Consider the following 57,671-nt stretch of genomic DNA (forward strand, 5'->3'; position numbering starts at 1 on the left):
CGAAGAAGGCCACCCCTGACGGGGTGGCCTTCTTTCGTTTTCTGCCGGCAGTGCGCGTGCTCAGGACCGCTTCTGCATCGCGTCGCGGAACTGCAGCATCACCGGCGCCGCCTCGGCCGCCGTGCGCCCCGGGAACAGCGCCAGCGCGAGGCTGCCGTGGTCGGCCCAGCCGCACACACCGCTCGATTCGCCGGCCGCGCCGGTCACGCCGCAGCGCAGGTCGCCGCCGAGGTCACCCGCGGGGTAATCGGTGACGCCGGTGACCTCACCGGAGTCGTCCTTGAGCAGGCCGAAGACCGTGTTCAGGTCCGCGCCCGGCGTCCAGATCAGGGCGGTGCCGCCGGCCAGCAGGACACTGCGGTCCGCGTCCGCCGGGTCGGTGTAGATGACGCCGACCGTCTGGTCGAGCTGGGCCTCCGCCGCCAGGGCGTTGCGCAGGTACTCGGCCGTCGTGCGGGCGTCCTCGCCGTCGTCGCGGCGGAAGCCGGCCACCTGGTCCGGGGGCGTGAGGGTGGCGTCCTTCTGGCCGGCGATCCGCAGCCCAGCCGTGCCCAGGACCGCCGCGCCGGCCAAGCCCACCACGGCCAGGCAGCCGAGGACGATGAGCCGGCGCCGCGACGGGCGCCCGTCCGAGGTGTCGTCCGGTTCGGCAGGGTCCTCGGGGGTCATCACCATCTCGATGGGAGACGTCGGTGCGGGGTGCTCGCCCGTGCGGTCCGTCATCGTGCTCCGTCCGTTCCGGCAGCCGTCCGCGCGAGCATAGCCCGGTTATCCACAGGCGGACGGTGCGATGGCAGGCGTGCCGTCCCACCTCCGTAGACTCGCAGGGTGACCGATGCACGCGAGAGCCGTACCCCGACCCTGTCCGCTCAGTACCAGCCCGGCGAGGTTGAGCAGCGACGGTACGAGCACTGGGTATCGGCCGGCTATTTCGAGGCCGACGAGGCCAGTGAGCGGCCGCCGTTCGCCATCGTCATCCCCCCGCCGAACGTGACCGGGTCGCTGCACGTGGGCCACGCCCTCGACCACACCATCCAGGACGCCCTCGTGCGCCGTAAGCGCATGCAGGGCTTCGAGACGCTGTGGCTGCCCGGCATGGACCACGCCGGCATCGCCACGCAGAACGTGGTGGAGCGCAAGCTGGCCGAGCAGGGCCTCAGCCGCCACGACCTGGGCCGGGAGAAGTTCGTCGAGCGGGTCTGGGAGTGGAAGGCCGAGTCCGGCGGCGCCATCCTCGGCCAGATGCGCCGGCTCGGCGACTCCGTCGCCTGGAGCCGCGAGCGCTTCACCATGGACGAGGGCCTGTCCCGCGCCGTCCAGACGATCTTCAAGCGGCTGTACGACGACGGCCTCATCTACCGCGCCGAGCGCATCATCAACTGGTGCCCGCGCTGCCTCACGGCGCTGTCCGACATCGAGGTGGAGCACACCGACGACGAGGGCGAGCTCGTCTCGATCCGGTACGGCGAGGGCGACAACTCGATCGTCGTGGCCACCACCCGGGCCGAGACCATGCTCGGCGACACCGCGGTGGCCGTGCACCCCGACGACGAGCGGTACCGGCACCTCATCGGCACCGAGGTCGAGCTGCCGCTCACCGGCCGGCGCATCCCGATCGTCGCCGACGAGCACGTCGACCCCGCCTTCGGCACCGGCGCCGTCAAGGTGACCCCGGCGCACGACCCGAACGACTTCGAGATCGGCCAACGGCACGGGCTGCCCAGCCTCACCGTCATGGACGAGCGCGCCGTCATCACCGTGCCCGGGCCGTTCGAGGGCCTCGACCGCTACGAGGCCCGGCCCGCCATCGTCGCCGCGCTGCGCGAGCAGGGGCGCATCGTCGCCGAGAAGCGGCCCTACCAGCACTCCGTCGGGCACTGCTCGCGGTGCAAGACGACCGTCGAGCCGCGGCTGTCGCTGCAGTGGTTCGTCAAGACCGGGCCGCTCGCCCAGGCCGCCGGCGACGCCGTGCGCGACGGTCGGGTCGCCATCGAGCCCGTCGAGCTGTCGAAGCGGTACTTCGGCTGGGTCGACAACATGCACGACTGGTGCATCTCCCGCCAGCTGTGGTGGGGCCACCGCATCCCGGTCTGGTACGGGCCGGGCGGCGAGGTCGTCTGCGTCGGGCCCGACGAGCAGCCGCCCGCCGGCGAGGGCTGGCGCCAGGACGACGACGTGCTCGACACGTGGTTCTCGTCCGCGCTGTGGCCGTTCTCGACGCTCGGCTGGCCCGACGAGACCGCCGACCTGGCGAGGTTCTACCCGACCAGCGTGCTGGTCACCGGCTACGACATCCTTTTCTTCTGGGTCGCCCGGATGATGATGTTCGGCCTGTACGCGATGGACGGCAAGCAGCCGTTCGACGTGGTCGCCCTGCACGGCATGGTGCGCGACCAGTACGGCAAGAAGATGTCCAAGTCGTTCGGCAACGTCGTCGACCCGCTCGACTGGATCGAGCGCTTCGGCGCCGACGCCACCCGGTTCACCCTCGCCCGCGGCGCCAACCCCGGCTCCGACGTGCCGATCAGCGAGGAGTGGTGCCAGGGCTCGCGCAACTTCTGCAACAAGCTCTGGAACGCCACCCGCTTCGCGCTGATGAACGGCGCCACCGTCGAGGGCGAGCTGCCCGCGTCCGCCGACCTGTCCACGGTGGACCGGTGGATCTTGTCGCGGCTGCAGCACGTGGTTGCCGAGGCCGACGCCCTGTTCGACTCCTACGAGTTCGGCAAGGTCTGCGACCTGCTCTACCACTTCGCGTGGGACGACGTCTGCGACTGGTACGTCGAGCTCAGCAAGCCGATGCTGGCGGCGGGCGGCGAGGCGGCCGACCGCACCCGCCGCGTGCTCGGCCACATCCTCGACCAGCTGCTGCGCCTGCTGCACCCGGTCGTCCCGTTCGTCACCGAGGAGCTGTGGATCGCGCTGACCGGCGCCGAGACGGTCGTGCGCGCCCCGTGGCCGGCCGTCGACGGCGCCCGCATCGACGCCGGCGCCGAGGCCGAGCTGGCGAACGTGCAGCGGGTCGTCACCGAGGTCCGCCGGTTCCGTTCCGACCAGGGCCTGCGCCCCGGTCAGCGGGTCGTCGCGCGGATCGCCGGCCTGCCAGGCGTCGGCATCGCCGACCACGAGCCGCTGATCCGCTCGCTCGCCCGGCTCGACGACGCCGGCGATGACTTCGCCGCGAGCGCCAGCCTGGCCATCGCGGGCGGGGTCACCGTCGAACTCGACACGCGCGGCACCATCGACGTCGCCGCCGAGCGCGCCCGGCTGGAGAAGGACCGCGCCGCCGCCGAGAAGGAGGCCGCGCAGTGCCGCGGCAAGCTCGGCAACGACGCGTTCGTCGGCAAGGCGCCCGACCACGTCGTCGCGAAGATCAAGGATCGGCTCGCCGCGGCCGAGGCCGACCTCGCCCGCATCGAGGCCGCCCTCGCCGCCCTGCCGGCGGCGTCATGAGCGAGTACGACGAGGTGTCCGCCGCGCTGGAACAGCGCGGCTTCACCCGGATGGTGTTCGAGATCGAGCGCATCCGCACCCTGCTCGACGCGCTCGGCACCCCGCAGCGGTCGTACCCGTCGATCCACCTGACCGGCACCAACGGCAAGACGTCGACGGCCCGCATGATCGACGGCCTGCTGCGGGCCCACGGGCTGCACACCGGCCGGTACACGAGCCCGCACCTGGAGACCGTCCGCGAACGCATCAGCCTCGACGGCGAGCCGATCAGCGAGGAGAAGTTCGTCGACGTGTACCGCGAGGTCGCGCCCGTCGCCGACCTCGTGGACGCCCGCTTCCCCGAGCCGCTCACCTACTTCGACATGACCACCGCGCTGGCGTTCTCGGCGTTCGCCGACGCGCCCGTCGACGTCGGCGTCATCGAGGTCGGGCTCGGCGGCGCCGAGGACGCCACCAACGTCATCGAGGCCGGCGTCGCCGTCATCACCCCGATCGGGCTCGACCACACCGAGTGGCTCGGCGAGACGATCGAGGAGATCGCCTGGGCCAAGGCCGGCATCATCCACAAGGGAGCCACGGTCATCACGGCCGCCCAGCCCGACGAGGCCCTGCGCCCCCTGATGGAACGCGTCGCGGACGTCGGCGGCACCCTGGCCCGCGAGGGCAGCGAGTTCGGCGTCATGCGCCGCACCCAGGCCGTCGGCGGCCAGGTGCTCAGCCTGCAGGGCCTCGGCGCCGTGTACGAGGACGTGTTCCTGCCGCTGTTCGGCGCCCACCAGGCGCAGAACGCGGCGGTCGCGCTCGCCGCCGTCGAGGCGTTCCTCGGCGCCGGCGCCACCCGCGCGCTCGACCCCGAGGTGGTGCGCGAGGGCTTCGCCGACGTCAGCACCCCCGGCCGGCTCGAACGCGTCCGCAGCGCCCCGACGATCCTGCTCGACGGCGCCCACAACCCGCACGGCATGGCCGCCACCGTCCAGGCGCTGGAGGAGGAGTTCGCCTTCCGGCACCTCGTGGCGGTCGTCGCCGTGCTGGCCGACAAGGACGCGCGCGGCGTCCTCGAACTCCTCGAACCCGTCGCCGACGAACTCGTCGTCACCCGCAACAGCTCCGCCCGCGCCATGCCCGTCGACGAGCTGGCGGAGATCGCCGTCGACATCTTCGGCGAGGGCCGCGTGCACACGGCCGCCACCATGCCCGACGCCATCGAGGAGGCCGTCAACCTCGCCGAGGGCGACCTGGGCGGGGAGCTGTCCGGCGTGGCCGTCGTGGTGACCGGGTCGGTGGTCACGGTCGCGGACGCCCGGAAGCTGCTCAAGCGATGACGACCCCCGACCCCGACGGCGAACCGCTCCGCGGCGCCGCCTCCACCGATCCGGCGCGCGGCAGCGGGTCGGTGCCGCCTGCTCCGGGTTCGGTGGGCGGTGCGGTGCCGCGTGCGGGGGAATCCGTACGTGGTGGCGGCTCGGCGCCTGGCGCCGGAGGTCGGGACGGCGGTTCCGCGCCTGGTGCCGGGGGTCGGGGCGGCGGCTCCGCGCCTGGTGCTGGGGATCGGGACGCCGGCGTGTCGGTGCCGGCCGCCGGTGGCGGACCGGACGGCCCCGACGTGGCTTCGCCCGACGACGTCGGCGACGGGCCCGCCGGTACCGGTGGGAAGCCGTCCGGGTTGCGGAATCCGGCTGCCGCCGTGCGGGGACTCGGGGCGGGCACCCTGATCATCGAGGCCGTGGTGCTGCTGCTCGCCATCCAGCCGATCCGGCTCATGGGTGGTCAGCTCAGCGGCGCCGGGGTCGCCGTCGTCGTGGCGCTCGCCGTGTGGGCGGTCGTCGTGTCCGGGCTGATGAAGCGGTCGTGGGCGTGGCACGCCGGCACCGTGCTGCAGGTGTGCCTGCTGCTGTCCGGCTTCCTGCACTGGTCGCTGGGCGCGCTCGGCGTCATCTTCGCCGCCACGTGGGGGTACGCCACCTACGTGCGGCGCACCATCCTCGGCTGAGCGCTAGTCCACGGCCCGCCACTGGCTGATGGCGACGCTGTGGCCGTCCGGGTCGTCCAGGCTGGCGGCCCACAACTCCAGCCGCTCGCCGCGGTTGACGATGCGCGGGCCGTGCGTGAATTGCGCGCCCTTGCCGACCAGTTCCGCGTGCATGGCCTGCACGTCGCCCACCTCGAGGTTCAGGTGCACCGGCCGCGCCTGCACACCCGACACGTCGGTGACCGTGCGCAGCACCAGCCGGGTGTCGCCCGACGCGAGGACGGCGTTGCCGCGGCCGTTGTCGATCTCGTGGAAGCCGAGCAGGTCCCGGTAGAACTTCCGCGACCGGTCGAGGTCCGTCACCAGCACCGTCATGCCGATGCCGTGAATGGCGCCGGCGGGTCCGGGGCGGGCGCTCGGGTACGCGGTGATGAGCTCGTGGAGCCGCGCCGGGGCGTCGTCCTCCGCGTCGTCCGCATCGTCGGTGCTGCCGGGCGGTGGGACGGCGGCGGTTCCCACGGCGGCACCGGCGGCCGCCCCACCAGCGGCGGCGGCCGCGGCGGCAGGCGCTGCGGCGGTACCGGCGGCGGTATCGGCGGTGCCAGGAGTGGCGGTGCCAGGAGTGGCGGTGGTGTCTGCGGCGGCAGAGCCGGTGGCACTATCCGCGGCGGTGGAGCCGGCGGTGCTGTCAGCGGGCGCAGAGCCGGCGGCGGCGTCCGTGGCGGTAGGGCCGGCGGAATCGCCTCCGGCGGTAGAGCCGGTGGCAGCGTCCGCGGCGGCAGGTCCCGTGTCGGTGTCCGCAGTGGCAGGGCCGGCGGCGGTAGGCCCGGCGGCGGCAGGAGTAGCGGTGGCGGGATCGGTGGCGGGGCCGGTCGCTGAGCCGGCGGTCGTGTCAGCAGGGCTGGTGGCCTCGGCGGCAGCGGCGCCCGCGACGGCGCCCGCCGCGGCAGCAGCAGCGGTCCCGGCGGCCGTGGCGCCGGCGGTCGTGGGACCCGTCGTGATGGGTGCGGCCGCGGGGTCCGACGCCCGTCCGTCGGGGTCCGTGTCCTCGGGTTCGTCCCCGTCGGCGTGGCCGCCCGCCGTCGTCTGGGTCGGCGCGTCGGGTCGGGTGCCGGACAGCGCGGGTTCGGCCTGGTTGTCGGCCGGCGGGGGTTCCTGGTTCGTGGCAGTGACCTTGTCCGGGGCGGGGCGGCGGTTCGCCGGGTCGGACAGGTTCGTGCCGTTGACGCCGTTCTTCACCGGGGGGCGGGGGTCATCAATATCGGGGATCACCGGGCGGGGCGACGGGATGCGGGGCGTCGTCGCGGCGGATGGCGCGGTCGGGGGTGCGGGCGTCGGGGGTTCCGCCGAGGCGGGGGTGTGCTGGGTGGGGATGGAACCGGCTGCCGGGCGGGCGGGCCTGCCATCGGCGGAGGACGCGGCGGGGGAGGAGGTCGGGGCGGCGTCGCCGTCGTGCGGCGGGCGGGAGTCGGCGTCGTCGGCGCGGGTCGATCCCGCGACACCGCCGGCAGCGGCCCCCGCTGCGGCGCCCGCCGCGGCGGCGGCGGAAGTCCGGCCCCGGGCCGGCGCGTCGCCGTCCGTGTCGGAGGCGTCGTCGAGGGGGAGGTCCACCTCGGGGTCCCGGTCGGCGGCGGGCGGAGCGTCGGGACCGTCCGACGGCGGGGGTGCCGCAGCGGCCTGCGCGTCGGGGGAGTCGGCCGGAGGGTCCGAGGTCGGGCCGGAGCCCATCGGGATCGGACCCGTGCTCGGCGGTGGCGTGTCGTCCGGGCGGGGGCGGGGGGTCGGGCGGCGGCGCTGCTGGGGTGGGGTGTCGGTGACCAGGTGCGGCGCGAGCGGCGGCGGCTCGGTGGTGGACGGCTCCACCAGCGTGCCCTCGAGGACGTAGTGGCCCGGCGTACCCCCGGGGGTGTCCTCGCGGACCGCGACCGAGCCCGGGCCCTGCGGGTCCTGGTCCTCGGCGGACGCCGCCCAGCGGTGGCGGTCGCGCTGGGTGGTCCACGGGTGCACCTCGGTGTCGGCCAGGTACTGGTCGGCGGTGAAGGGCTGCGGTTCCGCGTACTGCTCGGCGTCCTCGGCGGCGGCCGCCTCCGCGTGGGTCATGATGTCGTCCCACTGGATTCTGACCCGGCGCATGTCGTCGATGGCGACCAGGACGGGCAGGGTGGCGCCCGGGTCCGGCCACTTCGCGACCGGGACGCGCGGGTCGCGGACCGTGACCGCGGCGGCGGGCAGGCCGACGGCGCTGACCAGGATCGACAGTTCGGCGCGGCCGAACGCGACGCCCGCCGGGGGTTCGGAGACGGCGCGCACGTGGGCGGTGCCGGCGACCCAGGCGCGGGCGCCGCGGCGGGTCACGTTGACCATGGCGAGGCCGATCGCGAGCAGGAGCAGGGCGCCGCCGAACGCGACGATCGCCCATGTGCCGTTGCCGAGGCCGAACAGCATGACGAACGCGGCGATCGCGCCGACGATCGCCGCCAGCAGCTTGCGGACCGGGGCGATGGAGCGCCGGCTCGGGTTCACCACAGTGGAACCTCCTGGGGGGATTAACCCAAAGGCTAGGCCGCCGGTACGACCGAACGGAAGAGCGGCGTAGCCGGGGCGATTTCCGGCATGTCGGTGGTTGCCGAACGGACGTCGGCGTCTGCCGATAGGCTGCGGGCGTAGCGGCCGCACCCCGAAGGGATCAGACCCGTGTCCGACAGCCCCGCAGAGCGCACCCTCGTCCTCATCAAGCCCGACGCGCTGCGCCGCGGCCTGCTCGGCGAGATCATCGGGCGGTTCGAGCGCAAGGGGCTGACGATCGAGTCGCTGGTGGTGCGCACGATGGACGCCGCGCTGGCCGACGCGCACTACGCGGAGCACGTCGACAAGGCGTTCTACCCGCCGCTGAAGACGTTCATGACCGGCGGGCCGCTGGCCGCGCTGATCCTGTCGGGCGACTCGGCGATCGAGGTCGTGCGGTCGATCGTCGGCGCCACCGACGGGCGCAAGGCGGCCGCCGGCACGATCCGGGGCGACCTGTCGCTGTCGAACCGGGAGAACCTGGTGCACGCGTCCGACTCGCCGGACAGCGCCAAGCGCGAGATCGCGCTCTGGTTCCCGGAGCTCTGAGAAACGTCGGACCCGGGCGCTAGCGTCCGGTCATGAACTGGACCGCGTTCCGGGCCCAGGCGCCCGAGCTCGCCACCCTCGCCGACGAGTGGATCGCCGACGCGCACGTGCTGCTGCTGGGCACGCTGCGCGCCGACGGGTCGCCGCGCATCAGCGCCGTGGAGTGCGACGTCTCCGGCGACGACCTGTGCATCGGCATGATCTGGCAGTCCACGAAGGCGCTCGACCTGGAGCGCGACCCCCGGCTCACCGTGCACAGCCTGCCGCCGGGCCGGGAGAACACGCGCGGCGACCTGAAGCTCTACGGGCGGGCGCGGGCCCTGGAGGCGCCGGAGAAGCGGGCGTACGAGGCGGTCATGCAGGCGCGGCTCGACTGGGCGCCGTCGGAGCCGTACCACGCGTTCGCGGTGGACGTGACCAGCGCGGGGCTGGTCGTCTTCGAGGGCGGCGGGCAGTCGGTGCTGAGCTGGCGCGCCGGAAATCCAGTCCGGCGCCGGGTGCGCGACAACATCGCGTGACCTGACGGCCACCTGCGGCCGATAGGCCTGACGGGCATCCCCAGTCGAGGAGGATTCCCGATGGATCGTCGTACCCTGCTGACCGCCGGCGCCGGTGGCCTGCTGACCGCCGCGCTGCCCGCCGACGGCGTGCTGGCGGCGCCCGCGTGGCGGCCCGCCGGCCGGCCCGCCCTCACCCACGGCGTGCAGAGCGGTGACGTGTCCGCGCACTCCGCCGTGGTGTGGGCGCGCGCCGACCGGCCCGGCCGGCTGCGGGTCGAGGTGAGCCGCCGGCCGGACTTCCGCCGCGCCCGCGTGGTCACCGGCCCCGTGGTGACGCCCGCGTCCGACCTGACCGGCAAGCTGCGGCTGCGCGACCTGCCGCCCGGCGAGGACCTGTACTACCGGGTCCGGGTGGAGTCGCTCGACCGGCACGGCCTGCTCAGCGAGCCCGTGGTCGGCCGGCTGCGCACCGCGCCGGTGCGGCGCGCCGACGTGCGGTTCGTGTGGACGGGCGACGTCGCCGGGCAGGGCTGGGGCATCGACCCGGCGTTCGGCGGCATGAGCATCTTCGCGGCGATGCGGGCCCGGCGGCCCGACTTCCTGCTGCACAGCGGCGACACCGTGTACGCCGACGGCCCGCTGCCGGAGACCGTCACGCTGCCCGACGGCCGGGTGTGGCGCAACCTCGTGACGCCCGAGAAGGCGAAGGTGGCCGAGACGCTCACCGAGTACCGCGGCCAGTACGCGTACAACCTGCTCGACCCGGCGTACCGGGACTTCGCCGCGCACGTGCCGCAGGTGAACCAGTGGGACGACCACGAGGTCACCAATAACTGGTACCCGGGGGAGATCCTCACCGACGACCGGTACACGGAGAAGCGGGTGGACGTGCTCGCGGCCCGGGCCCGGCAGGCGTTCCACGAGTGGCTGCCGACGGGTCGCGCGCCGCTGTACCGGCGGCTGTCGTACGGGCCGCGGCTCGACGTGTTCGTGCTGGACATGCGCACCTACAAGGACGTCAACGACGGCAACGTGTACGCCGACCCCGGCCGTGGCCTGCTGGGCCGGCAGCAGCGGGAGTGGCTGATCCGCGGGCTGCGCGACAGCCGGGCGACGTGGAAGGTGATCGCCGCGGACCTGCCGCTGGGCATCGTGGTGCCGGACGGCCCGGCCGCCCAGGAGGGCGTGGCGAACGGCGATCCCGGCGCCCCGAAGGGCCGCGAGCTGGAGTTCGCCACGGTCCTGCGGGCCGCGCACCGGGCCGGCGTGACGGGCATCGTGTTCCTGACCGCCGACGTGCACTACACGGCCGCCCACCACTACGACCCGGCCCGGGCGGCGGTGCAGGACTTCACCCCGTTCTGGGAGTTCGTGTCCGGTCCGGCGCACGCGGGCGCGTTCGGCCCGAACGCGATGGACGCCACGTTCGGCCCGCGGGTGGAGTTCGTCAACGCCCCGCCCGCCGCGAACACCTCCCCGGCGGCCGGGTTCCAGCACTTCGGCGAGGTGAACGTCGACGGCGCGTCCGGGGCGCTGACCGTCGACCTGCGCGACCGGGCCGGCCGGGCGCTGTGGTCGACGACCCTGGCGGCGCCGGGCCGGTAATGCGCGTGAGGGAATCCGATGAGGGCCGGTATCGTTGTCCCAGCAGGCGACGAACCGGCCATCACCGGGGAGCCTCCGGAAGAACGGGTGACAACCCCAGTAGAACCGGGCGGGACCGGCCCGCGCAGCACGCCGGCGAACGAAGCGGGCGGTCGATCGGCCGTCAAGCGAGGTGGTACCGCGGGCCGTGAGGCTCGTCCTCGCAGTGTCCCTGACCTGCGACGACGGAAGCGATCACCGATGGCCTACCCCCTGCACACCGACGCGTCGGGTGTCCCGGCGAGCCCCGACCTGCCCGCCGTCGAGCGGGCGGTCCTCGACCACTGGACCGCCGACAAGACGTTCGAGGCGTCCGTCGAGCAGCGCCCCGCCGGCGACGAGGGCAGCAACGAGTACGTCTTCTACGACGGCCCGCCGTTCGCCAACGGCCTGCCGCACTACGGCCACCTGTTCACCGGGTACGTGAAGGACCTGGTGCCGCGCTACCAGACGATGCGCGGCCGGCGGGTGGAGCGCCGCTTCGGCTGGGACTGCCACGGCCTGCCCGCCGAGGTGGAGGCGGAGAAGCAGCTCGGCATCACCACCAAGGCGGAGATCGTCAAGCTGGGCGTGGCCGCGTTCAACGACGCCTGCCGCACGTCGGTGCTGAAGTACACCCAGGACTGGGAGCGCTACGTCAACCGGCAGGCGCGCTGGGTCGACTTCGGCAACGACTACAAGACCCTCGACACCGACTACATGGAGTCGGTGATGTGGGCGTTCCGCACGCTGCACGACAAGGGCCTGGTGTACGAGGGCTTCCGGGTGCTCGCGTACTGCTGGCGGTGCGAGACGCCGCTGAGCAACACCGAGACGCGCATGGACGACGTGTACCGCGACCGGCAGGACCCCACCCTGACGGTGTGGTTCCAGCTGGACACGGGCGAGAAGGTCGGCGTCTGGACCACCACCCCGTGGACGCTGCCGTCGAACCTGGCGCTGGCCGTGGGCCCCGACATCGAGTACGCGGTGCTGGAGAAGGACGGCCAGAAGCACATCGTCGGCGAGGCGCGCGTCGGCGCGTACGCCAAGGAGCTGGAGGGTTACGAGCAGGTCGGCACCGTGCGCGGCAGCGAGCTGGTCGGGCGGCGCTACACCCCGCTGTACGACTTCCTCGTCGAGCACGCGGGCGACAACGCGTACCAGGTGCTGGGGGCGGACTTCGTCACCACCGAGGACGGCACCGGGGTCGTGCACCTGGCGCCCGCGTTCGGCGAGGACGACCAGACCGTCTGCAACGCCGCCGGCATCCCCACGATCGTCACCGTGGACGACCACACCCGGTTCACCGCGCTGGTGCCGCCGTACCAGGGTGAGCAGGTCTTCGACGTCAACAAGAGCGTGATCCGCGAGCTCAAGGAGCGCGGGGTCGTGCTGCGGCAGGACACCTACACGCACGCGTACCCGCACTGCTGGCGCTGCTCGACGCCGCTGGTCTACAAGGCCGTGTCGTCGTGGTTCGTGGCGGTCACCCGGTTCCGCGACCGCATGGTCGAGCTGAACCAGGAGATCACCTGGACGCCGGCGCACGTCAAGGACGGCTCGTTCGGCAAGTGGCTGGCGGGCGCCCGCGACTGGTCGATCTCCCGGAACCGGTTCTGGGGCTCGCCGATCCCGGTGTGGAAGTCCGACGACCCGAACTACCCGCGCGTCGACGTGTACGGCTCCCTCGCGGAGCTGGAGCGCGACTTCGGGGTGGCCGTCACCGACCTGCACCGGCCGTTCGTCGACGAGCTGACCCGGCCCAACCCGGACGACCCGACCGGGAAGTCGACGATGCGCCGGGTGCCGGAGGTGCTGGACTGCTGGTTCGAGTCGGGCTCGATGCCGTTCGCCCAGGTGCACTACCCGTTCGAGAACAAGGACTGGTTCGAGCACCACTACCCGGGCGACTTCATCGTCGAGTACATCGCGCAGACCCGCGGCTGGTTCTACACGATGCACGTGCTGGCCACGGCGCTGTTCGACCGGCCCGCGTTCCGCAACTGCGTCAGCCACGGCATCCTGCTCGGCGCCGACGGCGCCAAGATGTCCAAGAGCCTGCGCAACTACCCCGACGTGTACGGGGTGTTCGACTCGCACGGCTCCGACGCCATGCGCTGGATGCTGATGTCGTCGCCGGTGCTGCGCGGCGGCGACGCCCCTGTGACGGAGCCGGCGATCCGCGACGCCGTGCGCCAGGTGCTGCTGCCGCTGTGGAACGTCTGGTACTTCTTCAGCCTGTACGCCAACGCCTCCGGCCACACCGCCCGGTTCCGGACGGACTCGGCGCACCTGCTCGACCGGTACGTGCTGGCCAAGACGCGCGAGCTGGTCGCCGACACCACCCGGCAGCTCGACGAGTACGACATCTCGGGCGCGTGCGCGTCGGTGCGCTCGTTCCTCGACGCGCTGACCAACTGGTACGTGCGCCGGTCCCGCGACCGGTTCTGGGCGGGCGACGCCGACGCGTTCGACACCCTCGCCACCGTGCTGGAGACGCTCTGCCGGGTGATGGCGCCGCTCGCGCCGCTCACCGCGGAGGAGATCTGGCGCGGCCTGACCGGCGAGCGGTCGGTGCACCTCACCGACTGGCCGTCCGCCGACGGGTACCCGGCCGACCACGACCTGGTGGCGTCCATGGACGCGGTCCGCGACGTCTGCTCGGCGGCGCTGTCGCTGCGCAAGGCCCGCGCGCTGCGCGTCCGGCTGCCGCTGTCGACGCTGACCGTGGCGACCGACCGGGCGGCGGCGCTGCGGCCGTTCGCCGACCTGGTCGCCGACGAGGTCAACGTGAAGGAGGTCGTGTTCACCGACGCCGTCGCCGACTATTGCCGGCAGGTGCTCACCGTCGTCCCGCGGGCGCTCGGCCCGCGCGTCGGCGGCCAGGTGCAGCAGGTGATCAAGGCCGTCAAGAGCGGCGACTGGTCGCTCGTGGACGGCGCCCCGGTCGCGGCCGGCGTGACGCTGCAGGAGGGCGAGTACGAGCTGAAGCTCGTCGCCGCCGACCCGGAGCAGTCCGCGCCGCTGCCCGGCGGCGAGGGCGTCGTCGTGCTCGACACCGCGGTCACGCCCGAGCTGGCCGCCGAGGGCCTCGCCCGCGACGTCGTCCGCGTCGTGCAGCAGGCCCGCCGCGAGGCCGGGCTCGACGTGTCCGACCGGGTGTCGGTGGCGCTCGCCGCGTCCGGTGCGGTCACCGACGCGGTGCGCGCGCACCGCGACTTCGTGGCCCGCGAGGTGCTCGCCGAGGCGATCACCTTCGACGACGGCGTGGCCGGGTTCACCGGCGAGGCCGGCGAGGGCGAGCCGGTCACGGTGGCGGTCATCGCCGTCTGATCCGGTGTGACGCCCACCGCGTCACTTCCGTGCGAGGGGGCGGTGTCCGCTACGGTGACACCGCCCCCTCGTCATGCACCGGAACGCCGGAGGACCTGTGCCGCTGCTCTACACGATCGGTCAATGGACCGTCGGCAACACCATGAAGCTCGGCTGGCGGCCCACCGTCGAGGGCCTGGAGAACGTCCCGGCGACCGGGGGCGCCATCCTCGCCGGCAACCACCTGTCCGTCGCCGACGAGCTGTTCCTCGGCTCCGTCGTGCCCCGGCACATCGCGTTCTGGGCCAAGTCGGAGTACTTCAAGGGCTCCGGCGTCGGCGGCCGGCTCACCCGCGCGCTCATGCACGGCCTCGGCTGCATCCCCGTCGAGCGGGCCGGCGGGCGGGCTGCGCTGGCCGCGTTCGACGGCGCCGTCCCGGTGCTCAAGGCCGGCGACCTGGTCGCGGTCTACCCCGAGGGCACCCGCTCGCCCGACGGCCGGCTCTACCGCGGCCGCACCGGCGCCGCCCGGCTCGCCGTCGCCGCCGGGGTGCCGCTCATCCCGGTCGGCGTCCTCGGCACCGAGAAGGTGCAGCCCATCGGCCAGCCGTACCCGAAGCCGTTCACCGGCAAGGTCACCGTCCGGTTCGGCAAGCCGATCGAGACCACCGGCCGCGGCGACGACCGCACCGCCCTGCGCGAACTCACCGACGAGCTGATGGCCGAGATCCAGAAGCTCACCGGCCAGGAGTACGTGCCGCGGTACGCCCCGCCGCGCGGCGCCACCCCGCCCGCCGCCTAGGGGGTGCCGCGGGCGGCCTCCTGCTCCACCACCGCGTCGACGTCACCGAGCCGGTCCAGGCCGCGCAGCGGCTGGCGCATCCGGTGGTTGCCCTCGAACGCGGCGGCGTTGCGGGACAGGAACGCCCAGTACCCCGCCGTGTACGGGCACGCGTGGTCGCCCAGGCGCACCTTCGGGTCGTACCGGCAGCCGCCGCAGTAGTCGCTCATCCGGTTGATGTACGCGCCGCCCGCCGCGTACGGCTTCGTGCTCATCCGGCCCGCGTCGGCGAACTGGCTCATCCCGATCACGTTCGCCGTCATCACCCACTCGTAGCCGTCGACGAAGCAGCGGTGGAACCAGTCCGACAGCTCGTCCGGCCGCCAGCCCCGCTGCAGCGCGTAGTTGCCCAGCACCATCAGCCGCGGGATGTGGTGCACCCAGCCGCGGTCGCGCACCCCGGCCAGCACGTCCGCCAGGCAGCGCGCGTCGACGTGGTCGGCGTCGAGGTTCGCGAACCAGTCCGGCAGCGACGACCGGGCGCCCAGCCGGTTCTCGCCCCGGTACTCCGGTTCGAAGTACCAGTACAGGTGCCAGACGAAGTCGCGCCAGCCGATCAGCTGCCGCACGAAACCCTCCACGCTCGCCAGCGGCGCCGCCCCGGACCGGTACGCGTCCTCCGCGGCGTGCACCGCCTCCAGCGGGTCCAGCAGACCCAGGTTGATCGGCGCCGACAGCATGCTGTGCGCCATGAACGGGTCGCCGGCCAGCATCGCGTCCTCGTACGGGCCGAACACCGGCAGCCGGTGCCGCACGAAGTGCCGCAGCCGGGCCAGCGCCTCCCGCCGGGTGGCCGGGAACAGCCGCGGCCCGTCCCGGCCCACGAACTCGATGCCGTCGTCGCGCGCCCAGCGGTCCAGGTCCTCGCGCACCTGCGCGTCCACGTCGTCCTCGCGGATCGCCGGGGGCGGCGGCACCGCCAGCTTGTCCGCGCCGCGCGGCGGCGGCTGCCGGTTGTCGTGGTCCAGGTTCCAGGTGCCGCCCGCCGGCTCCGCGCCGTCCATCAGCACGTCGTGCCGGCGGCGCGCGTCCCGGTAGAAGTCCTCCAGCCGCAGCCCGCGCCGCCCGCCCGCCCACGCCGTGAAGTCCGCCGGCGCCGTCACGAAGCCGCGCGGCGGCAGCACCTCCGCGGCCAGCCGGTGCGCCAGGTCCCGGGCCCGCCGCGACGTCGGATGACACACCGACACCGGCTCGCCCAGCCCGCGCACCGCCTCGCCGTACGTCTCGGCCCGCACGAACACCGCCCGGTCGCCCAGCTCCGCCGCCCGGTGCCGCAGTGCCGACAGCACCAGGTGCGCCTTCTGCCGGTGGAAGCGCCGGCGGCGGAACACCGCCTTCGACTCCACCAGCAGCACCGGCTGCCGCGGCCCGTCGAGGAAGTGCGGACCCAGCTGGTCCGCGAACAGCCAGCGCCGCATCATCCTGCCAGGATGCCCGCCGGCGCCCCGGTCATGCGCGGCCGAGCACCGCGCCGCGCAGCAGATTCACCAGCTCCGCGCTCTCGTCCAGCGACCGGCGGGTCAGCAGCACCCGGGCCAGGCTGCCATGATCGGCCCACCCGCACACCGCCACCGCCGCCCCGCCGTCCCGGCCCACCCCGCACCGCAGGTGCGCCCCCTGCTCACCCGTCTCGTACGTCTGCACGCCGCTCAGCCGGTACTCGGCGTCGAGCCGGCTGACCTCCTGCTCCAGGTCCGTGCCGGGCCGCCAGCGCAGCCCCGTCACCCCCGCCACCGTCACCCGCTTGCCGCGCCGGTCGGTGTAGACCCCCGCGAACGCCTCGTCGCCGCCCAGCGGCCGCATCTCCTCGGCGAGGGCGTCCGCCGTCCGCCGCCCGGCCGCGTCGTCGCGCAGGCTCAGATCCTTGAACGTCAGCGGCAGCACCGCGTCCGCCGGGTACTGCTGCGCCACCGGCCACCCGAACCACGCCGGCACGCCACAGCAGCACAGCAGGCTGACCAGCGAGAACACCCCGAAGCGCCGCCCCCACCGGCGCCGCCTGCGCGGCGGCGGAGGCGGCGGCCCCACCGGCCGCGCGGGCGGCCGCCGGTCCGCGAGCCGCTGCGCCTCCGACAGCCGGGCCTGCGCCTCGGCCAGCGCCTTCGCGGCGGCCCGGCGCTCGCGCCGGTTCGGCTTCCTGGTGGGTACGCGCGGCGGTGGCGGCGGCAACGGCCGCCTCCCGGGCTGCGCGGCGGCCCCGTGCGCCCTTGCCGACGCTGTCGGCGCCGCCGGCGGGTGGCCGGCGCCGCGCGGCGGTGGGGGCGGTGGGGGAGCGGCGGCCCGGCGGTCGGCGGCGGGCCTGGATGGCTGGCCCGCCCCCGGCGGGAAGCCGGGCACCCGGTCGTGGCGGGTGGGCGGGTGCGCGGCGGCCGGGTCCTGGCGGGTCTGGGGGTGGCCGGCGGCCGGGTCGTGGAGGCCGCGTGGGTGGCCGGGGGCGAGGTCATGGCGGGTGGGTGGGAAGGCGGCGGGCCCGTCGGGGGCCGTGCGGGGCCGGCCGGGGCGGTCGATCGCCGTCGGCGGCAGGTCGACCGGCCGCTCGACGGCCGTGGGCGGCAGGGTCGTCCACCCGGCGTCTTCCGGCAGCCCGCCGGCGAGCCACGGGGCGTCCTGGCCGGCCCACGGGTCGACCGCGGGCGGGTGCTCGGGCACCGGCTCCTCGGCCGGCGGCGGGGGCGGCTGGGTGCGCCGCAGCCGCGCCCACCGGCTGCGCTTGGGCTGCGCGGGCGGCACGACCGCCGACCCGCTCCACCGCGCCAGGCCGGGATCGGTGGGCTCGTCGCCGTTGCCGGTGACGGGCGTGGCGTCCCCGGCCCGCGTCGCCTCGTCGGCGGCGGTCCCTTCGACCCGGGTGCGGTCGGACCCGGGCCCGCCCGCCTCGACCCGCGTGGCATCGTTCCCGGCGGCCGGGCGAGGGGCCTCGGACCACGTGGGGCCGGAACCGGCCCCACCAGCGTCGACCCGCGTGGGGTCGCTCTCGACCGCCGCGTCGCCGTCCGCGGCCGGACCGGCCGTGGACGGTTCGAATATGTCTGTGCGTCTTTCGGTGGCGGCCCCGTCGGGGCCGGTGGGGCGGGGGTCGGCGGGCGGAGCGGCGACGCCGTCGGGCCCGGGCGCCGGGGTGCCGGCGTGCGGGTTCGGGTCGCCGACCTGGTGGGACATCGGTTTCCTCTCCGCGCCGGGGAGGGCGCACCCCAGCGAGGTTAGTACCGCGATTCCACCCCCGCGATCACTGTGCGTCCACTGTGCGGTGCGGGAACGGGCATCCTGGAGAAGACAGCGGGCGCGCCGCGACGTAATGTCGGCTGGGATGAGCACGCTGTTGCGGAATGCGATCACCATGTGCGGGCCGCCGGACGGTCCGCCGATGCTTTTCGCGCACGGGTTCGGGTGCGATCAGAACATGTGGCGGTACGTGGCGCCCGCGTTCGAGGAGTCGCACCGGGTGGTGCTCTTCGACCACGTCGGGGCCGGGAAGTCCGATCTGTTGGCCTATGACCCCGAGAAGTACGACTCGCTGAACGGGTACGCCACCGACGTCCTGGAGATCGTCGAGGAGCTGGACCTGCGCGACGTGGTGTTCGTGGGGCACTCGGTGAGCGCCATGATCGGCGTGCTCGCGGTGGTGCGCGACCCGGGCCGGTTCGCGGGGCTGGTGCTGGTGGGGCCGTCGCCGCGCTACATCGACGATGCGGACTACGTGGGCGGGTTCGGCAAGGCGGACGTCGACGAGCTGATCGACTCGCTGGACAGCAATTATCTGGGCTGGTCGTCGGCGATGGCGCCGGTGATCATGGGCAACCCGGAGCGGCCGGAGCTGGGCGAGGAGCTGACGAACAGCTTCTGCCGCACGGATCCGGCGATCGCCCGGCAGTTCGCCCGGGTCACGTTCTACGGCGACAACCGGGCCGACCTGGCGCAGGTGGCGGTGCCGTCGCTGGTGCTGCAGTGCGCCGACGACCCGATCGCCCCGACGCCGGTCGGCGAGTACGTGCACCGCGCCATCCCGGGCAGCAGCATCGTGCACCTGACGGCGACGGGGCACTGCCCGAACCTGAGCGCCCCCGAGGAGACGGTGGCCGCGATCCGGGCGTTCCTGGCGACATGAGCGTGCCGGAGACCCGTGACTCCGGCCAGGAGCTGCCGCTGCCGTGGGACGACACCGCGCAGGAGCTGTACGAGCACGCCCCCTGCGGCTACCTGACCACGCTGCCCGACGGCACGGTGGTCAACGTCAACGAGACGTTCCTGTCGTGGACGGGCTACGGCCGGGCGGACCTGGTGGGCCGCAAGCGCCTGCGGGACCTGCTGGGCGTCGGCAGCCTGATCTACTACGAGACCCACGTGGCGCCGCTGCTGCGGATGCAGGGCGAGGTGCGCGAGATCGCGCTGGACGTGCGGTGCGCGACGGGCCGGCGGATGCCGACGCTGGTCAACGCGACGCTGAACTACGACGCCGACGGGGCCGAGCGGGTCATCCGGGTCACGGTGTTCGACGCGACGGAGCGCCGCCGGTACGAGGCGGAGCTGTTGCAGGCGCGCCGCACCGCGGAGGAGTCCGAGCGGCGGGTGCGGGTCCTGCAGCAGGTGGTGGCGGACCTGGCGGCGGTGCCGACGGCGAGCGGGGTGGCGCGGGCCGTGGTGGCGGCGGCGGGGCCGGCGTTCGGGGCGGCCGACGGCGGGCTGTGGGTGGTCGACGGCGACCGCAAGCAGCTGGTGCTGGCGGCGGCCGCGGCGCACGCGGGGTTCCGGGACGTGGCGCTGAGCGCGGCCGGTGCGGCGGCGACGGTGGTGCGCCGGGGCGAGCCGGTGGTGCTGGCGGGCGCGGCGAAGCTGCGCACGGAGCTGCCGGAGTGGGCGCCCGCGCTGCTGCGGCAGGGGCGGCAGGGCGCGCTGCTGGTGCCGTTGACGGCGCACGAGGCGGTGCTGGGCGTGCTGGTGTGCACGTTCACGGAGGCGCACGCGGTGAGCGACAGCGAGCTGCAGCTGGCCCGGCTGCTCGGCCAGCAGGCGGGGCAGGCGCTGGACCGGGCCCGGCTGTACGACGAGGTGCGGCTGCGCGAGGAGCGCGCGGTTTTCCTGGGCGAGGTCAGTCGCGACCTGGACGGCGTCACGGGGCTGGCGGAGCGGGCCCGGCTGCTGGCGGAGATGGTGGTGCGCGGGGTCGCCGCGTACGCGCAGGTGCGCCTGGCCGGTGAGGCGGAGGTGCTGGCGGAGGCGGGGGAGCCGGCGGCGACCGGCACGGACATCGAGCTGCCGCTGACGGTGCGCGGCGCGGTGGCGGCCACGCTGACGTTGCGCCCGCACGGTGGCCTGCCGGTGCCGGACCCGGCGTTCCTGGCGGAGCTGGCGGACCGGGCGGCGCCCGCGCTGGAGAACGCCCGGCTGTACGAGCGGGAGCGGGAGGTGGCCCGCACGCTGCAGCGCAGCCTGCTGGCCGGTGAGCCGCCGGGCGACCTGCGGTTCACGGTCGAGGCCTGTTACCGGCCGGCCGGGGGCGGGCTGGAGGTGGGCGGCGACTGGCACGATGCGTTCCTGATCACGCCGGACCGGCTGGCGGTGGTGGTCGGCGACGTGGTGGGGCGGGGCCTGCACGCGGCGAGCACGATGGGCCAGCTGCGCAGCGCGGTGCGGGCGCTGGCCGCGGCGGAGGCCGGCCCGGCGCGCCTGGTGGAGCAGCTGGACCGGTTCGTGGACCGGGTGGAGACGGCCCGGATGGCGACGGTCGCGTACGCGGAGATCGCCCTGGACACGGGCACGATGACGTACTGCTGCGCGGGCCATCCGCCGCCGCTGCTGCTGCCGGCGCACGCCGACCCGGAGACGCTGTGGGAGGGCCGGTCGGCGCCGCTGGGCTCGCGGGCCGGGCGGCGGTCCCGCGCGGAGGCGACGGTGCGGCTGGTGACCGGCGACCGGGTGCTGCTGTACACCGACGGGCTGGTCGAGCGCCGCGACCGGCACCTGGACGAGGGGCTGGACCGGCTGGCCGCGATGTTCGCGACGCGCCGCCGGTCGCCGATGAAGGGCCTGACGGCGCGGATCGCGGACGCCATGCTGATGGGCGGCGAGCCGCCGGACGACGACGTGTGCCTGCTGTGCGTGTCGCTGGGCACGGAGCCGCGGCTGGAGCGCACGATCCCGGCGGACCCGTACCGGATCAAGGCGGTGCGCACCGACCTGAAGGGCTGGCTGGAGTTCCGCGGCGTCGACGAGGACAGCGCGGACGCGCTGCTGCTGGCGCTGTCGGAGGCGGTGGCGAACGCCATCGAGCACGGCTACCGCGACTGCGCGGACGGCACGGTGACGGTGACCGCGACGCAGCTCGGCGACGAGGTGATCCTGCGGGTCGCCGACAAGGGGACGTGGCGCGAGCCGCGCCCGGACGACCCGGCGCGCGGGCGCGGGCTGTTCCTGATCGGCAAGCTGACGGACCAGATGGAGATCAACACCGACGGCGGGACCACGGTGACGATGCGACGGCAGGTGGCCGGTGGCTGACTCGGTGACGTTGGCGCGGTTCGGCTCGGTGGACGTGGTGCGCATGGTCGGCGAGGTCGACATGAGCACGGTGCCCGGCATCGAGCGCACGGTCGTGCCGCCGCTGCGCTCGGCGACGGCCGCCGTGGTGGACCTGACCGCGGTGGGGTTCCTGGACAGCGCCGGGGTGCGGCTGCTGGACACGCTGGTCGGCGACCTGGAGCGGCGCGAGGCGCGGGTGGCGCTGGTGGTGCCGCCGGTCGGGGAGGTGCGGATGGCGCTGCAGCTGTGCGCGTTCCGCGAGGACCTGCTCCAGCCGGACCTCACGGCCGCCCGCGCCGCCGTCGCGGGCTGAGCGCCCGCGTACGCTGGTTCCCCATGAGCGTGCAGTCCGTCTTCCCGAAGCTCGAGCAGTTGCTGCCCCTGGTGAGCAAGCCGATCCAGTACGTGGGGGGCGAGCTCGGCGCTGTCGTCAAGGACTGGGACGCGACGACCGTGCGCTGGGCGCTGATGTACCCGGACGCGTACGAGGTGGGCCTGCCCAACCAGGGCGTGCAGATCCTGTACGAGGTGCTCAACGAGCAGCCCGACGTGCTGGCCGAGCGCACCTACGCGGTGTGGCCGGACCTCGAGGCGCTGATGAAGGAGCACGGCGTCCCGCAGTTCACGGTCGACGCGCACCGCCCGGTGACGGCGTTCGACGTCTTCGGCGTCTCGTTCTCCACCGAGCTGGGCTACACGAACCTGCTGTCGGCGCTGGACCTCGCGGGCATCCCGCTGGAGTCGGCGGATCGCACCGGCGAGCACCCGATCGTGGTGGCCGGCGGGCACGCGGCGTTCAACCCGGAGCCGATCGCCGACTTCATCGACGCGGCGGTGCTGGGCGACGGCGAGGAGGCCGTCCTCGAGATCACCGGCATCGTGCGGGAGTGGAAGGCGGAGGGCTCGCCGGGCGGCCGCGACGAGCTGCTGCTGCGCCTGGCCCGCACCGAGAGCATCTACGTGCCGCGCTTCTACGACGTCGACTACCTGCCCGACGGCCGCATCCAGCGGGTGGTGCCGAACCGGGCGGACGTGCCGTTCCGGGTGGCGAAGCGCACGACCATGGACCTGGACGCCTGGCCGTACCCGAAGAAGCCTCTGGTCCCGCTCGCGGAGACGGTGCACGAGCGGTACGCGGTGGAGATCTTCCGCGGCTGCACGCGCGGCTGCCGGTTCTGCCAGGCGGGCATGATCACCCGGCCGGTGCGGGAGCGCTCGATCACGACCGTCGGCCAGATGGTCAAGGAGGGCCTGGAGTTCTCCGGCTTCAACGAGGTCGGCCTGCTGTCGCTGTCGAGCGCCGACCACTCCGAGATCGGCGACATGTGCTCGGGCCTGGCCCAGCAGTACGCCGACGAGAACGTGTCGCTGTCGCTGCCGTCGACGCGGGTGGACGCGTTCAACATCGACCTGGCGCAGGAGCTGTCGCGCAACGGCCGCCGCACGGGCCTGACGTTCGCGCCGGAGGGCGGGTCGGAGCGCATCCGCAAGGTCATCAACAAGATGGTGACCGAGGAGGACCTGATCCGGACGGTCGTCACCGCGTACTCGAACGGCTGGCGGCAGGTGAAGCTGTACTTCATGTGCGGCCTGCCCACCGAGACCGACGACGACGTGCTGCAGATCGCCCACATGGCGCACGAGGTGATCCGCGCCGGCCGGGCCGCGGCGGGCACCAAGGACATCCGCTGCACGGTGTCGATCGGCGGGTTCGTGCCGAAGCCGCACACCCCGTTCCAGTGGGCGCCGATGGAGCGTCCCGAGGTGATCGACAACCGGCTGAAGCTGCTCAAGCAGGAGATCAACTCGGACCGCTCGCTGGGCCGGGCCATCGGCTACCGGTACCACGACGGCGAGCCGTCGCTGATCGAGGGCCTGCTGTCGCGCGGCGACCGCCGGGTGGGCGCGGTGATCCGCCGGGTGTGGGAGAAGGGCGGCCGGTTCGACGGCTGGAGCGAGCACTTCTCGTACGGCCGGTGGGTCGAGTCGGCGGCGGAGGTGCTGCCGCGGTTCGGCGTCGACCTTGACTGGTTCACCACCCGCGAGCGCCAGCACTCCGAGGTGCTGCCCTGGGACCACCTGGACTCGGGCCTCGACAAGGACTGGCTCTGGCAGGACTGGCAGGACTCCAAGAGCGAGTTCGAGCAGGACGACTGCCGGTGGACGCCGTGCTTCGACTGCGGCGTGTGTCCGTCGATGGACACGGAGATCCAGATCGGCCCGACGGGCCGCAAGCTGCTGCCGCTGACGCCGGTCGGCGGGTCACCGCTGCGGATGCCTGCCCACACCCACTAGCGCGCGATCGTCACCCGGCCGGGCATGCTCAGCGCGAGCGTGCCGGCCGGGCCGCGCAGGGTGCGTTCGGCCTCGGCGGCCACCGCGGCCTCCGCCTCGGCGAGCCGGTCGGCGGGCACGGCCTCCAGCGCGCCGCGGGCGCCGGTGGACCACAGCCAGCGCACGAACGCGGCGCCGTCGGGGTAGGTCAGCACGTGCTCGCGCTCGGCGAACGCGAACCCGGTGAACCCGGCGCCGGCGAGCAGCTCGGTGACCGCGGCGCGGGTGCGCAGCCGGTGCATGGGGTGCGGCGGCTCGCCCGGCACCGCGGGCCGGGCCGGCGGGAAGTACTCGCCGAGGGCGCGGCCGAGCACGGCCGCGTAGGTGCGGTCGGGGTCGGCGTCCTCGGCGAAGGTCGCGACCGCGAGCCGCCCGCCGGGGGCCAGGAGCCGCCGGTACGCCCGCACGGCGGCGTCCGGGTCGGGCAGCAGGAAGAGCAGGAACGCGGCGATCACCAGGTCGGCGGAGCCGTCGGGCAGGCCGGGCGCCTCGGCGTCGCCGACGAGCACCCGCACGTGGGTCAGGCCGCGCTCGCGGGCCTCGGCCGCGGTCGCCGCCACCATGGCCGGCGCGAGGTCGATGCCGACGGCGCTGCCCTGCGGTCCGACGGCCAGCGCGGCGGGGAACAGGTTGGCGCCGCGGCCGCAGCCGACGTCGACCACCCGCTCGCCGGGGCGCGGGGCGGCGGCCGCGACGAGCTCGGCCGCGGCCCGGGCGAAGAAGTCGGCGCCGGCCCGGTCGTAGGTCTGCGCGGTGCGGTCGAACAGTGCGGCGGTGCCGGCCTTCGCCTCTGCGGGGTCGCCCATGCGGGAATCCTAGGGGCGGCGGGGCCGGGCGCGGCTCAACGGATCAAGTCGCCCGTTTCGATAGCATTCGCCAGTGATTCAGCGAAACGCGCCAGTGATCCCGTTCAACCGCCCGTACGTGGCCGGCCGCGAGCGGCAGTACCTGACCGAGGTCGTCGAGTCCGGCCAGACCTCCGGCGACGGGCCGTTCACCCGCCGCGCCAGCACCCTGCTCACCGCGCTCGTCGGCGCCCCGTCGGTGCTGCTGACGACATCCTGCACGCACGCCCTCGAACTGTCCGCCCTGCTGCTCGACCTGCGCGCCGGCGACGAGGTCATCATGCCGTCGTTCACGTTCGTGTCGACGGCCAACGCGTACGTGCTGCGCGGCGCCGTGCCCGTCTTCGTCGACGTGCGGCCCGACACCCTCAACATCGACGAGCGCGCCGTCGAGGCCGCCATCACCCCGCGCACGAAGGCGATCGTCATCGTCCACTACGCCGGGGTGCCGTGCGAGATGGACGCGATCCTCAAGGTGGCGAAGCACCACCGCGTGCCGGTGATCGAGGACAACGCGCACGGCCTCGGCGCCACCTACAAGGGCCGCCCGCTCGGCTCGATGGGCGCGCTCGCCGCGCAGAGCTTCCACGCCACCAAGAACGTGCAGTGCGGCGAGGGCGGCGCCCTGGTGCTCAACGACGACCGGCTGCGCGAGCGCGCCGAGATCATCCGCGAGAAGGGCACCGACCGCAGCCGGTTCTTCCGCGGCCAGGTCGACAAGTACCGGTGGATGGACCTCGGCTCCAGCTACCTGCCGTCGGACCTGCTCGCCGCGACGCTGACCGCGCAGCTGGAGGCGTTCGACGACATCCAGCGGCAGCGGCACGCCGTCTGGGACACCTACCACGCCGAGCTGGCCGGCTGGGCCGCCGACCGCGGCGTCACCCGGCCCACCGTGCCCGCCGGCGCCGAGCACGCGGCCCACCTGTACTACCTGCTGATGCCGAGCCTGGACGAGCGGCAGGCGATGCTGCGCCACCTCGCCGACGCGGGCGTGCAGGCCACCTTCCACTACCAGCCGCTGCACAGCGCCCCGGCCGGCGAGCGGTTCGGCCGCACCGGCCCCGGCGGCTGCCCGGTGACCGACGACGTCGCCGACCGGCTCGTCCGGCTGCCGCTGTACGCGGGCATGACCGAGGCCGAGACCGCGCAGGTCGTCGGCGCGGTCCGGGCGTACGCCCCGCGGTGACCGCGCCCGACACCGCCGCCGCGGCGCCCCGCACCCCGGCGCCGCGCTCCGCCCCGCCGCCGCCCGCGTCGCCGCCCGCCGTGCCCGCGGCGCGCACCCGGCGCCGGTGGCACCGGTGGCTGCCCGGCGCGCTGGTCGCCGTGCCCACCGTCGCGGCCGTGCACCACTACGGGGTGGGCTGGCGCGACCTGGCCGCCTTCGGCGCGTACCTGGTGCTGTGCCTCGCCCTGCCCGGCACGCTGGTGTGGCGCGCCGCGCAGCGCCGCGCGCGGACCCTGGCCGAGGACCTGGCCCCCGGCCTGGCCGTCGGCTACGCCATCGAGGTGCTGGCCTACCTGCCCGCGCGGGCGGCCGGCGTGCCGCTGGCCGTGCTCGCCGCGCCCGTCGCCGTCGTGGCGCTGTTCGCCGCCGTGCGGCCGCTGCGCCGGTACTGGCGCACCGACCGCGACGCCGCCGTCCCGCCCGCGGGCTGGCTGTGGGCGCTGGCCGGCATCACCGGGTTCATGCTGCTGCTGACCTGCGCCGCGTTCCTGCGCACCCGGGGCCCGCTGCACGGCTTCGGCGACCCCGACCCGCCGTTCCACCTGGCGCTGATCGGCGAGGCCCGGCACCACCTGCCGCCGCAGGTGCCGTGGGTGGCGGGGGAGTCGCTGGACTACCACTGGTTCGGCTACCTGCACCTGGCCGCGTCGAGCTGGGTCACCGGCATCGAACCGGAGACGCTGCTGCTGCGGCTGTTCTACCTGCCGCTGATCGCCGCGCTGCCGGTCGCGCTGGCGGTGGCCGCCCGGCGGGTCACCGGCCGCTGGTGGCCCGGGCCGGTCGCCGCCGCGATCACCCTGTTCGGCGTCGCGCCGCACCCGTTCTCCTGGCCGCTGACGCCGCTGTACCAGCAGCGCGGGTACGGCCCGGTGGACGACGGCGGCCTGCTGCGCGAGGGGCTGTGGGCCAGCCTGACCCAGACGTACGCGGCGCTGGTCTTCGTGCCGCTGGTGATCGTCCTGACCGGACTGCTGCGTGGGCGGCTCGCCGGGTGGCGGCCGTGGGCGCTGCTCGCCGCGCTCGTCGCCGTGATGACCGGGGCCAAGGCGACGTACCTGCCGATCCTGCTCTGCGGCCTCGCGCTCGTGCTGGCCGTGACCGCGGTGGCGCACCGGCGGCTGCACCGGCCCGCGCTCGCCGCGGCCGGCCTGACCGTGGCCGGCTTCGCGTTCGCCCAGGCGGTCCTGCTCGGCCGCGGCTCGCACGGCATGTACCCGGACCTCGTCGAGAGCGTGCGGTTCAACGGCATCGCGGTCGCCACCGGGCTGTACCGGGAGCCGCTGACCGGCGCCGGGGCGACCGTGCTCACCGCGGCGACGCTGCTGAGCTGGCTGGCCGCGTTCGGCGGGGTGCTCGCCCTGCTCGCCCGGCGCCGGTGGGCCGACCCCGCGCACGCCCTGCTCGCCGGCTGCGGCCTGGCCGGGCTGGGCGCGGTGCTGGTGTTCGTGCACTACGCGCACGGCGAGACGTGGTTCATCGTGGCGTCCCGGCCGTACCTGGCGCTGGCCGCCGCCGCCGGGCTCGCCGCGCTGGTCCCGCCGGGGCGGCGCGCGTTCGGGGTGGCCGCCGCCGTCTCGGCCGCCGTGGGCGTCGGCGTGGCGCTGCTGGTCGCGGCGATCGGGCCGGAGCGGGCCCCGACCGTCGCCGCCGACGGCCGCCGGGCCGTCCTGGTCGCCGTCGTCTGGCCGTACGCGGCACTGGCCGGCGGGCTGCTGCTCGCGGGCCTGGCCGGGTGGGTGCTGACCCGCCGGGTCGCGGCGCTGCGCGGGCTCGCCGCCGCGCTGCTGGTCGTCGCGGTGGCCGCCGCCGGGCTACCCGCCGCGTGGGGCTTCGCCGAGCGCAACCTGACCGCGGCCGCGCGCGACGGGTTCGCCGCGGTGGACCCGGTGCCCAGCGCCATGCCGCCCGGCACCCGCCGCGCCGCCCGCTGGCTGCGCGCCCACTCGTCCCCGGCCGACCTGATCGCCACCAACGCCCACTGCCGGCGCGGGAAGACCTGCGACAACCTGCACTTCTGGTTCTCGGCGTTCAGCGAGCGGCGGTTCCTCGTCGAGGGCTGGGGCTTCACCGCGAAGGCCAACGCCATGCCGGGCCGCGCGGGCGGCTCGCCGATCCTCGCGCCGTTCTGGGACCCGGCCCTGCTGGCCGCCAACGACGTGGTGTTCCGCGCCCCGGACGCGGCCTCCGTCGACCGGCTGCGCCGCGAGTTCGGGGTGCGCTGGCTGCTCGTCGACGAGGGCGCCTCACCGGTCTCGCCGGAGCTGAACCGGCACGCCACGCTGCGCTTCCGCGCCGGGCGCTGCGCGGTCTACCAGCTCTGACGAACGACGAAGGGCCCTGCCGACCGGCAGGGCCCTTTCGCGCGGATCGGTCAGGCGACGCGCGCGCGGGCGTCGTCCACCAGGGCGACCAGGTCGCCGACCGTGCGGGCGCCGGCCACGTCGCCGTCGTCCACGGCCACGCCGAGGTCCTTCTGCACGGCCAGCGCGACCTCCAGCAGGGCGAGCGAGTCCAGGCCGATGCTCTCCAGGGCCACCTCGGGGCCGAGCTTGTCGGCGTCGACACCCGAGACGGTGGCCAGGACCCCGGCGACGGCGGTGTGCGTGTTCATGGTGGTTCCCTTCGGTGGACGGGTCAGGCGGGCGTGACGGCGGGCCAGGTCAGCGCGGTCGCGCCCCAGGCCAGGCCGCCGCCGAACGCGGCGAGCAGCACGAAGTGCCCCGGCAGCAGGGTGCCGTCGGTGACCGCGTCGCACAGCGCCAGCGGGATCGAGGCGGCCGAGGTGTTGGCGACCCGGTCGATGTTCATCACGACCCGGTCCTCCGGCACGTCCAGCTGGCCGGCGACGGCGCGCAGGATGCGGGCGTTGGCCTGGTGCCCGACGAACCGGTCGACGTCGGCGGCCGTGCGGCCCAGCCGGGTCAGCACCGTGCGGGACGAGTCGGCCATGTGCGTGACGGCCGAGGTGAACACCTGGCGGCCCTGCATCGTGAAGTACATGCCGGCCGGGTCCGCCGGGACGCCGCCCGAGCGCTGCCGCGCCCCGCCGCCCGGCACCGTGATGAGGTCGGCGCCCTCGCCGTCGCTGCCCAGGTCGAACGCCGTCAGCGCGCCCGGCTCGGCGGCGGCCCCCGAGCGCAGCACGACCGCGCCCGCGCCGTCGCCGAACAGCGGGGCGGTGGTGCGGTCGGCCGGGTCGAGGATGCTGGAGTAGACGTCGGCGCCGATCACCAGCACGCTGCCGGCGATCCCGCCGGTCACCAGCGCGGCGCCGGTGGCCAGGCCGTACAGGAAGCCCGCGCACACGGCGTTCAGGTCGTAGGCGGCCACGCCGCCCAGCCCCAGCCGGGACGCCACCCCCGGCGCGGTGGCCGGCATCGGGTGGTCGGGCGTGGTCGTGGCGACGAGCACGGTGTCGACGGCGTCCAGGCCGGCGGACTTGAGCGCCCGCGCCCCCGCCTCGACGGCCAGGTCCGCGGTGGACACGCCCGGGTCGACGACGTGCCGCTGCCGGATGCCGGTGCGGCTCTGGATCCACTGGTCGTCCACGCCGAGCCGGTCGGCCAGCTCGGCGTTGGTCACGATGGTCGGCGGGAGCCAGGCTCCGATGCCGGCAAGTACGGCTGTCATGTCAGCGCTCACCCCTCGTGTCCTGCAACGAGCGACGTGCGGGTGACGTTGCTCGTTGCGTATCCCGACGGCGTCGCGGACGCACGCCGCGGCCGGGAGGAGTGCGATGCTGCGGGCAGCCACGGAGGACGACGTCGAGGCGATCCGGCGGTGGCGCAACCACCCCGAGGTCCGCCGGCACTTCATCCACACCGCCGTGATCGAGCCGGAGCAGCACCGGCTGTGGTGGAAGCGGGTCCAGGCCGACCCGTCGGCGCGAGTGCTCGTCCACGAGCACGCCGGGACGCCCGCGGGCGTCGTCACCATCACCGGCCACGACCCGGTGGCCCGCACCGCGGAGTGGGGGTTCTTCCTCGACGTGGACGGCCTGCGCGATCGCGGCACGCTGTTCGGAGCCTGGGTGGAGCTGGAGCGGGCGGCGATCCGGTACGCGTTCGGCGAGCTGGGCCTGTCCGTCCTGGGTGGCCGGACGCTGTCCTCCAACGCCGCGGTGCTGGAGCTGCACCGGCGGCACGGGTTCGTGCCGGTGCCGGAGCGCTGCTACACCGTGGAGATCGACGGCCGCCCGGCCGAGGTGGTCTGGATGGAGCGCCGTGCCGCATCGGCGTGAGCGGACCCGGGAATGCACGCCCTATTTGTCTGATTGTTGGTAGTTTGCCGCCGTGACAGCTTCGCTCGCGCCGCCGCCCGCCCCGGCGACGGCGCCGCCCCCCGCCGTGCCGCACCAGCCCGGCCCCGACGAGAACGGCAGCCCCGTGCGCGGGCTGCGCTGGCACCGCTGGCTGCCCGCGCCCGCCGTCGCGCTGCCGATCCTGGCGCTCGTGCACCACTACGGCGTCGCCCGGTCCGACCTGGCGCTGTTCGGCGCCTACGTGGCGCTGGGCATCGCCGTGCCCGGCACCCTGCTGTGGCGGGCCGCCCGCCGCCGGTCCGGCTCGCTCGCCGAGGACCTGGCGCCCGGCCTCGCCGTCGGCTACGCCGTCGAGGTCGTCGCCTACCTCGTCGCCCGGGCCGCCGGCGCGCCCCGGCTCGTCGTCGTCGCGCCCGCCGTGGTGCTGCTCGCGTTCCTCGCCGTCCCGCGGCTGCGCCGGTACTGGCGCACCGACCGCGGCGTCACCGGCCCCGGCGCCGGCTGGCTGTGGGCGATGGCCGGCATCGTCGGCGCGCTGCTCGCCTGGAGCTGCGTCACCTACCTGCGCACCCGCGGCGCCGTCTACAACTTCGCCGACGGCGACCTGCCGTTCCACCTCGCGCTCATCGGCGAGGCCCGGCACCACGTGCCGCCGCAGGTGCCGTGGGTGGCGGGGGAGCCGCTGCAGTACCACTGGTACGGCTACCTGCACCTCGCGGCGACCAGCTGGGTCACCGGCATCGAGCCCGAGACGATCCTGCTCAAGCTCTACTTCCTGCCGCTGCTCGCCGCGCTGCCCCTGCTCGTCGCCTCCGCCGCCCGGCGCATCTTCGGCGGCTGGTGGACCGGCGTGCTGGCCGCCGGCATCTGCCTGTTCGGCGTCGCGCCCGAGCTGTACCGGTGGCCGCTGTTCGACCCGTACCGGTTCCCGCGCCCCGGCCCCGTCGACGACGGGACGCTGCTGCGCGAGGCCACCTGGATCAGCATCACGCAGACCTTCGCGGCCGTCGTCTGCGTCCCGCTCGTGGTGGTGCTCGTCGACCTGCTGCGCCGCCGCGACTCCGGCTGGCGGCCGTGGACGCTCGTCGTGCTGCTGGTCGCCGTCATGACCGGCGCCAAGGCCACCTACCTGCCGATCCTGCTGTGCGGGCTGCTCGCCGTCGTCGTCCTCGGCCTGCCGGCCCACCGCCGGCTCAACCTGCCCGCCCTGGCCGCCGCCGGCGTCGTCCTCGCCGCCGCCGTGTTCTCGCAGGTGGTGCTGCTCAAGGCGTCCCCGAACGGGCTGCTGCTCGACCCGCTGGGCAGCATGAACCTCGCCGAGGTCGCCCGCGTGACCGGCCTGTACCTGCTGCCGCTGTCCGGCGCCGCGCTCGCCGTGGTCACCGCGCTCACCGTGCTGGCCTGGGTGGTCGTGTGGTCCGGCATCCTCGGCGCGCTCGGCGGCCGGCGCTGGGGCGACCCCGCGTACGGGCTGCTCACCGGCGCCGGCATCGCCGGGATGGGCGTCGTGCTCGTCTTCCAGCACTACGGCAACGGCCAGACCTGGTTCCTCATCGCCGCCCGCCCGTACCTGTCGCTCGCCGCCGCCGGCGGCATCGCCGCGCTCGTGCGGTCCGCCGGCGCCGACCGCCGCGTCGCCCGCGGCCTGTTCGCCGGCGCGGCGGCCGCGGGCGCGGCGCTCGCCGTCTACATCGTGGCCACCGGCCGCCCGGTCACCCCGAAGGTCGGCCTCGACGGCCCGGAGGCCACGGTCGAGATCGTGGCCGGGCCGTACGCCGCGCTGCTGGTCGGCCTCGCCGCCGCGGCGCTGTTCCTGTGGCTGGCCGGCCGCCGCTACCGCACGGTGCGCCGCCTCGGCCTCGCCCTGCTCGCCGTGTGCGCCCTGGCCACCAGCGCCCCGGCCGCCGTCGACGCCGTCGCCCGCGACGTGCGGGTGGCCGCCGCCGACGGCTTCCGTCCGGTCGAGCTGATGCGCTCGGACATGCCCCGCGGCGCCCGCAAGGCCGGCCGTTGGCTGCGCGACCACTCGCGCCCGGCCGACCTGGTCGCCACCAACGGGCACTGCCGCCAGCCCACCTGCGACAGCCTGCACTTCTGGTTCACGGCGTTCGCCGAGCGCCGGTTCCTCGTCGAGGGCTGGGGGTTCACGGCCAAGGCCAACGAGATGTACGGCGTGACGGGCGAGCCCCCGGTGCACACCGCCTTCTGGGACCCGGTGCGCCTCAACCACAACGACGCGGTCTTCCACACCCCGAGCGCGGCGGCCGCCGGCCGGCTGCGCGAGGTCTACGGCGTGCGCTGGCTGTTCGTCGACGAGTCCGATCCGAAGCTGTCGCCGGCGGTGGGCCGGTACGCGCGCCTGCGCGTCCGCTTCGGCGACTGCGCGATCTACGAGCTGCGCTGATCCTCGGCGGGCCCGCCGCCGAGGCCGATCTCGTTGCCGTCCGGGTCGCGGTAGGTGACCTTGCGGACGCCGTTGTCGTACGTCTCGCGCAGCACCGGCTCGATGCCCCGCCCGGCGACGGCGGCGACGCGCTCGTCGAGGTCGTCCACGAACAGGGTCTGCAGGCCGTGGCCGGCGTGCGGAGGCTTCAGCTCGATGTAGACGTAGCGGTGCTCGGCGAGCTCCCACACCGCCTCGGTGTCGTTGGGCAGGAACGCGGGCGGGCCGCCGAGGAACCGCTCGTACCAGTCCCGCGCGGCCGGCAGGTCGCTGACGCAGATCCCCGCGAACAGGTCGAGAGCCATGCGGTCAGCCTAGTCAGCCGGCGGTGCTCCCGGCGTAGTCGCGGGCCGGGCCGGCGGGGGCGGGGACGGTGGCCGCGGGGCGCGGGTCGGCGGCGGCGCGGATCACGTACGTCGGGCGGCCCTGGCCGTTGGTGTGCACGCGACCCAGGTACTCGCCCAGCGTGCCGATCGCGATCATCTGGGCGGACGCGAACAGGCTGACCAGCGACGCCACGGTGGTGAACCCGGCGACGGTGGTCTGCCCGCTGAAGTAGAGGAACAGCACCCGGGCGAGCAGGGCGAACCCGAGCAGCCCGACGGCGGCCCCGAGGTAGGTGACCAGCCGCAGCGGGGCGGTCGAGTAGCCGAGCACCATGTTGACGGTGTGCTGGACCAGCTTGCGGAACGTGTAGCCCGACTCGCCCTCGGCGCGCTCGTCCATCCGCACGGTGACCGCGGTGATGTGGGTGGTGCCCCACGACAGCGCGACGTCGAGGCAGGCGTGCGGGCCGTTGAGGGTGGTGAAGCCGTCGCGCAGGAAGGTGCGGAACGCGCGGAAGGCGCTGAGCTGCCGGGCGTCCCGGACGGCCATCACGCGCTCCATCGCGGCCTTGGCCAGCCGCGAGCTGAAGCTGCGGCCGGCGCCGTGCTCCTCCTCGGCGGCCACGCCGTAGACCAGGTCGACGTCCTCGGTGAGGGCCGCCAGCAGCGCGGGGATCTCCTCCGGCGGGTGCTGCAGGTCGTCGTCCATCGTGACCGTGACGTCGTGCCGGGCGGCGCGCACGCCGGCGACCAGGGCGTTGTGCTGGCCGTAGTTGCGGCTGAGCCGCACCGCCCCGACGTGCGGGTGGCTGCGCTGCAGCTCCAGCGCGGTGGTCCAGGTGGCCCGGTCGCCGCCGTCCACCACGAGCACGACCTCGTAGCCGGCCACCGCGGTGCTCAGCACGTCCTCGAGGCGCGCGACCAGCGCGGGCAGCGTCGCCGAGGACCGGTAACAGGGGACGACGACGGAGACGTACACGTGGCAACTCCTCGGTGAGGCGGTGAACCGGTTTTCATCCTGGTACACCTTTGCCAACGATTTCCGTGCTATCTCTGTAATGTACCCTCGCGCCATGAGTGCGATATTTGTCCGCTTGGTGGCCGACCGGCGCGTCCGGTACCTGTGCGCCGGCGGGATCGCGGCCGTGCTCTACTACGCCGCCTTCGCGGCCGGCTGGGCGCTCACCGCGCACCGGCTGCCGTACCTGCTCATCGCCGTGCTGGCCAACCTCGTGACGGCCCCGCCCATCTACCAGCTCTACCGGCGCCTCGTCTTCCGGGCGACCGGGCCCTGGCTGGCCGGGTTCCTCAAGTTCTACGTGCTCGCCGTCGGCAGCCTGCTGTTCACGCTCGTCGGCCTGCCGCTGCTGGTCGAGGCCCTGCACCTGCACGTGCTGCTCGCGCAGGCGATCGTGCTGGTCGTCTCGCCCCTGATCAACTACCAGCTCAGCCGGGTGTGGGCCTTCCGGGGCGCCCCGGAAGGCCCGTCCACTCAGGCGCCCTTGCGGGCCTCCACCACGAACCCGCTGGCCAGCACGCCGGCCTCCGGGTGCCGGGCGAGCAGCACGTCCACGATCTTGAGCGGCGACAGCACCCACATCAGCGGCACCAGCGCCCGGTAGAGCCGCCGGCTGCCGAACGACAGCGCCAGCGCCAGCCACTCCTGCAGCACCCACAGCAGGCCCGACGTCGGGCCCGCGCCGACCCGCACGTCCACCGCCGCGAAGTCGCCGAACAGTGTGGCCAGGCCCGCGTTCGTGTAGCGCTGGTAGTCGTGCGGCGAGGCGTGGAACGGCTGCATGAACGGCACGAAGCAGAGCACCCGGCCACCCGGGGCGAGCACCCGGTGCATCTCGCGCACGTGCGCCGCCGGGTCCGGCACGTGCTCCAGCACGGCCACGCTCACCACGCCGTCCACCGCGCCGTCGCGCAGCGGCAGCGCCCGCAGGTCGGTGACCAGGTCCACGTTGGCGTACGAGCCGCCGTCCACGCAGGCCACCCGCGGGTCGTAGCGGTTCGTGCCGCAGCCCAGGTCGACCACCAGCTGCGCGTCCAGGTCGAAGCTGCGCAGGAACGGCCGCACGAAGTCGCGCGTCAGTACCGGCGCGAGCGCCGAGATGGCCGCAGGGTACAGCTTGCCCAGGCGCTGCTTGGCCGTCTCCTTGAGCCGGTTCAGCGGGTCGGAGCGCAGCTCCGCCTCGCCGAAGCCGCCGAAGTGCAGCCGCCGCCCCTGCCGGTGCCCGGCCGCGCCGCACGCCGTGCAGCGCAGGTCGGCGTCCAGCTCGCCGCGGCACCGCGGGCACGCCAGCACCCGCTCCAGCGGGTTCGCCGGCGGCGCGGGAATCGTCACGGACATCTCAGGCTCCCCTCCCGCCCTTGAGCGGGCGCCACCAGGACTCGTTCTCGCGGTACCACCGCACCGTCTCGGCCAGCCCGGCCGCGAAGTCGACGGCCGGCGCGTAGCCCAGCTCAGCCAGCTTGCTGATCTTCACCGAGTAGCGGCGGTCGTGGCCCGGCCGGTCGGCGACGCGGCGGACCATCGACCAGTCCGCCCCGCACGCGTCCAGCAGCCGGCCGGTCAGCTCCTCGTTGGTCAGCTCCGTGCCGCCGCCGATGTTGTAGACCTCGCCCGGCTCGCCCTTGGCCAGCACCAGCCGGATGCCCCGGCAGTGGTCGGCCACGTGCAGCCAGTCGCGCACGTTCAGGCCGTCGCCGTACAGCGGCACCGGCAGCCCGTCGAGCAGGTTCGTCACGAACAGCGGGATGAGCTTCTCGGGGTACTGGTACGGCCCGTAGTTGTTGGAGCAGCGGGTGATCCGCACGTCCATGCCGTACGTCCGGTGGTACGAGCGGCACAGCAGGTCGGCGCCCGCCTTGGCCGCCGCGTACGGCGAGTTCGGCAGCAGCGGGTCCGTCTCCGGCCACGAGCCGCGGTCGATCGAGCCGTACACCTCGTCGGTGGAGACCTGCAGGAACGTCGTCACGCCCGCGGCGCGCGACGCCTCCAGCAGCTGGTGCACGCCGAGCACGTTGCTGCGCAGGAACGCCGACGAGTCGCTGATCGAGCGGTCCACGTGGGTCTCGGCGGCGAAGTTGACCACCACGTCGAACCCGGGCAGCAGGTCGGCGAGCAGCGCGCCGTCGGCGATGTCGCCGTGCACGAACGCGTACCGCGGGTGCTGCGCCACGCCCGCCAGGTTGGCGAGGTTGCCGGCGTACGTGAGCTTGTCCAGCACGGTGACGCGCGCGTCCTCGAAGCCGGGGCAGTCGCCGCCGAGCAGGTCGCGCACGAACTGGGAACCGATGAACCCGGCGCCGCCGGTGACCAGGACCCTCACGAGCGCAGCCGGACCGTGCTGTGGTCACCGATGACCAGCTGGTGGGTGCGGGGCGTGCTGGGCGCGGGGGTGACCTCGACGCCCTTGCCGATCAGCGACGCCTCGATGCGGGAGACGCCGCGCACCGTGGACGCGTTCATGACGATCGAGTACTCGATCTCGGCGTCCTCGACGGTGCAGCCGCCGCCGATCGACGTGAACGGCCCCAGGTACGACCCGACGATCTTGGTGTCGGCGCCGACGACGATCGGGCCGCGCAGCACCGACGCCTCGACCACGGCGCCGGCCTCGATGACGACCCGGCCGGTGATCTGGGTGCGGTCGTCGACCGTGCCGTGCACCTGCGTCTCGATCGACTCCAGGACGATCCGGTTGCACTCCAGCATGTCCTCGACCCGCCCGGTGTCCTTCCAGTACCCGGTGATCAGGTGCGAGTGCACGTGGTGGCCGGAGTCGATGAGCCACTGCACGGCGTCGGTGATCTCCAGCTCGCCGCGGGCCGACGGGCTGATCGCCCGCACCGCGTCGTGCACGGCCGGGGTGAACATGTAGACGCCGACGATGGCCAGGTCGCTCTCCGGCACCTCCGGCTTCTCCTCCAGGCCGACGATCTCGCCGCTGCGGCCGAGCTGGGCGACGCCGTACGAGCGCGGGTCGTCCACCGGGGTGAGCAGGATCTGCGCGTCGTAGTGGCCCTGCTCGAACGCGGCCACCAGCTCCTGGATGCCGCCGATGAGGAAGTTGTCGCCCAGGTACATGACGAAGTCGTCGTCGCCGAGGAAGTCGCGGGCGATCAGCACGCAGTGGGCCAGGCCGAGCGGCGCCTCCTGCTGGATGTAGGTGATGCGCAGGCCGAACTCGGCGCCGTCGCCCACGACGCGGCGCACCTCGGCGCCCGTGTCGCCCACGATGATCCCGACCTCGGTGATGCCCGCGTCGCGGATGGCCTCCAGGCCGTAGAACAGGACCGGCTTGTTGGCGACCGGGAACAGCTGCTTGGCCGAGGTGTTGGTCAGGGGTCGCAGTCGCGTCCCCCGGCCACCGGCCAGCACGAGTGCTTTCATGCCGCTTTTCCTTTGTTGAGCAGGTACAGGTAGTTTGCGGCATTCGCACGCCGCCCGGAGGCTCAACGACCGGCCCGTTCGCTCAGCCGTGGGGTCGGCGGGGGATGATGAGAGCCGACACCTCACGAAGGAGCGCCACGATCGCCAGGAACCAACCGGTCGGCGGCCAGGCCCCGGTCGTCCAGCGCATCCGCATCCGGTACGCCAAGCGCGGCCCGCTGCGGTTCACCTCGCACCGCGACTTCGCGCGCGCGTTCGAGCGGGCCCTGCGCCGCGCCGGCGTCCCCATCGCCTTCTCCCAGGGCTTCACCCCGCACCCCAAGATCTCGTACGCCAGCGCGGCGCCCACCGGCGTCGCCAGCGAGGCGGAGTACCTGGAGATCGGGCTGCAGGCCGAGGTCGACCCGGCCGACCTGCGGGTGGCCCTCGACGCCGCCCTGTCGCCCGGCCTCGACGTGCTCGACGCGGTGATCGCCGCCGGTCACGGCAGCCTCGCCGACCGCATCGACTCCTCGGTCTGGCGCATCGAACTGCCGGGCGTCGGCGCGCCGACCGCGCAGGCCGCCGTCGAGGCGTTCACCGCATCGGCGGAAGTGCTGGTCGAGCGCATGACCAAGCAGGGCCGGCGCTCGTTCGACGCCCGGGCGGCGGTGGCCCGGATCGCCGTCGCGGAGGCGAACCTCGCTCCTTCCGGGGCGGACGACGCGCCGTGTGCGATACTCGACCTTGTCGTACGGCAGGTCACGCCCGCAGTGCGACCCGATGACGTTCTGTCCGGCCTCCGCGTGGTGGCTGGCCTGGAGCCGCCGGTGCCGCCTCGTGCGACCCGCCTGGCCCAGGGCGCGCTCACTGCGGACGGCCAGATCGTCGATCCGTTGGACGCGGATCGCCAGGACGCCTCCATCGGAGGTCGCTGACCGGTCCCGGTCGGCGTCCGCATTGGCAGACTTCGGCGACCCGTCCGCTGGCGGACGGATCCCGGAACACCTTGCGGTGACCCTGCGTGGCAGCGTTCCAACGCGCCCGGGGCCGCCAGAACTGGAGAGCGCCCATGCTCGACAACGAGCCCGCGGGCGGCGAGCGCACCGGAGAGACTCCGGCCGCTGAGACCGCCACCGACAGCACCACGACCAGCGCCGCCCCGCCGCGCAAGCGGGCGCCCCGCCGCAAGGCGGCCGCGCCGCCGCCGGCCGAGCTCGGCTCCACCGCCGAGCCCGGCGCCGCGATCGAGGCGTCGGACACCGACGAGGTGCGCGAGGCGGCCGCGGCCGTCCCCGCCGCCGAGGCGCCCGCCGCCGACGCACCCGCCGCCCCCGCGCGGCGGACCCGGCGCAAGGCCGCCGCCCCCGCCGCGGCCGCCCCGGCACCCGCCGAGCCCACGGCCGAGCCCACGGCCGAGCCCGCGGCCGGCGTGCCCGCCGACCTGCCGGCCGCCGACGCGCCCGCCGTCGCCCCCGTCAAGGCCACCCGGTCCCGCCGCAAGAAGGCCGTGCCGGCCGCCGCGGCCGAGGCCCCCGGCCTGCCCGAGGGCGAGGTGGCCCCCGGCCTGCCGGCCGCCCCGGGGCCCGCGGCGGCGCAGCCCGCGGCGCCCGCCGTCGAGACCGTCGTCACCGAGCTGTCCGAGCCGGCCGACGAGCCCGCCCTGCCCGCCGAGCGCGAGCCCGAGCCGGAGGCCCCCGCGCGTGGCCGCCGCCGGGCCGCCGTGGCCGCCCCGGTGCTGTTCATGGCGCCGGACCCGGAGGAGATCACCGCCCCGGTCCGCCGCACCCGGCGCAAGGCCGCCGAGCCCGCCGTCGCCGCCGAGCCCGTGACGGAGCCCGTCGTCGACGCCGTGCCCGCCCTGGACGCCGCCGAGGGCGAGCCCGCCGAGACCGGCCGCCGCCGGCGCCGCGGCCGTGGCCGCGGCGAGGCCGCCGAGCCCGTCGAGGCCGCCCCGGTCGCCGACGCGGACGACCTGGAGGAGCCCGACGAGACCGCCGACGACGTCGACGACGGCGCCGACGACGACGAGCTCGACGAGAACGGCCGCCGCCGGCGCCGTCGCGGCCGCCGTGGCCGCGGGCGCGGCAAGGGCCCCGCGGACGACGACGACGCCGAGCAGCCCGCCGTGGCCGAGGCCGAGGCGGAGGACGACGACGAGGCCGAGGACGACGGCGGCGAGTCCGACGGCGTCACCCGCCGCCGGCGGCGCCGCCGCCGCAAGGGCGCGGGCGACGCCGACACCGGCGCGGACGACGGCGTGCACACCGTCGTCAAGATCCGCGAGCCGCGCAGCCGCGACCGCTCGTCCTCCGACGAAGTGCAGGGCGTCTCCGGCTCGACCCGGCTCGAGGCCAAGCGCCAGCGCCGCCGGGACGGCCGCGAGCAGCGCCGCACCCGCCCGCCGATCCTGAGCGAGAGCGAGTTCCTCGCCCGCCGCGAGGCCGTCGACCGGGTCATGGTCGTGCGCCAGAAGCCCGATCGCACCCAGATCGCGGTGCTGGAGGACGGGGTGCTCGTCGAGCACTACGTCGCCCGCGCCACCTCCGGCACGATGGTCGGCAACGTCTACCTGGGCAAGGTGCAGAACGTCCTGCCGAGCATGGAGGCCGCGTTCGTCGACGTGGGCCGCGGCCGCAACGCCGTGCTCTACGCCGGCGAGGTCAACTGGGACGCCACCGGCCTGGAGGGCCGCGCCCGCTCCATCGAGCAGGCCCTGAAGTCCGGCGACTCGGTCATGGTCCAGGTCACCAAGGACCCGATCGGGCACAAGGGCGCGCGCCTGACCAGCCACATCGCGCTGTCCGGCCGGCACCTGGTCTACGTGCCGCACGGCAACGCGTCCGGGATCAGCCGCAAGCTGCCCGACACCGAGCGCAAGCGCCTGCGCGACGTGCTGAAGAAGCTGGTGCCGGACGGCGCGGGCGTCATCGTGCGCACCGCCGCCGAGGGCGCCAGCGAGGACGAGCTGGCCCGCGACGTCAAGCGCCTGCAGTCGCAGTGGGAGGCCATCCAGGCCCGCGCGGTCGACGGCAACGCCCCGACCATGCTGTCCGAGGAGCCCGACCTCGTCGTCCGGGTCGTCCGCGACCTGTTCAACGAGGACTTCCGCGAGCTGATCATCGAGGGCGAGCAGGCGTACAAGGAGGTCGAGGACTACCTCGAGTCCGTGTCGCCCGACCTGGTCGAGCGGCTGCGCCGGCACACCGGCGCCGCCGACGTGTTCGTCGAGCACCGCGTCGACGAGCAGATCCTCAAGGGCCTCGACCGCAAGGTGTTCCTGCCGTCCGGCGGTCACCTGGTCATCGACCGCACCGAGGCCATGACGGTGGTCGACGTCAACACCGGCAAGTACACCGGCGCGGGCGGCAACCTCGAGGAGACGGTCACCCGCAACAACCTGGAGGCGGCCGAGGAGACGGTGCGCCAGCTGCGGCTGCGCGACATCGGCGGCATCGTCGTCATCGACTTCATCGACATGGTGCTGGAGAGCAACCGCGACCTGGTGCTGCGCCGGCTCACCGAGTGCCTCGGCCGGGACCGCACGAAGCACCAGGTCACCGAGATCACCTCGCTCGGCCTGGTGCAGATGACGCGCAAGCGCATCGGCGCGGGCCTGCTGGAGGCGTTCAGCGAGACCTGCGAGCACTGCAAGGGCCGCGGCCTGATCATGCACACCGAGCCGGTCCCGGAGAAGCGCACCGGCGGCACGGGCGGCGGCAACGGCGGTGGCGGCGCGGCCGAGAAGGTCAAGGCCGTCGCGTCGGCCGCGCAGTCCAACGGCCGCACCACCGAGCCGGCGCCGTCGCGGCGTCGCGGCCGGCGCGGGGGAGCGGCGGCCGCCGCCGAGGCGCAGGCCGACGAGCTGGCCGCGGCCGCCGAGCCGACCGTGGTGCCGGCCCTGGAGCCGATCGCCGAGCCGATCGCCGAGCCGGCCTTCCAGCCGGTCGCGCAGCCGGTCTCCCAGCCGGCCGCGCAGGCCGGGCCGGAGACGGTCGCCGAGGCGGTGGACGCCCCGGCGGAACCCGCGCCGGCCACGCCCGCCACGCCGGTCGCCGGGTCGGGGGTCATCGGGGTGGCCCCGGCGCCCGCCGCGGCGCTCGCGCAGCCCGCGGAGGACCCGTACGACATCAGCGAGTACGACCTGTCGCGCTACGAGAGCAGCGGCCCGCTCGCGGGCGCCGACGACCCGGACGCGGCCGACGAGGACGACGACGAGGGCGACGAGCCGGTCGGCGCGGGCACCGGAAGCCGCCGCCGGTCGCGCCGCGGCGGGGCCCGTCGGCGAACCAGGCCCTGAAGTCACGGGAACGGGCAGCTCTCTGAGCTGCCCGTTCTCTGTTTCTGAAACGGGACGCGGGCCGGATGATCGTGGCCGGGCGATTCGGTTACCCTTCGGAGCCGCACCGCCCCCCCACCCTCCGAGGAGCACACCCCCATGCGACGCCTTCTGGTCGCCGCCGCGAGCGGCGCCGTCCTCCTGCTCGGCGCCGGCTGTTCGACGGACCCGGCCGCCACCCCCGACGCCGCGCCGGCGCCCACCAACGCCGCGGCCCCCACCAGCGCAGCCGCGCCCGCCCCCGCGCCGTCCACCACCGACAAGAGCGGCAAGCCCGTCAACGCGGGCGACGCCGCCCTGGCGTCGAACACCGGCGCCATCTGCGGCCAGGCCAACAAGGTCAGCGGCGTCGCCGCGGCCTCGTTCGCCCGCGAGTCCGGCCTGCTGGCCGACAGCAAGGGCAAGCCGGAGGCCCAGCGGGTCGAGGAGCGCGTCCAGCGCGGCCTGGAGGGCTGGGCGTTCGCGCTGCGCGACCTCGGCAACCTCACCGACGACGCCGCGCTGAAGAAGGCCCTGGGCACCCAGGGCGACAAGGTGCAGAAGCTGAGCGAGGGCGACCTGCACAAGATCAAGGAATCGCAGCTCACGGCCATCGGCAACGACGTCGAGAAGGCCTGCGCGGGCAAGTGACGCGAGGCCCGGCCGGGGCCGGTTTGGGTCCCGGCCGGGCATGGCGTACGCTTGTCGACGGTGTTCTTTAGGAACGCCACGCCGCCGTGCTCCTCATCCGGGTGACGCCGGCGGCCAGCACCATCCGCCAGCAGCGTTGAGCGCTGCCCAAGTCTCAGGGAGTCCGCGTCTCATGTACGCGATCGTCAAGACCGGCGGCAAGCAGTACAAGGTCGCCGAGGGCGACGTGATCGAGGTCGAGAAGATCGTGGGTAACCCGGGCGACGCGGTGACGCTCGCTGCGGTTCTCCTCGTCGACGGTGACGACCTGGTGACCGATGCGGCCAAGCTTGCCAGCGTGGCGGTGTCCGGCGAGATCGCCGAGCACACCAAGGGCCCGAAGATCCGGATCCACAAGTTCAAGAACAAGACCGGCTACCACAAGCGTCAGGGTCACCGGCAGCCGCTGACCCGCGTCAAGGTCACCGGCATCTCCAGCGGGAAGTAGGTCCAGCCATGGCTCACAAAAAGGGCGCGTCCAGCTCGCGCAACGGTCGTGACTCCGCAGCTCAGCGGCTGGGCGTCAAGCGCTTCGGCGGCCAGACGGTCAACGCCGGCGAGATCCTGATCCGCCAGCGCGGCACCAAGTTCCACCCGGGCGAGCTCGTCGGCCGCGGCAAGGACGACACCCTGTTCGCCCTCGCCCCCGGCGCGGTCCTGTTCGGCACCCGCCGCGGTCGCAAGACCGTCAGCATCGTGCCGGCGGCACAGTAACCCAGCGTTTTCAGCGGGCCGCGGACCTCGTCAGGGGTTCCGCGGCCCGCTTCTTTTGTCAGGAGAGTGGGTCATGGTCGCGTTCGTGGACCGCGTAGTCCTCCATCTGCAGGCCGGGGACGGCGGGCACGGCTGCGTCTCCGTGCACCGGGAGAAGTTCAAGCCGCTCGGCGGCCCCGACGGCGGCAACGGCGGGCACGGCGGCAGCGTCTCGCTGGTGGTCGACCCGCAGGTGCACACGCTGCTCGACTTCCACTTCCACCCGCACGTCAAGGCCGAGAACGGCAAGGGCGGCGCGGGCTCGAACCGCGACGGCGGCAACGGCCAGGACCTGGTCCTGAAGGTGCCGGACGGCACGGTCGTGCTGACCCCCGAGGGCGAGGTGCTGGCCGACCTCATCGGGGCGGGCACCACGTTCGAGATCGCCCGCGGCGGCCGGGGCGGGCGCGGCAACCGGGCGCTGGCCAACACCCGGCGCAAGGCTCCCGGCTTCGCCGAGCTGGGCGAGCCGGGCGACCAGCTCGACGTCGTGCTGGAGCTGAAGAGCGTCGCCGACGTGGGCCTGGTGGGCTTCCCGTCGGCCGGCAAGTCGTCGCTGATCTCGGTCATCTCGGCCGCCAAGCCGAAGATCGCCGACTACCCGTTCACCACGCTGGTGCCGAACCTGGGCGTGGTGCAGGCGGGCGAGACCACGTTCGTCGTCGCGGACGTGCCCGGCCTCATCCCGGGCGCCGCCACCGGCAAGGGCCTGGGCCTGGAGTTCCTGCGCCACATCGAGCGCACCAGCGTCCTGCTGCACGTGCTGGACGCGGCCGCGATCGAGACCGAGCGCGACCCGCTGGCCGACCTGGACGCGATCGAGGCGGAGCTGGCGGCGTACGGGGGGCTGGAGGACCGGCCGCGGCTGGTCGCCCTCAACAAGATCGACATCCCGGACGGGCGCGACCTGGCCGACATCGTGCGCCCTGACCTGGAGGCGCGCGGCCTGCGCGTGTTCGAGGTCAGCGCGGTGACCCGCGAAGGGCTCAAGGAGCTGGTGTACGCCCTCGCCGAGATGGTCGAGCAGCACCGGGCGATCGCCCCGGACCCCGAGCCGACCCGCATCGTCATCCGGCCCACCGCCGTCGACGACGCCGGCTTCACGGTCACGGCCGCGGCCGACGGCGCGTGGGAGATCCGCGGCGTGCGGGTCGAGCGCTGGGTGCGCCAGACGAACTTCGACAACGAGGAGGCCGTCGGCTACCTCGCTGACCGGCTCAACCGGCTCGGCGTCGAGGACGCTCTGGCGAAGGCGGGCGCGAACCCGGGCGACCTGGTCCGCATCGGCACCCACGAGTTCGACTGGCACCCGTCGGCGGGCGAGTACATGGCCGGGCCGCGCGGCACCGACCTGCGCCTGTCGGACACGCCGTCGCGGGCGTCCGCCGCGCAGCGCCTGGCGGCCCGCAAGGCCCGCCGGGTGCCGTTCGAGCAGCAGGCCGCCGCGGCCGTGCCGGCCGGCACCGTCGGCGACCCGGACCCCGAGACGGTCGCCGAGACCGCCCCCGGGACCGCCCCCGAACCCGCCAAGGACGCAGGGGAGTAGCCCGGTCGGGTCCATGTGCCGGTCACCTGTCGGAAATGCGGCTTGAGTACGGTGACGGCGTGTTGATCGAGGAGCGCGCCGTCACCGACCCCGAGCTGACCGCCCTGCTGATCACCCAGCAGCGCGAGCTGGCGCAGGCCGACGGCGGCCTCGACGGCGCCGTCTACCCGCTGCACGACGACGCCGAGTACCTGGTCGTGGTGCTCGACGGGCGGGCCGTGGCGTGCGGGGCGGTGCAGCGCCTCGACGGCGACGTCGCCGAGCTCAAGCGCATGTACGTGCGCCCCGCGTACCGGGGCCGGGGCATCGCCCGCAACCTGCTCACCGCCCTGGAGGAGTACGCGCTCGCGGGCGGCCACACCACGCTGCGCCTGGAGACCGGCACCTACCTGCCCGCCGCGATCTCCCTGTACCGCTCGTCGGGCTACCGGCCGATCCCCGTCTACGGCGAGTACGTGGGCAACCCGTACAGCGTCTGCTTCGAGAAGCGGCTGCCGGTTCCGGCGTGACGCCTGTTCCGCCGCCCGTGCGCGGCACGGCAGGATGGGTGCCATGCCGAGCCTGACCCGTGCCGAGGCCGCCGAGCGTGCCGCGCTGCTCTCCGTCACCTCGTACGCGATCGACCTCGACCTGACCGCCGACGCCGACACGTTCCGGTCCACCACGACGATCCGGTTCGCGGCCACCGCGGGCGCCACCACGTTCGTCGAGGTCAAGCCGGTCAAGATCCTGTCGGTACGCCTCAACGGCGCGCCGCTGGACGCCGCGGTGGACGACAACCGGCTGACCCTGCCCGCGCTGGCGGACGGCAACGAGCTGGTCGTCGAGGCGGAGATGGCGTACTCGCACACGGGCGACGGCCTGCACCGGTTCACCGACCCGGCCGACGGCGCGGTCTACCTGTACGCGCTGTCGTTCCTGGAGGAGGGGCAGCGCATCTTCGCCTGCTTCGACCAGCCCGACCTGAAGGCGCCGGTGACGCTGACGGTCGCCGCCCCGCCGGGCTGGCTGGTGGCGGGCAACGGCGAGCTCGCCTCGGCCGAGGACGGCGTGTGGCGGTTCGCCCCGACCGCGCCCCTGGCCACCTACTTCGTGTCGCTGCTGGCCGGGCCGTACCACGTGATCCGCGACAGCCACGACGGCGTGCCGCTGGCGCTGTACTGCCGCGCCTCGCTGGCCGGGCACCTCGACGCCGACGCGGACGAGATCCTCACGGTCACGAAGCAGTGCCTCGACGAGTTCCACGCGCTGTTCGGCGTGCGCTACCCGTTCGGGGCCTATGAGCAGGCGTTCGTGCCGGAGTTCGCGGCCGGCGCGATGGAGAACCCGGGCCTGGTCACCATCCGCGACGAGTACGTGTTCCGCTCGGCCGTCACCGACACCGAGCGCGAGCTGCGGGCCACCACGATCGCCCACGAGATGGCGCACATGTGGTTCGGCGACCTGGTGACGATGGCCTGGTGGGACGACCTGTGGCTGAACGAGTCGTTCGCCGAGTACCTGGGCACCCGGGTGGCCGCCGCCGCGACCCGCTTCGACCGGGCGTGGACCACGTTCGGGATGAACCGCAAGGCGTGGGGCTACGCCGCCGACCAGCGGCCGTCCACCCACCCGGTCGCCCCGGACGAGGTCAACGACACCCAGCTGGCGCTGCTGAACTTCGACGGCATCTCGTACGCCAAGGGCGCGGCCGTGCTGCGCCAGCTCGTGGCCTGGCTGGGCGACGAGGCGTTCCTGACCGGCCTGCGGGCGCACTTCGCCGCGCACGCGTTCGGCAACGCCACCCTGGCCGACCTGCTGGGCGCGCTGAGCGCCGCGTCGGGCCGCGACCTCACCGGCTGGGCGCGGGCGTGGCTGCGCACGGCCGGCGTCAACACCCTGCGGGCGGCGGTGACGGCCGAGGGCGGCGCGTACACGGCGGTGTCGGTGCTGCAGGAGGGCGCCACGGCGCGCCCGCACCGGATCGGCGTGGGCCTGTACGACCGCACCGCGACCGGCGTCGTGCTGCGCCGGCGCGTCGAGGTCGACCTGGACCCGGCCGCGACGGGCGGCACCCCGGTGCCGGAGCTGGCCGGCGAGCCGGTGGCCGACCTGCTGCTGCTCAACGACGGCGACCTCACGTTCGCCAAGGTGCGCCTGGACGACGCGTCCGCGGCGGCCGTGCCGGCGGTGCTGCCGGCCCTGGCGGACCCGCTGGCCCGGGCGGTGATCTGGTCGTCGGTGCTGGACACGGTCCGCGACGGCGAGCGGCCGGTCGCCGAGCTGGTGGCGCTGGTGCTGGCCGCGCTGCCCGCCGAGACGGAGGTGGTGGTCGTCGAGGACGTGCTGTCGCAGACGCGCGGCCTGACCGACCGCTACCTCGACCCGGCCACCCGCCCGGCCGCGCTGGCGCTGCTCGCCCAGGCCTGCGACCGGCTGCTGGCGGCGGCCCCGGCGGGCGGGTCGCTGCAGCTGGCGGCCGCGCGCGGGCTGATCGGCGCGACGGTCGACGCCCGGCGCCTGCGCGGCCTGCTCGACGGCGCCGGGGTGCCCGAGGGCATCGCCGTGGACGACGAGCTGCGCTGGCTGATCCTGCACCGGCTGGTGGTGCTGGGCGCGGCCACGGCCGCCGACGTCGACGCCGAGCTGGCCCGCGACCGCAGCGCCTCGGGCGAGCACCGGGCGGCGCTGTGCCGGTCGGCGCTGCCCGACGCGGCGGCGAAGGAGCGCGCCTGGGCGGTGCTGACCGGCGCCGTCGACGCGTCGAACCGCATCGTCGAGGCCAACGCGGAGGGCTTCTGGCAGCCCGAGCAGGCCGAGCTGACCGCCCCGTACGTCGAGCGGTACTTCGCCCAGATGCCCGAGGTGGCCGGGCGGTTCAACCCGTGGCTGGCCGAGCGGGTGGCGAAGCTCGCGTACCCCCGGCTCGCGGTGGCGGCGCGCACCCGGCAGCTGGCCGCGGACCTGCTGGCGGCACCCGACCTGCCGGCGCAGCTGCGCCGGGCGGTCGTGGACGCCGACGACGACCTGCGGCGGGCGCTGAGCGCGCGGGGATAGGGTCCACGGGTGGATCAACAAGCACGCCGGATCGGCATCATGGGCGGGACGTTCGACCCCATCCACAACGGGCACCTCGTCGCCGCCAGCGAGGTGGCCGACCGCTTCGCGCTGGACGAGGTCGTCTTCGTGCCCACCGGCAACCCGTGGCAGAAGGAGGCGGTGACGCCCGCCGAGGACCGCTACCTGATGACGGTCGTCGCGACGGCGTCGAACCCGCGGTTCCAGGTGAGCCGGGCCGACGTCGACCGGTCGGGGCCGACGTACACGGTCGACACGCTGCGCGACCTGCGCGACGCGTACGGCCCGGCGGCGCAGCTGTTCTTCATCACCGGCGCGGACGCCCTGGCGAAGATCCTCTCCTGGAAGGACGCCGACGAGATGTTCTCGCTGGCGCACTTCATCGGCGTCACCCGCCCGGGTTTCGTGCTGTCCGACGACCACCTGCCGGACGACACGGTCAGCCTGGTGGAGGTCCCGGCCATGGCCATCTCGTCCACCGACTGCCGCGCACGGGTGAAGGCCGGCAAGCCGGTCTGGTATCTGGTGCCGGACGGGGTGGTGCAATACATCGCGAAGCGTCGTTTATACGTTTGATCCGTTTCTTGGATTGTCGGGGGTGTGTGAGAGGCTGGAGTCCACAGGTTCTGACGAAGGGAGCGCCTTGTCCGTCTCCGAGCGAGGCCGCGAGCTGGCACTGACCGCCGCGCAGGCGGCCGCCGACAAGAAGGCACAGGACATCGTCGTCATCGACGTGGCCGACCAGCTGGTCATCACCGACGCCTTCGTGCTTGCCTCCGCCGGCAACGAGCGGCAGGTCGTCGCGATCGTCGACGCCATCGAGGAGGCGCTGCTGCAGCTTCCCGAGAAGGCGAAGCCGGTGCGCCGCGAGGGCGAGCGCCAGGGCCGCTGGGTCCTGCTCGACTACATCGACATCGTCGTGCACGTCCAGCACACCGAGGAGCGCGAGTTCTACGCCCTTGACCGGCTGTGGAGCGACTGCCCCACCATCGAGTTCGTCGACCGCGACCTGGCGAACGCGTCGGACGGGGCCGCGTGACCCGCCTGATCGTCTGGCGGCACGGCAACACCGACTGGAACGCGACCGGCCGCGTGCAGGGCCAGACCGACGTTCCGCTCAACGACCTCGGCCGCCAGCAGGCGGTCGACGCCGCCGAGCTGCTCGTCCGGCTGCGCCCCGCCGCCATCGTCTCCAGCGACCTGCGCCGCGCCGCCGACACCGCCGCCGCCCTCGGTGCCCTCACCGGGCTGTCCGTGCGCCCCGACGAGCGGCTGCGCGAACGCTACTTCGGCCCGTGGCAGGGCCTGCTCATGACCGAGGTGGCGGCGCAGCGGCCCGACGAGTACGCCCGCTGGACCGCCGGCGCCGACGTCATCGGCGACGACATCGAGACGCTCGACGACATGGGCAAGCGCATGGCCGACGCCTTCGCCGACGCGGCGGCGCTGGCCCCCGGCGGCACCGTCGTCGTCGCCACCCACGGCGCGTCCGCCCGGCAGGGCGTCCTGCAGCTGCTCGGCTGGCCCAAGGAGCAGATCCGCACCTTCCGCGCCCTGCAGAACTGCCACTGGGTCGAGCTGGCCCACGACGAGTCGCGCGGCTGGCAGCTGGCCGCCTACAACGTCGGGCCGTTCACCGAGCGCCCCGTCCCGCCGCCGGTGTGATCCCGGGGGAACCCGTGGCCCGCCCCGTGCGTCGGACCGTCATGACGCGTCGTCTCCTCGTGCCCCTCGCGGCCGCCCTGCTGCTCGCGGCGTGCGCGCAGCCCGGCGCCGCCCCGTCCGTTCCCTCCGCGCCCTCGGCCCCCGCGGCGGCGGCCCCCTCGTCGGCCCCGCCGCCCTCGTTCATGCCGCTCGACCCCAACGGGCCGTCCCCGGACGCCGCCCGCAAGCTCACCGGCACCGTCGCCGCCGGCGTCGAACCCGGCTGCCTCATCCTGCGCACCGGCACCGGCGACTACCTGCTGCTCATCAGCGGCGACCGGTCCGCCGCCACGCCCGGCGCGAAGGTCGTCGTCACCGGCACCGAGGCGCGCGACATGGCCACCACCTGCCAGCAGGGCACCCCGTTCGTCGTCGCGGAGATCAGCGCCGCCTGACGCGGGGCCCCCGCGATCGGTTACGGTGCCCGCATGCCCGTCGCGGTCGTCACCGACTCCACCGCGTACCTCCCCGCTGAGCTGCGCGGCTCCCTCACCGTCGTCCCGCTGACCGTCGTCGTCAACGGGGTCGAGGGCGTCGAGGGCGTCGACATCGCCCCGGCGGAGGTCGCGCGGGCACTCGACGCGCGCCGCGTCGCCGTCAGCACCTCCCGCCCCGCCCCCGAGACGTTCGTCGCGGCGTACCGCCGCCTGCTCGACGCGGGCGCCGACGCGGTCGTCTCCGTCCACCTCTCCGCGAAGCTGTCCGGCACCGTCGACGCCGCCCGCCTCGCCGCCCAGGAGGTCGGCCCCCAGGTCACCGTCGTCGACGCCGGCTTCGCCGGCATGGGCCTCGGCTTCCCCGCCCTCGCCGCCGGCGCGGCCGCCGCCGCGGGCGCCACGCAGGCCGACGTCGCCGCCGTCGCCGTCACCACCGCGGCCCGCATCAGCAGCCTCTTCTACGTCGACACCCTGGAGTTCCTGCGCCGCGGCGGCCGCATCAACGCCGCGTCCGCCCTGCTCGGCACCGCCCTGTCCGTCAAGCCCATCCTCGGCGTCACCGACGGCGAGATCGTCATCCGCGACCGCGTCCGCACGTCGTCCCGCGCCCTGGCCCGCCTCGTCGACCTGGCGGTCACGGCGGCCGGCGACGGCGACGCCGACATCGCCGTCCACCACCTGGGGTCTCCGGACCGGGCCGCGGCCCTGGCGACCGCTGTGGGCGACCGGCTGGGGGAGCGGCTGCGGGACTGCTACGTCACGGAGATCGGGGCGGTGGTGGCGGCCCATGTCGGGCCGGGCTTCGCGTGCCTGGTGGTCCACCGCCGGCCCTGAGGCCTCCCGCGCTCTGCCGTCCTCAGCCGGCCGTCACCGATGCCCCAGCACCGCCGTCGCCTCCAGCTCGTCGTCGGTCACGACCTCCGCCCGCAACCCGTTCCGCCGCAGCGCCTCCGTCGCCGCCCCCACCTGCGACTCCGCGCACTCCGACAGCACCACCCCACCCGGCGCCAGCCACACCGACGCCTCCCACGCCACCCGCCGGAACACGTCCAGCCCGTCCTCCCCGCCGTCCAGCGCCACCTCGGGCTCGAACTCCCGCGCCTCCGCCGGCATCAACGGCAGATGCCGCGTCGGCACGTAGGGCACGTTGGCCAGCAACACCCCGACCCGCCCCCGCACCGCCGCCGGCAACGCCGCGAACAGGTCACCCTCGTACACCTCGCCGATCCCCGCGAGGTTCTCCCGCGCGCACGCCACGGCCCGCGGCTCCAGGTCGGCGGCCACCAACACCACCGCCGGTACGCGCCGCCGCACCGCCAGCCCCACCGCCCCCGACCCACAGCACAGATCCACCACTAGCCCACCCGCTTCGGCGTACGGGACGGCCGCCTCCACCAGCACCCGCGTCCGCGGCCGCGGCACGAACACCCCCGGCCGCACCGTCACCCGCACCCCGCAGAAGTCCGCCCAACCGATGACCTGCTCCAGCGGCTCCCCGACGACCCGCCGCCCGGTGAGCTCCCGCAGCCGCTGGTCGTCACCGGCGGCGGCCTCGCACAGCACGGCCAGCTCGTCCTCCGCGAAGACACAGCCGGCGGCACGCAGGGCTCGAAGGGCTTCGTCGCGAACGGCGAGGGAGTGGGACATGGTTCCGCAGCCTACGGGCGCTGCGTCGCGCCCTTAGCACGGTGGCCTGGGTGTTCAGGCCGTTGTCCACAGCGGATGGTTGTCCACAGGCTTGGAAGCGGGGTGGGGTGCCGCGGCCCTACGGTCGCCGCCGTGGGTTCACGAAGCAGCCGCAGCGAGGAACAGGTCCGCCAACGCCTGTGGTCGGTCCTCGGCGATGAGCGGCCCGACCATGCCGTCCCGGCGTCCGCCCTTTCTGCGTCAACGGCCGCCCCTTCTGCCTTGGCGTCCGCCCCTCCCGTCCTGGCGTCCGCCCCTCCCGTCCTGGAGTCCGCCCCTCCTGTCTTGGCTTCCGCCTCATCCGGCTCTGCATCCGCCTCATCTCGCTCCGCGTCCGGCCTGCCTGCGCCGGTGTCCGGTCCGGCGTGGGCCGACGGCCCGGACTGGTCCGGCCCCACGGAGGAACCGACCGTCGCCTGGCTGTCCTCCCTCGCCGCGCCACCAGGACCGCCGTCAGCAGTGGCTTCCCGCTCGAGACGACCGCCCACCGACGTCGTGCCCTCGCCGTCGATCGCAGAGCCGGCACCCGCAGACCCCCGGTCCTCGCTGCCCATCGCCGGGCGCCCGCCCGCCGACCTACCGCCCTCGGCGCGGTGGTCATCCACCTCCGCTGCCGTGCCCACGCCCTATGCCTCAACCGACAGCTCGGCCACCCAGCCACCTCACACCGCCGACGCGTCAGCCTGGCCGTGGGAGACACCCGACGACCCCGACCAGCCCAACCCGCCGCCCACCACCACCCCGGAACGACCGGTCACCTCCCACCGGCACCGGCCCATCGCCCACCCGGAGTTCCCAACCACCGCCCACCCGGAGCCTCCGACCACCGCCGACCTCGACCCGCTCGCCGCCCGACCCGGCGCCGGCGCCTTCTCGCCGGTCCCCGGCCGGCTGGCCGGGCTGACCGCCTTCGACCCGGGCCGCCGCGGCGTGAAGGCCCTCGCGGCCGTGGCCGCGGTCGTCGTCCTGGTCGCCGCCTTCCTGGCCTGGCGCGCCCGCCCGGACACCGAGCCGGTCCCGCCCCCACCACCGGCCGCCGCCGTCGACACACCCGCCGCGCCCGTTACGACCCCGGCCGCCGAGGTGGTCGTGGCGGTGGCGGGCAAGGTCCGCAAGCCGGGCCTGGTCCGCCTGCCGCCGGGCTCCCGGGTCGCGGACGCGATCGCTGCCGCGGGCGGGCCGACCCCCGGCGTGGACATCTCCCTGCTCAACCCCGCCCGCAAGGTCGTCGACGGTGAACTCATCGCCGTCGGCATCACGCCGCCCCCGGGCGTGGCCGCCGGCCCGGCCCCGGGCGGTGGCGCCCCGGCTGCGGGCGGCCTCGTCAACCTGAACTCCGCGACCCAGGCCGACCTGGAAACCCTGCCCGGCGTCGGACCGGTGCTGGCCAAGCGCATCCTCGCCCACCGCGACCAGAAGGGCGGCTTCCGCGCGGTGTCGGACCTGCGCTCGGTCGACGGCATCGGCGATTCCCGGTACGAGCAACTCAAGGACCTGGTGACGGTGTGACATCTCGACCGCTCCCGCCACCCCTACCGCGTTCCTCCTCGGCCTCGCTGGCACCGCCATCGCAGTTGTCGGCTTCGCCGTCACCAGGCCCCGCGCTGCCGGGCTCTGCGTCCGCGGGCTCTGCCTCTCTGGGCTCTGCGTCCGTGGGCTCAACCGTCTCGGGTCCTCCGCCCTCGGCTCTTCCGGACCTGCGTCTCGTGGGCTTCGCGGTCGGCTGCTGGCTGTCCGCCCTCGCGGCCCTCTTCCTGACCGCACCGATCGGCTTCGCGGTGAGCGCCGTAGCCGCCCTGGCCGCCGCTGCGCTGTGGCGATTCGGCACAACCATCCATCTTGGACGTATGTCGCCCGAAGTCCGCGCGGCGTTGCGCTGGGCCGTTCTCGCCCTGCTCTTGGGCGTCGTCTGCGGCAGTGTCGCCACCGCCGCCCGCGTGGTCGCCCGCGACGCCGAACCGCTCGCCGGTCTGGTCCGCGCAGGCTCCACTGTGGACCTGGATGCCACCGTCCGCGACGACCCGCGAGCCCTGCGCGGGACACCGGGCCGATCACCGTCGTACCTGATCGCGGTCGACATCAAGGCAGTCCGTGCCGCCGAGGGCCCGAACGGCACGCCGGCCGGAGCGCGCGTCGACGTCCGCGGCATCGTGCTCGGCAGCGATCCCGCATGGCGCGGACTGCTGCCCGGCCAGCGGTTCACCGTCCACGGCCGGCTGCTCGAACCGCGCGGCGGCGACCTCACCGCAGCGGTCCTCAGCGCCCGCGACGCACCCTTCCTGCACGGCGACGCCGGGTGGGCGCAGCGGGCGGCGGGCGCCCTGCGGGCCGGGCTGCAGAAGGCGTGCGAGCCGCTGCGCGACGACGCCGGCGGGCTGTTGCCCGGACTCGTCGTCGGTGACACGAGCCGGTTGCTGCCCGCCGTCGAGGACGATTTCCGGGCGACGGGCATGACGCATCTGAACGCCGTGTCGGGCGCGAACGTGGCGATCGTGCTGGGCGTGGTGCTGTTCGCGGTGCGGTGGACGCGCGCCGGGCCGGTTCTCACGGCGGTCGTCTGCGCGGCCGCCCTGGTCGGGTTCGTCGTGCTGGCGCGGCCGTCGCCCAGTGTGGTGCGGGCGGCGGCGATGGGTGCCATCGGCCTGCTCGCCCTCGCGTCGGGGCGCAGCCGGGCGGCGCTGCCCGCCCTGGCGACCGGCGTGGCCGTGCTGGTGTTTCTCGACCCGGAGTTGGCCGCCGACCCCGGCTTCGCGCTGTCCGTGCTCGCCACGTCGGGGCTGCTCCTGCTCGCGCCCCGCTGGCGGGACGCGCTGAAGCGGCACCGCGTCCCGGGCGGCGTCGCGGAGGCGATCGCGGTCCCGGCCGCCGCGCAGCTGGCGTGCGCGCCGGTGGTGGCGGGGCTGTCGGGGACGATCAGCATCGTGTCGGTGCCGGCGAATCTGCTGGCCGTGCCCGCCATCGCGCCCGCCACCCTGCTGGGCATCGCCGCGGCCGTGCTGTCGCCGGTGTGGCCGGGCGGCGCCGAGTTCGCGGCGTGGCTCGGGCACTGGCCGGCGGTATGGCTGGTGACGATCGCCCGGTACGGGGCGCAGGTGCCCGCCGGCGCCGTCCCGTGGCCGAGTGGCGTCACCGGGGCCCTGCTGCTGGGCGCGATCACCGTCGCGTTGCTCGTGGCGGCCCGGCGGCTGATCGTCCGGCGGCTCGTCGCGGTGCTCGCCCTGGGTGGCGTGCTGGGCGCCCTGCCGGTCCGCATCGCCGCGCCGGGGTGGCCGCCGGAGGGGTGGCTGGCGGTCGCGTGCTCGGTCGGCCAGGGCGACGCGATCGTGCTGCCCGCGGGCCACGGCCGGGCGGTCGTGGTGGACGCCGGGCCCGACCCGTCCCCGGTGGACCGCTGCCTGCACCGCCTCGGCGTCCGCCAGGTGGTCCTGCTGGTGGTGAGCCACTTCCACCTCGACCACGTCGGCGGCGTCACCGGCGTGCTGCGCGGCCGCAGCGTCGCGGCGATCGTCACCCCGCGGATCGCCGAGCCGGCCGGCGGCCACTCCCTCGTGGCCGCCGCGGCCCCGGGCACGCCGATGCACGCGGTGCCGGCGGGCTGGTCGTACACGGTCGGCGACCTGACCCTCACCGTCATCGGCCCGCCGGAACCGCTGACGGGCACCCGGTCCGACCCCAACAACAACTCGCTCGTCGTACGCGCCACGGTCGGCGACCGCACGATCCTGCTGCCCGGTGACGCCGAGGTCGAGGAGCAACGCGCGATGCTCGACCGCCTCGGCGCGGCGGGCGTGCGCGCCGACGTCCTGAAGGTCGCGCATCACGGCAGCGCCTATCAGGACCCGGAGTTCCTGGACGCCGTCCGGCCGACGGTCGCCCTGGTCTCGGCCGGGGTGGGCAACGACTACGGCCACCCCAACCCGGCGCTGCTGGACCGCCTGACCACCCGCGGCGCCCGCGTCCTGCGCACGGACACGTCGGGCGACGTCGCGGCCGTCCGCACGGCGTCCGGCCTGGCGGTGGCGGTCCGCGGCCCGGACCCGGCGATCAGGGCGGCAGGGCCATGAGCCCCCGGTACGACGGTGCCGGACGCCGGGCCCTCACCTTGACAACGGGTCTCCGGCCGCCAATCGTGAAGGCGCCGAGATCATCCGTGCCGGTCGATGCGGGGGTCGCGCACCGTTCACCTCGGCGACCGCCTCATGCTCACCGCGCGTTGGCGCGGCCGCCGTACCGTACGCCCGTTCCCCGAGCTGAGCGAAGGTGCAGAATGCTTGTCACGCGTACCCGAGGGGTCGCCGCCGCCGTGGTCGCGGCGGCGCTGGTTGCGACGATCGGGCCGGCCGTGCCGGCGGGGGCCGCGGCTCCGGCGCTGGTCGGCGACCCGGTGCCGTACGTCGATCCGTTCATCGGGTCGAGCCGGGGCGGGAACACGTGGCCGGGGGCGGCGCGGCCGTTCGGGATGATCGCCTGGAGCCCGACCACCACCAACGGCGACCAGACCAACACCCCCGGATCGAACGGGTACGAGTACGGCGCGTCGCGGGTGCGAGGGTTCAGCCTGACGCACGTCAACGGGGCCGGCTGCCACCCGGGCGCGGCGGGTGACGTGCCGATCATGCCGTTCGCGGGAGCGATGACCACGTCGCCGAGCGCGGACTCCACGGATGCGGTGTACGCGAGCGGGTTCTCGCACGCGAACGAGTCCGCCGGCCCGGGGCGTTACGCGGTGACGCTGGACAGCGGGGCGCGGACCGACCTGGCGGTGAGCACGCGGGCGGGCATCGGCGACTTCACGTTCCCGGCGGACCGGCCGGCGAACCTGCTGTTCCGCACGTCGAACTCGCTCAACGGCAGCGAGGACGCCGAGATCACGATCGACCCGGCGACGCGTACCGTGACCGGCTCGGTGCTCACGGGCGGGTTCTGCGCGCGGCGCGGCAACGGCGGCGGGGACGCCAACCCGAACCGGCGGTCGTACTACCGGCTGTTCTTCAGCGCGGTGTTCGATCGCGACTTCGCGTCCACGGGCACGTGGAAGGACGCCACGATCACGCCGGGCAGCACGACGGCGACCGGCGGCGAGGGGTACCTGACCGGGGCGGCGCGGGCCGGGCGCGGGTCGGGCGGCTGGGTCGGGTTCGACCCGGCGTCCGACCGGGACGTGCGGGTGCGGATCGGCATCTCCTACGTGGATCTTGCCGGTGCGGTGCGCAACCGCGACACGGAGATCCCGGCCGGCGCCACGGTCGACGCGGTGGCGGCCCAGGCGCGCGACGAGTGGCGCGGCGAGCTGAACCGGATCCGGGTCGGCGGCGGCAGCCAGGCCCGGCGCACCGCGTTCTACACGGGCATCTACCACGCGTTGCTGCAGCCGCAGACGGTCAGCGACGTCGACGGGCGCTACCTCGGCGCCGACATGGCCGTGCACACGATCACGCGGACGCAGAACGCGCAGCTCGGCACGTTCTCCGGCTGGGACCAGTACCGGGCGCAGATCCAGCTGCTCGCGCTGCTGCGGCCCGACGTCGCCGGTGACATGGCGCAGTCGATGCTGGCGTTCGCCGAGCAGAACAAGGGCATCTGGGACCGCTGGCTGCACCTGGGTGCCCCCACCCACGTCATGACGGGCGACCCGGCGGCGCCGACGCTCGCCACGTTCGCGGCGATGGGCGTCACGAACTTCGACACCAGGGCCGCGTTCGCGTCGCTGTACCGGCAGGCCACCGTGCAGAACGCGGAGGCGCTCGACACCCGCGGCTGCCCCGGCCAGTGCGTCGCACAGCGCGCCGCCCTCGAGCAGTACCTGGCGCTGAAGTACGCCCCGCAGGACCGGTGCGCGTGCTGGGGTGGCGCCGCCGAGACGCTCGAGAACTCCCTCGCCGACCACTCGCTCGCCATGTGGGCGCGGCGGCTCGGCGACGACGCGGCCGCCGCGGCGATGCTGGAGCGGGCGAACTACTGGCGCAACACGTTCAACCCGGCGGCCACCGCCTTCGGCGGGTACCAGCAGGCGCGCAACGCCGACGGCAGCTGGGTCGGCGGGTTCACGCCGGCCACCGACCGGGGGTTCGCGCAGGGGTCCAGCGCCACGTACACGTGGATGGTCCCGCAGGACGTCGGCGGGCTCGGCGAGCTGATGGGCGGCGGGCACGTCGCGGTGGAGCGGCTCGACCGGTTCTTCCGCGACGAGAACGGCAACTGGGCCGTCGGCGGCGGCAGCGCGGTGCGCTACGACCCGACGAACGAACCGGGCATCCACGTGCCGTGGATGTACAACGGGCTGGGCCAGCCGTTCAAGACCCAGGAGGTGGTGCGGCGCATCGTCGAC

General features: G+C 74.6%; 45 protein-coding genes and 1 pseudogene (1 of these 46 running past the window's edge). 33 read left to right on the forward strand and 13 right to left on the reverse strand.

Features of this window, described 5'->3' with window-relative positions:
• Positions 1-60: 60 nt before the first annotated feature.
• Positions 61-723, reverse strand: coding sequence for a hypothetical protein (locus tag Sya03_RS26635; RefSeq protein WP_203941172.1), 663 nt, complete (start codon positions 721-723; stop codon positions 61-63).
• 105 nt (positions 724-828) lie between these two features.
• On the opposite strand from Sya03_RS26635, the gene Sya03_RS26640 reads away from it, so the two are divergent.
• The 3 genes from Sya03_RS26640 (at position 829) to Sya03_RS31345 (ending at position 5,443) form a co-directional block, all read left to right on the forward strand.
• Positions 829-3,453: a valine--tRNA ligase gene (locus tag Sya03_RS26640; RefSeq protein WP_203941173.1), complete on the forward strand. Its 2,625-nt coding sequence runs from the start codon at positions 829-831 to the stop codon at positions 3,451-3,453.
• The gene (locus Sya03_RS26645; RefSeq protein WP_203941174.1) at positions 3,450-4,775 is read left to right on the forward strand and encodes a bifunctional folylpolyglutamate synthase/dihydrofolate synthase; all 1,326 of its coding nucleotides are present in this window, start codon (positions 3,450-3,452) and stop codon (positions 4,773-4,775) included. The genes Sya03_RS26640 and Sya03_RS26645 overlap by 4 nt, the downstream gene beginning before the upstream one ends.
• Before the next feature lie 239 nt (positions 4,776-5,014).
• The gene (locus Sya03_RS31345) at positions 5,015-5,443 is read left to right on the forward strand and encodes a DUF4233 domain-containing protein (RefSeq protein ID WP_370871984.1); all 429 of its coding nucleotides are present in this window, start codon (positions 5,015-5,017) and stop codon (positions 5,441-5,443) included.
• A 3-nt stretch (positions 5,444-5,446) separates the two neighbouring features.
• On the opposite strand, the gene Sya03_RS26655 is transcribed toward Sya03_RS31345, so the two are convergent.
• Positions 5,447-7,948, reverse strand: coding sequence for a VOC family protein (locus tag Sya03_RS26655; protein WP_203941176.1), 2,502 nt, complete (start codon positions 7,946-7,948; stop codon positions 5,447-5,449).
• A gap of 168 nt (positions 7,949-8,116) precedes the next feature.
• Between Sya03_RS26655 and ndk the strand changes: the two genes are divergently transcribed.
• The 5 genes from ndk to Sya03_RS26680 all read left to right on the forward strand — a co-directional run bounded on the left by ndk (position 8,117) and on the right by Sya03_RS26680 (position 14,776).
• Entirely contained in the window at positions 8,117-8,536 is a 420-nt protein-coding gene (gene ndk / locus Sya03_RS26660; protein WP_203941177.1) for a nucleoside-diphosphate kinase, read from the forward strand.
• A gap of 32 nt (positions 8,537-8,568) precedes the next feature.
• Complete coding sequence (locus tag Sya03_RS26665) at positions 8,569-9,054, forward strand: pyridoxamine 5'-phosphate oxidase family protein (RefSeq protein ID WP_203941178.1); 486 nt, start codon at positions 8,569-8,571, stop codon at positions 9,052-9,054.
• Positions 9,055-9,114: 60 nt separating this feature from the next.
• On the forward strand, positions 9,115-10,641 hold the full coding sequence (locus Sya03_RS26670) for an alkaline phosphatase D family protein (RefSeq protein ID WP_203941179.1): 1,527 nt from the start codon (positions 9,115-9,117) through the stop codon (positions 10,639-10,641).
• 240 nt (positions 10,642-10,881) lie between these two features.
• Positions 10,882-13,995 (forward strand): isoleucine--tRNA ligase, encoded by a 3,114-nt coding sequence (gene ileS, locus Sya03_RS26675; RefSeq protein ID WP_203941180.1) that lies wholly within the window; start codon positions 10,882-10,884, stop codon positions 13,993-13,995.
• 97 nt (positions 13,996-14,092) lie between these two features.
• Entirely contained in the window at positions 14,093-14,776 is a 684-nt protein-coding gene (locus Sya03_RS26680) for a lysophospholipid acyltransferase family protein (protein WP_203941181.1), read from the forward strand.
• On the opposite strand, the gene Sya03_RS26685 is transcribed toward Sya03_RS26680, so the two are convergent.
• Positions 14,773-16,236 carry a cryptochrome/photolyase family protein gene (locus Sya03_RS26685; protein ID WP_203941182.1) on the reverse strand — a complete coding sequence of 488 codons (1,464 nt, stop codon included), beginning with the start codon at positions 16,234-16,236 and terminating at the stop codon, positions 14,773-14,775. The two genes, Sya03_RS26680 and Sya03_RS26685, sit on opposite strands and share 4 nt — an antisense overlap.
• A gap of 28 nt (positions 16,237-16,264) precedes the next feature.
• Complete coding sequence (locus tag Sya03_RS26690; RefSeq protein ID WP_203941183.1) at positions 16,265-17,974, reverse strand: hypothetical protein; 1,710 nt, start codon at positions 17,972-17,974, stop codon at positions 16,265-16,267.
• A gap of 205 nt (positions 17,975-18,179) precedes the next feature.
• Between Sya03_RS26690 and Sya03_RS26695 the strand changes: the two genes are divergently transcribed.
• Genes Sya03_RS26695 through Sya03_RS26710 form a run of 4 tightly spaced genes read left to right on the forward strand, consistent with a single transcriptional unit; the run spans position 18,180 to position 23,626 of the window.
• Positions 18,180-18,920 (forward strand): alpha/beta fold hydrolase, encoded by a 741-nt coding sequence (locus Sya03_RS26695; RefSeq protein ID WP_308442167.1) that lies wholly within the window; start codon positions 18,180-18,182, stop codon positions 18,918-18,920.
• Positions 18,917-21,310, forward strand: coding sequence for a SpoIIE family protein phosphatase (locus Sya03_RS26700; RefSeq protein WP_203941185.1), 2,394 nt, complete (start codon positions 18,917-18,919; stop codon positions 21,308-21,310). Before Sya03_RS26695 ends, Sya03_RS26700 begins: the two co-directional genes overlap by 4 nt.
• Positions 21,303-21,644, forward strand: a complete 342-nt coding sequence (locus Sya03_RS26705) for an STAS domain-containing protein (protein ID WP_239107878.1) — start codon at positions 21,303-21,305, stop codon at positions 21,642-21,644. The genes Sya03_RS26700 and Sya03_RS26705 overlap by 8 nt, the downstream gene beginning before the upstream one ends.
• Positions 21,645-21,667: 23 nt before the next feature.
• Positions 21,668-23,626, forward strand: coding sequence for a TIGR03960 family B12-binding radical SAM protein (locus tag Sya03_RS26710; RefSeq protein WP_203941186.1), 1,959 nt, complete (start codon positions 21,668-21,670; stop codon positions 23,624-23,626).
• On the opposite strand, the gene Sya03_RS26715 is transcribed toward Sya03_RS26710, so the two are convergent.
• On the reverse strand, positions 23,623-24,471 hold the full coding sequence (locus Sya03_RS26715; RefSeq protein ID WP_203941187.1) for a class I SAM-dependent methyltransferase: 849 nt from the start codon (positions 24,469-24,471) through the stop codon (positions 23,623-23,625). The genes Sya03_RS26710 and Sya03_RS26715 overlap by 4 nt on opposite strands.
• Before the next feature lie 73 nt (positions 24,472-24,544).
• Here Sya03_RS26715 and rffA point away from each other — a divergent pair, with 73 nt between their 5' ends.
• The gene (rffA, locus tag Sya03_RS26720; RefSeq protein WP_239107879.1) at positions 24,545-25,699 is read left to right on the forward strand and encodes a dTDP-4-amino-4,6-dideoxygalactose transaminase; all 1,155 of its coding nucleotides are present in this window, start codon (positions 24,545-24,547) and stop codon (positions 25,697-25,699) included.
• Positions 25,696-28,062 carry a hypothetical protein gene (locus tag Sya03_RS26725; protein WP_203941188.1) on the forward strand — a complete coding sequence of 789 codons (2,367 nt, stop codon included), beginning with the start codon at positions 25,696-25,698 and terminating at the stop codon, positions 28,060-28,062. The genes rffA and Sya03_RS26725 overlap by 4 nt, the downstream gene beginning before the upstream one ends.
• A gap of 50 nt (positions 28,063-28,112) precedes the next feature.
• Here Sya03_RS26725 and Sya03_RS26730 read toward each other — a convergent pair whose 3' ends face one another.
• Both Sya03_RS26730 and Sya03_RS26735 read right to left on the reverse strand, forming a co-directional pair.
• A complete protein-coding gene (locus Sya03_RS26730; RefSeq protein ID WP_203941189.1) occupies positions 28,113-28,352 on the reverse strand; it encodes an acyl carrier protein in 240 nt (79 codons plus the stop codon).
• Positions 28,353-28,375: 23 nt separating this feature from the next.
• Positions 28,376-29,371 (reverse strand): beta-ketoacyl-ACP synthase III, encoded by a 996-nt coding sequence (locus tag Sya03_RS26735; protein WP_203941190.1) that lies wholly within the window; start codon positions 29,369-29,371, stop codon positions 28,376-28,378.
• A gap of 106 nt (positions 29,372-29,477) precedes the next feature.
• Between Sya03_RS26735 and Sya03_RS26740 the strand changes: the two genes are divergently transcribed.
• Together Sya03_RS26740 and Sya03_RS26745 are read left to right on the forward strand one after the other, a co-directional pair.
• Positions 29,478-29,981 (forward strand): GNAT family N-acetyltransferase, encoded by a 504-nt coding sequence (locus Sya03_RS26740; RefSeq protein ID WP_203941191.1) that lies wholly within the window; start codon positions 29,478-29,480, stop codon positions 29,979-29,981.
• Positions 29,982-30,033: 52 nt separating this feature from the next.
• Positions 30,034-32,406 carry a hypothetical protein gene (locus Sya03_RS26745; RefSeq protein WP_203941192.1) on the forward strand — a complete coding sequence of 791 codons (2,373 nt, stop codon included), beginning with the start codon at positions 30,034-30,036 and terminating at the stop codon, positions 32,404-32,406.
• On the opposite strand, the gene Sya03_RS26750 is transcribed toward Sya03_RS26745, so the two are convergent.
• Positions 32,391-32,750 carry a VOC family protein gene (locus tag Sya03_RS26750; RefSeq protein WP_203941193.1) on the reverse strand — a complete coding sequence of 120 codons (360 nt, stop codon included), beginning with the start codon at positions 32,748-32,750 and terminating at the stop codon, positions 32,391-32,393. The two genes, Sya03_RS26745 and Sya03_RS26750, sit on opposite strands and share 16 nt — an antisense overlap.
• A 13-nt stretch (positions 32,751-32,763) precedes the next feature.
• Positions 32,764-33,750, reverse strand: a complete 987-nt coding sequence (locus Sya03_RS26755) for a glycosyltransferase family 2 protein (protein WP_203941194.1) — start codon at positions 33,748-33,750, stop codon at positions 32,764-32,766.
• A 94-nt stretch (positions 33,751-33,844) separates the two neighbouring features.
• On the opposite strand from Sya03_RS26755, the gene Sya03_RS31350 reads away from it, so the two are divergent.
• The gene (locus tag Sya03_RS31350; RefSeq protein WP_239107880.1) at positions 33,845-34,393 is read left to right on the forward strand and encodes a GtrA family protein; all 549 of its coding nucleotides are present in this window, start codon (positions 33,845-33,847) and stop codon (positions 34,391-34,393) included.
• 146 nt (positions 34,394-34,539) lie between these two features.
• Here Sya03_RS31350 and Sya03_RS31355 read toward each other — a convergent pair.
• From Sya03_RS31355 to Sya03_RS26770, 3 genes and pseudogenes are all read right to left on the reverse strand, one after another.
• Positions 34,540-35,127, reverse strand: a pseudogene (locus tag Sya03_RS31355) (methyltransferase domain-containing protein); the annotation flags it as partial.
• A gap of 1 nt (position 35,128) precedes the next feature.
• Positions 35,129-36,109, reverse strand: coding sequence for a dTDP-glucose 4,6-dehydratase (gene rfbB / locus Sya03_RS26765; protein WP_203941196.1), 981 nt, complete (start codon positions 36,107-36,109; stop codon positions 35,129-35,131).
• Positions 36,106-37,173, reverse strand: a complete 1,068-nt coding sequence (locus Sya03_RS26770) for a glucose-1-phosphate thymidylyltransferase (RefSeq protein WP_203941197.1) — start codon at positions 37,171-37,173, stop codon at positions 36,106-36,108. Before Sya03_RS26770 ends, rfbB begins: the two co-directional genes overlap by 4 nt.
• A gap of 107 nt (positions 37,174-37,280) precedes the next feature.
• Here Sya03_RS26770 and Sya03_RS26775 point away from each other — a divergent pair, with 107 nt between their 5' ends.
• From Sya03_RS26775 to Sya03_RS26835, 13 genes are all read left to right on the forward strand, one after another.
• A complete protein-coding gene (locus Sya03_RS26775; protein ID WP_203941198.1) occupies positions 37,281-38,090 on the forward strand; it encodes a TIGR03936 family radical SAM-associated protein in 810 nt (269 codons plus the stop codon).
• Between the two features lie 134 nt (positions 38,091-38,224).
• A complete protein-coding gene (locus tag Sya03_RS26780) occupies positions 38,225-41,452 on the forward strand; it encodes an Rne/Rng family ribonuclease (protein ID WP_203941199.1) in 3,228 nt (1,075 codons plus the stop codon).
• Positions 41,453-41,590: 138 nt separating this feature from the next.
• Positions 41,591-42,121, forward strand: a complete 531-nt coding sequence (locus Sya03_RS26785) for a hypothetical protein (protein WP_203941200.1) — start codon at positions 41,591-41,593, stop codon at positions 42,119-42,121.
• Positions 42,122-42,293: 172 nt separating this feature from the next.
• On the forward strand, positions 42,294-42,608 hold the full coding sequence (gene rplU / locus Sya03_RS26790) for a 50S ribosomal protein L21 (RefSeq protein WP_203941201.1): 315 nt from the start codon (positions 42,294-42,296) through the stop codon (positions 42,606-42,608).
• An 8-nt stretch (positions 42,609-42,616) separates the two neighbouring features.
• Entirely contained in the window at positions 42,617-42,874 is a 258-nt protein-coding gene (gene rpmA / locus Sya03_RS26795; RefSeq protein ID WP_203941202.1) for a 50S ribosomal protein L27, read from the forward strand.
• A gap of 73 nt (positions 42,875-42,947) precedes the next feature.
• Entirely contained in the window at positions 42,948-44,459 is a 1,512-nt protein-coding gene (gene obgE, locus Sya03_RS26800) for a GTPase ObgE (protein ID WP_203941203.1), read from the forward strand.
• 59 nt (positions 44,460-44,518) lie between these two features.
• Positions 44,519-44,968 carry a GNAT family N-acetyltransferase gene (locus tag Sya03_RS26805; RefSeq protein ID WP_203941204.1) on the forward strand — a complete coding sequence of 150 codons (450 nt, stop codon included), beginning with the start codon at positions 44,519-44,521 and terminating at the stop codon, positions 44,966-44,968.
• Positions 44,969-45,011: 43 nt separating this feature from the next.
• A complete protein-coding gene (gene pepN, locus Sya03_RS26810; protein ID WP_203941205.1) occupies positions 45,012-47,495 on the forward strand; it encodes an aminopeptidase N in 2,484 nt (827 codons plus the stop codon).
• Between the two features lie 9 nt (positions 47,496-47,504).
• Complete coding sequence (gene nadD, locus Sya03_RS26815; protein WP_203941206.1) at positions 47,505-48,092, forward strand: nicotinate-nucleotide adenylyltransferase; 588 nt, start codon at positions 47,505-47,507, stop codon at positions 48,090-48,092.
• A gap of 67 nt (positions 48,093-48,159) precedes the next feature.
• A complete protein-coding gene (gene rsfS, locus Sya03_RS26820; RefSeq protein WP_203941207.1) occupies positions 48,160-48,555 on the forward strand; it encodes a ribosome silencing factor in 396 nt (131 codons plus the stop codon).
• Positions 48,552-49,181, forward strand: a complete 630-nt coding sequence (locus tag Sya03_RS26825; protein WP_203941208.1) for a histidine phosphatase family protein — start codon at positions 48,552-48,554, stop codon at positions 49,179-49,181. Before rsfS ends, Sya03_RS26825 begins: the two co-directional genes overlap by 4 nt.
• A gap of 41 nt (positions 49,182-49,222) precedes the next feature.
• On the forward strand, positions 49,223-49,615 hold the full coding sequence (locus Sya03_RS26830; protein ID WP_203941209.1) for a hypothetical protein: 393 nt from the start codon (positions 49,223-49,225) through the stop codon (positions 49,613-49,615).
• 33 nt (positions 49,616-49,648) lie between these two features.
• Complete coding sequence (locus Sya03_RS26835) at positions 49,649-50,491, forward strand: DegV family protein (protein WP_203941210.1); 843 nt, start codon at positions 49,649-49,651, stop codon at positions 50,489-50,491.
• 33 nt (positions 50,492-50,524) lie between these two features.
• On the opposite strand, the gene Sya03_RS26840 is transcribed toward Sya03_RS26835, so the two are convergent.
• Positions 50,525-51,304, reverse strand: coding sequence for a putative protein N(5)-glutamine methyltransferase (locus tag Sya03_RS26840; protein WP_203941211.1), 780 nt, complete (start codon positions 51,302-51,304; stop codon positions 50,525-50,527).
• Between the two features lie 816 nt (positions 51,305-52,120).
• On the opposite strand from Sya03_RS26840, the gene Sya03_RS31360 reads away from it, so the two are divergent.
• The 3 genes from Sya03_RS31360 to Sya03_RS26855 form a co-directional block, all read left to right on the forward strand.
• Positions 52,121-52,852, forward strand: coding sequence for a ComEA family DNA-binding protein (locus Sya03_RS31360; RefSeq protein WP_370872148.1), 732 nt, complete (start codon positions 52,121-52,123; stop codon positions 52,850-52,852).
• Between the two features lie 338 nt (positions 52,853-53,190).
• Complete coding sequence (locus Sya03_RS26850) at positions 53,191-55,407, forward strand: ComEC/Rec2 family competence protein (RefSeq protein ID WP_370871989.1); 2,217 nt, start codon at positions 53,191-53,193, stop codon at positions 55,405-55,407.
• Positions 55,408-55,610: 203 nt separating this feature from the next.
• Positions 55,611-57,671 carry the 5' portion of a GH92 family glycosyl hydrolase gene (locus Sya03_RS26855; RefSeq protein WP_203941213.1) on the forward strand. 393 nt of this gene lie beyond the right edge of the window, so 2,061 of the gene's 2,454 nt are visible here — the first part of the coding sequence; the start codon lies at positions 55,611-55,613; the stop codon falls past the right edge of the window.

This window comes from Spirilliplanes yamanashiensis, from assembly GCF_016863475.1.
Classification (GTDB): domain Bacteria; phylum Actinomycetota; class Actinomycetes; order Mycobacteriales; family Micromonosporaceae; genus Spirilliplanes; species Spirilliplanes yamanashiensis.

Coding starts and splice junctions, on each gene's coding strand:
- Sya03_RS26635 (WP_203941172.1), bottom strand. CDS start 723: ATGACGGACCGCACGGGCGAGCACCCCGCACCGACGTCTCCCATCGAG.
- Sya03_RS26645 (WP_203941174.1), top strand. CDS start 3,450: ATGAGCGAGTACGACGAGGTGTCCGCCGCGCTGGAACAGCGCGGCTTC.
- Sya03_RS26665 (WP_203941178.1), top strand. CDS start 8,569: ATGAACTGGACCGCGTTCCGGGCCCAGGCGCCCGAGCTCGCCACCCTC.
- Sya03_RS26670 (WP_203941179.1), top strand. CDS start 9,115: ATGGATCGTCGTACCCTGCTGACCGCCGGCGCCGGTGGCCTGCTGACC.
- ileS (WP_203941180.1), top strand. CDS start 10,882: ATGGCCTACCCCCTGCACACCGACGCGTCGGGTGTCCCGGCGAGCCCC.
- Sya03_RS26685 (WP_203941182.1), bottom strand. CDS start 16,236: ATGATGCGGCGCTGGCTGTTCGCGGACCAGCTGGGTCCGCACTTCCTC.
- Sya03_RS26690 (WP_203941183.1), bottom strand. CDS start 17,974: ATGTCCCACCAGGTCGGCGACCCGAACCCGCACGCCGGCACCCCGGCG.
- Sya03_RS26695 (WP_308442167.1), top strand. CDS start 18,180: ATGCTTTTCGCGCACGGGTTCGGGTGCGATCAGAACATGTGGCGGTAC.
- Sya03_RS26700 (WP_203941185.1), top strand. CDS start 18,917: ATGAGCGTGCCGGAGACCCGTGACTCCGGCCAGGAGCTGCCGCTGCCG.
- Sya03_RS26710 (WP_203941186.1), top strand. CDS start 21,668: ATGAGCGTGCAGTCCGTCTTCCCGAAGCTCGAGCAGTTGCTGCCCCTG.
- Sya03_RS26715 (WP_203941187.1), bottom strand. CDS start 24,471: ATGGGCGACCCCGCAGAGGCGAAGGCCGGCACCGCCGCACTGTTCGAC.
- Sya03_RS26730 (WP_203941189.1), bottom strand. CDS start 28,352: ATGAACACGCACACCGCCGTCGCCGGGGTCCTGGCCACCGTCTCGGGT.
- Sya03_RS26735 (WP_203941190.1), bottom strand. CDS start 29,371: ATGACAGCCGTACTTGCCGGCATCGGAGCCTGGCTCCCGCCGACCATC.
- Sya03_RS26740 (WP_203941191.1), top strand. CDS start 29,478: ATGCTGCGGGCAGCCACGGAGGACGACGTCGAGGCGATCCGGCGGTGG.
- Sya03_RS26750 (WP_203941193.1), bottom strand. CDS start 32,750: ATGGCTCTCGACCTGTTCGCGGGGATCTGCGTCAGCGACCTGCCGGCC.
- Sya03_RS31350 (WP_239107880.1), top strand. CDS start 33,845: ATGAGTGCGATATTTGTCCGCTTGGTGGCCGACCGGCGCGTCCGGTAC.
- Sya03_RS26770 (WP_203941197.1), bottom strand. CDS start 37,173: ATGAAAGCACTCGTGCTGGCCGGTGGCCGGGGGACGCGACTGCGACCC.
- Sya03_RS26775 (WP_203941198.1), top strand. CDS start 37,281: ATGAGAGCCGACACCTCACGAAGGAGCGCCACGATCGCCAGGAACCAA.
- Sya03_RS26780 (WP_203941199.1), top strand. CDS start 38,225: ATGCTCGACAACGAGCCCGCGGGCGGCGAGCGCACCGGAGAGACTCCG.
- Sya03_RS26785 (WP_203941200.1), top strand. CDS start 41,591: ATGCGACGCCTTCTGGTCGCCGCCGCGAGCGGCGCCGTCCTCCTGCTC.
- rplU (WP_203941201.1), top strand. CDS start 42,294: ATGTACGCGATCGTCAAGACCGGCGGCAAGCAGTACAAGGTCGCCGAG.
- rpmA (WP_203941202.1), top strand. CDS start 42,617: ATGGCTCACAAAAAGGGCGCGTCCAGCTCGCGCAACGGTCGTGACTCC.
- obgE (WP_203941203.1), top strand. CDS start 42,948: ATGGTCGCGTTCGTGGACCGCGTAGTCCTCCATCTGCAGGCCGGGGAC.
- pepN (WP_203941205.1), top strand. CDS start 45,012: ATGCCGAGCCTGACCCGTGCCGAGGCCGCCGAGCGTGCCGCGCTGCTC.
- Sya03_RS26830 (WP_203941209.1), top strand. CDS start 49,223: ATGACGCGTCGTCTCCTCGTGCCCCTCGCGGCCGCCCTGCTGCTCGCG.
- Sya03_RS26835 (WP_203941210.1), top strand. CDS start 49,649: ATGCCCGTCGCGGTCGTCACCGACTCCACCGCGTACCTCCCCGCTGAG.
- Sya03_RS26840 (WP_203941211.1), bottom strand. CDS start 51,304: ATGTCCCACTCCCTCGCCGTTCGCGACGAAGCCCTTCGAGCCCTGCGT.
- Sya03_RS26850 (WP_370871989.1), top strand. CDS start 53,191: ATGTCGCCCGAAGTCCGCGCGGCGTTGCGCTGGGCCGTTCTCGCCCTG.